This window comes from Streptococcus cristatus ATCC 51100 (assembly GCF_000222765.1).
In the GTDB taxonomy this organism is placed as follows: domain Bacteria; phylum Bacillota; class Bacilli; order Lactobacillales; family Streptococcaceae; genus Streptococcus; species Streptococcus cristatus.
On the sequence record NZ_AFUE01000008.1, the window covers coordinates 290,858 to 347,993 of the forward strand.

Consider the following 57,136-nt stretch of genomic DNA (forward strand, 5'->3'; position numbering starts at 1 on the left):
AGTATGAAAGAGTTGGCCAAGTTAGGAGCCACCACACGTGAAACAGTCAATCAGGTTCTAAAAAAACTAAGAGAAGAAGGAGCGATTGACTACGAGCATAAAAAATTGACATTTAAGAATAAAGATTACTTTATGAGATATTTTGAAGGGAGCTAATCAATCATTTGATTGGCTTTTTTCAAACATTTTTACACATTTAAAAGTTTTTTCTGATCATATTCTAATATTAATTGAACATATATTTTTTACAAAAAAATATATATTCCTAAAAATAATAGAACAACCAAAATATGCAAAGAAAACGCTTTAAAATAAATAAATATGATAATGTTTTATAAAAAAAGCAAAGGATTTGGCATTTGTAATGTAAGATTTTAGGTGTAAGCCTTTCCAATCCATGATAGAATAATAGCATAAAAGGGATTGGGAAACCAAACCTCAACGAAAAGGAGGACAATAGATGTCTACACATCCAATTCATGTTTTCTCAGAAATTGGAAAACTGAAAAAAGTTATGTTGCACCGTCCGGGCAAAGAGCTGGAAAACTTGCTACCGGACTACCTAGAACGTCTTCTTTTTGATGACATTCCTTTCTTGGAAGATGCTCAAAAAGAACACGATGCATTCGCTCAAGCTCTTCGTGATGAAGGAATTGAAGTTCTTTATCTCGAAAAATTGGCTGCTGAATCCTTGATTTCTCCAGAAATTCGTGAACAGTTCATCGAAGAATATTTGGAAGAAGCAAATATTCGTGGACGTGAAACTAAGAAAGCTATTCGTGAATTGCTGCATGGTATCAAGGACAACCAAGAGTTGGTTGAAAAAACAATGGCAGGGGTTCAAAAAGCTGAATTGCCAGAAATTCCTGACGAAGCGAAGGGTCTGACTGACTTGGTAGAATCAGATTATCCATTTGCGATTGATCCAATGCCAAACCTTTACTTCACACGCGATCCATTTGCAACCATTGGTAATGCCGTATCGCTCAACCACATGTTTGCTGATACTCGTAACCGTGAAACACTTTACGGTAAATACATCTTCAAATATCACCCAGAATATGCTGGAAAAGTGGAATTGGTTTACAACCGTGAAGAAGATACTCGTATCGAAGGTGGAGATGAGTTAGTTCTTTCTAAAGATGTATTGGCAGTTGGTATTTCTCAACGTACAGATGCAGCATCTATCGAAAAACTTTTGGTGAACATCTTCAAGAAGAATGTTGGCTTCAAGAAAGTATTGGCATTTGAATTTGCTAACAACCGTAAATTCATGCACTTAGACACTGTCTTCACTATGGTTGACTATGACAAGTTCACCATTCACCCAGAAATCGAAGGCGACCTTCGTGTTTACTCAGTCACTTATGAAAACGAAAAACTGAAGATCGTTGAAGAAAAAGGTGACTTGGCTGAGCTTCTGGCTCAAAACCTTGGCGTAGAAAAAGTTCATTTGATTCGTTGTGGTGGTGGCAATATCGTAGCAGCTGGACGTGAACAATGGAATGACGGTTCTAACACCTTGACTATCGCTCCTGGTGTGGTAGTAGTGTATGACCGCAATACCGTAACCAACAAGATTTTGGAAGAATACGGGCTTCGCTTGATTAAGATTCGCGGAAGTGAATTGGTTCGGGGCCGTGGTGGACCTCGTTGTATGTCTATGCCATTTGAACGTGAAGAAGTTTAATTCGTGTTCGACAATTTATCAATAGAAATTTAATAACTAGAAAGAGGAAATAACAGAATGACACATTCAGTATTCCAAGGACGTAGCTTCCTTGCAGAAAAAGACTTTACTCGTGCAGAATTAGAATACCTAATCGGACTTTCAGCTCATTTGAAAGACTTGAAGAAACGCAATATTCAGCACCACTATCTTGCTGGTAAGAATATCGCTCTCTTGTTTGAAAAAACATCTACTCGTACGCGTGCAGCCTTTACTACAGCAGCTATCGACCTTGGTGCACATCCAGAATACCTTGGTGCTAATGATATTCAGCTTGGTAAGAAAGAATCTACAGAAGATACTGCTAAAGTATTGGGACGTATGTTTGACGGGATTGAATTCCGCGGTTTCAGCCAACGCATGGTAGAAGAATTGGCAGAATTCTCAGGTGTTCCAGTATGGAATGGTTTGACTGACGAATGGCACCCAACTCAAATGCTTGCTGACTACTTGACAGTTCAAGAAAACTTTGGTCGTTTGGAAGGATTGACATTGGTATACTGTGGTGATGGACGTAACAACGTTGCCAACAGCTTGCTCGTAACAGGAGCTATCCTTGGCGTTAATGTTCACATCTTCTCACCAAAAGAACTCTTCCCAGAAAAAGAAATTGTTGAATTGGCAGAAGGCTTTGCTAAAGAAAGCGGCGCACACATCCTCATCACGGAAGACGCAGACGAAGCTGTTAAAGGTGCAGATGTACTTTACACAGACGTTTGGGTATCTATGGGTGAAGAAGACAAATTCGCAGAACGCGTTGCACTTTTGAAACCTTACCAAGTTAACATGGAATTGGTGAAGAAAGCTGACAATGAAGACTTGATCTTCTTGCACTGCTTGCCAGCATTCCACGATACAAATACTGTATACGGTAAAGATGTCGCTGAAAAATTTGGCGTAGAAGAAATGGAAGTAACAGACGAAGTCTTCCGCAGCAAATACGCTCGCCACTTTGACCAAGCAGAAAACCGTATGCACACAATCAAAGCTGTTATGGCTGCTACACTCGGCAACCTTTACATTCCAAAAGTATAATTTATAAACCGTAATACCAACAGCTATGAGGGCTGCGACTAATAGCTTTAGTCCAGTCCTCTTTTATATGATGGAAATCTGTTATTTCTTATAAAAATTTGAAAAAATATTAAACCGAAATCTAAAGGCATTCAATTGAATGTGATAAAGGAGAATTTATGGCAAATCGTAAAATAGTAGTGGCTTTGGGAGGAAATGCGATTCTTTCTTCTGATCCATCAGCAAAAGCTCAACAAGAAGCTTTGGTGGAAACAGCCAAGCACCTTGTAAAATTGATCAAAAATGGGGATGATTTGATCATCACTCACGGTAATGGTCCTCAAGTTGGAAATCTTTTGCTCCAACACTTGGCGGCTGATTCTGAAAAGAACCCTGCTTTCCCACTAGATTCACTTGTTGCTATGACAGAAGGTAGCATCGGTTTCTGGCTGCAAAATGCCTTGCAGAATGCTCTCTTGGATGAAGGCATCGAAAAAGATGTTGCTTCAGTTGTGACACAAGTTGTTGTCGATAAGAATGACCCAGCTTTTGTCAACTTGAGCAAACCAATCGGTCCTTTCTACTCAGAAGAAGAAGCAAAAGTAGAAGCTGAAAAGAGCGGAGCAACTTTCAAAGAGGATGCTGGTCGTGGCTGGCGTAAGGTCGTTGCTTCACCAAAACCTGTTGATATCAAGGAAATCGAAACAATTCGTACCCTCTTGAATGCTGGTCAAGTGGTCGTTGCTGCTGGTGGTGGCGGTATCCCAGTCATCAAGGAAGACAACGGTCATTTGGCTGGTGTTGAAGCTGTTATTGATAAAGACTTTGCTTCTCAACGCTTGGCAGAATTAGTCGAAGCTGACCTCTTCATCGTCTTGACTGGTGTAGATTACGTCTTTGTCAACTATAACAAACCAGACCAAGAAAAGTTGGAACATGTGAATGTTGCTCAGCTGGAAGAATATATCAAACAAGACCAATTTGCCCCTGGCAGCATGCTTCCAAAAGTAGAAGCAGCTATCGCTTTTGTCAACGGTCGTCCAGAAGGAAAAGCAGTTATTACTTCCCTTGAAAATCTTGGCGCTTTGATCGAATCTGAAAGCGGCACAATTATTGAAAAAGAATAAGCTATTTTACTAGTAAAATATATGGTATTTCTAACGTCTTTATATCAAGTTAGGAATATTTCTTGAAAATAAATGCGATATTTTCAAAAAATACTAGTTTTTTAGACCTTAATGTGGTAAAATAAATATAAATAGAAAGCGTTTTTCTTAAATATTTATTTAAGAAAGTGGTTGGTTTTTTGCACTTTGTTAGACATTAGGAGGAAAAACAAATGAGTGAAAAAGCTAAAAAAGGGTTTAAGATGCCTTCATCTTACACCGTCTTGTTGATAATCATTGCTATTATGGCAGTGTTGACTTGGATCATTCCTGCGGGTGCCTTTGTGGATGGTGTTTACAAAGCCCAACCTCAAAATCCGCAAGGGATTTGGGATGTCCTCATGGCACCGATTCGGGCTATGCTAGGTACTCATCCAGAGGAAGGATCGCTGATTAAAGAAACCAGCGCAGCGATTGATGTAGCCTTCTTCATCCTCATGGTTGGTGGTTTCCTTGGCGTTGTCAATGAAACTGGTATGCTAGATACTGGTATTGCTTCTATTGTGAAGAAATACAAGGGCCGCGAAAAGATGTTGATTTTGGTTCTCATGCCTTTGTTTGCCCTCGGTGGTACAACTTATGGTATGGGTGAAGAAACCATGGCCTTCTATCCTCTCCTTGTGCCAGTTATGATGGCCGTTGGATTTGATAGCTTGACTGGGGTTGCTATTATCTTGCTCGGTTCACAGATTGGATGTTTGGCATCTACCTTGAATCCATTTGCAACAGGTATCGCTTCATCAACTGCTGGTGTAAGTCTTGGTGAAGGAATTATCCTTCGTTTGATCTTCTGGTTTGTCTTGACTGGTCTTAGTACTTGGTTTGTTTATCGCTATGCAGATAAGATCCAAAAAGATCCAACTAAGTCTCTCACTTATGCAACACGTGAAGAAGATATGAAATTCTTCAATGTTGGAGATGATGAAGAAAACGTTAATTCAACTCTTACTAAGAAACAAAAACATGTCTTCGTACTCTTTGTTCTTACTTTCGTCTTGATGGTATTGAGCTTCATTCCATGGACAGGCCTTCATATTAACCTTTTTGATAACTTCAACACTTGGTTGACTGGTCTTCCAGTTATCGGTAAGATTATTGGTTCATCTACAGCTGCTTTGGGTACTTGGTACTTCCCAGAAGGCGCAATGCTCTTCGCCTTTATGGGTATCCTTATTGGTGTTGTTTATGGTCTTAAAGAAGACAAGATTATCTCTGCTTTTATGAATGGTGCTGCTGACTTGCTCAGTGTAGCCTTGATCGTAGCAATTGCTCGTGGTATCCAAGTTATCATGAACGATGGTATGATTACAGATACTATCCTCAACTGGGGTAAAGAAGGCCTGAGCGGTCTGTCTTCACAAGTCTTTATCGTTTTGACTTATATCTTCTATCTGCCTATGTCATTCTTGATCCCATCTTCATCTGGTCTTGCCAGCGCGACTATGGGTATCATGGCTCCGCTCGGAGAATTTGTCAATGTGCGTCCTAGCTTGATTATCACTGCTTACCAATCTGCTTCAGGTGTCTTGAACTTGATCGCACCAACATCTGGTATTGTGATGGGAGCTCTTGCACTTGGACGTATCAACATTGGTACTTGGTGGAAATTCATGGGCAAACTTGTAGTTGCTATCATTGTAGTGACCATTGCTCTCCTTCTTCTTGGAACGTTCATTCCATTCCTATAAAGAGTGAGTGAGGTAATTCCATGAAAACATATATAACAAATCAAGTTAAAGATGAATTTCTTACATCATTAAAGACTTTGATTTCCTACCCTTCGGTACTTAACGAAGGAGAAAATGGAACACCTTTTGGACAAGCAATTCAAGATGTCCTAGAAAAAACTTTAGAGATTTGTCGAAGTTTAGGTTTCACTACCTATCTTGACCCTAAAGGTTATTACGGATATGCAGAAATCGGTCAGGGAGCAGAGCTCCTGGCCGTTCTCTGTCATTTGGATGTTGTTCCATCAGGTGATGAAGCGGATTGGCGGACACCGCCATTTGAGTCAACTATCAAAGATGGCTGGATCTTCGGACGTGGTGTCCAAGATGATAAGGGACCATCTATGGCTGCTCTCTACGCAGTTAAGGCTCTGTTAGATAGCGGAGTTGAATTTAAAAAGCGGGTTCGTTTTATCTTTGGTACGGACGAGGAGACGCTCTGGCGCTGCATGGGACGGTACAATGAACTAGAAGAAACAGCAACGCTTGGCTTTGCACCAGATTCTTCTTTCCCTCTGACCTATGCTGAAAAAGGCCTCTTGCAAGTCAAGCTGCATGGTACTGGCTCAGATCAGCTGGAGCTAGAAGCAGGAGCAGCCTTTAATGTTGTGCCTGGCAAGGCTAGCTATCAAGGGGAGCTTTTAGAGCAGGTCGTGGCAGGTTTGCAGGCAGCTTCTTTTGACTACGAGCAAAATGACCAACAAGTCACTGTTCTCGGTCTACCTAAGCATGCCAAGGATGCAGCTGAAGGTATCAATGCTATTGTTCGGCTAGCGACAGTTTTGCAGCCTTTACAAGCTCATCCTGCTCTGGCCTTTATTGCAGAAGCGGTGGGAGAAGATGCGACTGGTAGCCGTTTATTTGGTGATATTTCGGATGAACCGTCTGGCATACTTTCCTTTAATATTGCAGGTCTGACACTGAACTCAGAAAGGTCTGAAATCCGTATTGATATTCGGATTCCTGTCTTAGCGGATAAAGATCAGTTAGTGGCAAAACTAGCGGATATTGCTGGGCGCTACCAGCTGGACTATGAAGAGTTTGACTATCTGGCTCCGCTTTATGTACCTAAGGACAGCGAACTGGTCAGCACCCTGATGGCTATCTACCAAGAAAAGACTGGCGATACTAGTCCAGCTATGTCCTCTGGTGGGGCAACCTTTGCTCGGACTATGCCAAATTGTGTGGCCTTTGGCGCTCTTTTCCCAGGAGTAGAGCAGACGGAACATCAGGCCAATGAACGAGCGTCTTTGGAAGATCTCTATCGTGCGATGGATATCTATGCTGAGACTATTTTCCGCTTGGCAGGGGAGTAAAATTGCTAGGATAGATGTTAGTTCTACTAATTTTCTTGGCAAAAAATGACAAAAGAGTTGGATTTTCCAACTCTTTTTTTTGTCATTTACTAAAGAAGAAGGGGGGTGCAAATTCTTTGAGTTTATCAAAGCATTCGATAGCAGCTTGATTATCTTCGCAGATGATCAGGCAGACATCGTCTCCGCAGACTGTAGCAACAATCTGGGGTAATTCCAGAGCGTCTAAAATGGCACCAAAAGATTGGGCTAGTCCGGGCAAGGTTTTCATGACGACTTGATGCTGAACGGGGCGGAGCATGACGAGGGCATCTTCCATATAGAAGCGCAGCCTTTTCTCCCAACGAGAAGGGGCGATGCTGTTAATGACATAATAGGATTTGTCGTTTTCGGTCACCTTGACTAGATTGAGAGTTTTCATGTCACGAGAGAGAGTAGACTGGGTGACAATGACGCCGTTTGCTTCCAGTAGTTCTTGGAGTTCCTGCTGGGTATGGACTCTTTTTTCCATGATGAGGGAGCGAATGAGGCGATGCCTACTTTCGATTTTATTCATAGATTCACCTGTATTATTTGATAAACATAGCGTCGCCAAAGCTGAAGAAGCGGTAGCGCTCAGCGATAGCATACTCATAGGCTTCAAGTGTCAGTTGGCGTCCAGCAAAAGCTGATACCAGCATGACAAGGGTTGATTTTGGCAAGTGGAAGTTGGTTGAAAAAGCATCGACAATCTTCCACTGATAGCCCGGTTTGATAAAGATATTGGTCCAGCCGGAGTCTGCTTGGATTTGACCCTCGAATTTGCTGCCGATTGTTTCCAGTGTTCGGATAGAAGTGGTGCCGACAGCAATGATGCGGTGGCCGCTTGCCTTGACTTGGCGCAGGGTCTCGGCTGCTTCTTCAGACAAGCTATAAAATTCGGAATGCATTTCATGCTCTTCCAAGTTGTCAACTGATACAGGACGGAAGGTTCCAAGCCCCACATGCAGCGTCAGGTAGACGAGTTTAACGCCTTTTGCCGCAATTTTATCCAGCAATTCCTCTGTGAAATGGAGGCCAGCGGTTGGAGCAGCGGCGGAGCCGTTTTCTTTAGCATAGACTGTCTGGTAGCGTTCACGGTCTTCTAGCTTCTCGTGGATATAAGGCGGCAGGGGCATTTCACCCAAACTTTCTAGGACTTCTAAGAAAATGCCCTGATAATCAAAGCGAACGATCCGTCCGCCGTGTTCTAGCTCTTCTGTAACAGTGGCAGTCAAACGGCCATCACCGAAAGAAACACGCGTTCCGACTCTGAGTCGTTTGGCAGGCTTAGCTAGGACTTCCCAGAAGTCTCCTTGGGTATTTTTCAAGAGTAGGAGCTCGACATGGCCACCGGTTTCAGGTTTGGTCCCATAAAGGCGAGCTGGCAGGACACGAGTGTTGTTCATAACCAAGGCATCACCTGGCTCAAGTTGGTCAATAATATTGTCAAAATGTTGGTCACTAAACTGGCCAGTTTCCCGATCTACAATGAGCAGGCGAGAAGAGTCTCGCTTCTCCAGAGGGGTTTGAGCAATCAGTTCTTCCGGCAAGTGAAAATCAAAATCAGCAGTATTCATTCTATCTCCTTAAATAGTTCTCATGATCCAAATATAGTAGGCGGCAAGTAAAAAGGGAATACTGATAAAGAAAATTCCCAAGCATAAAAAAATTAGTTGCCAACCTAGATGTTTTTTTAAGAAAAGTCCAGCGGTAAAAAGGGCAATTCCCAGTAAAAAGATTATAATCATTGGTAATAGCATGCTTTTATTATACCATGATTTGACGCCAAGTCTCTCAGTAAAATTTGAAAAAATTAAGTAGAATCTACTTGACAAAAATTGGTCTATACCATATAATAAAATAAGGAATCAATCAAGAAAAATAGGAGAATAGAATGAAAGTTATTCGTGTTGAGAATCAAGTAGAAGGCGCAAAGGTAGCTTTAGAAATCTTGAAAGAAAAGCTAGTTCAGGGGGCCAAAACATTGGGGTTGGCAACAGGAAGTAGCCCGATTGAGTTTTACAAGCAAATCATTGCCAGTAACCTAGATTTGTCAGAGCTGACCAGTGTAAACTTGGATGAGTATGTGGGACTTTCAGAAGATAATCCCCAGTCTTACCGTTACTTTATGAATGAGCAGCTATTTAATAAAAAGCCTTTCAAAGAGAGCTTTTTGCCAAACGGTGCAGCAGAAGATGTGGAAACAGAAGTGAAACGCTACAATCAAGTCTTGGCTGATCATCCAGTGGATTTGCAAATTTTGGGAATTGGAACCAATGGTCATATTGGCTTTAATGAACCAGGAACTAGTTTTGATAGCACTGTCCATATTGTCGATTTGGAGCAGTCAACTATCCAAGCGAACGCTCGCTTCTTTGAGAAACTAGAGGACGTACCGACTCAAGCCATCTCAATGGGAATTCGGAATATCTTAGATGCAAAATCAATCATCCTCTTTGCCTATGGCGCTTCTAAAGCTCAAGCCATCGCAGGAACAGTCCGAGGAGAGGTGACAGAAACTGTGCCAGCTAGCGCCCTTCAAGGCCATGAAGATGTCGTGATTATTGCAGACAAAGAAGCTCTAAGTTTATTAGAAGCTTAACAATCTATTTCCTATCTAATTTTTAGGTAGGATTTTTTATATTTATCAAAAATCTGATTAAAAATATGATATACTAGTTAGGAATGATTTTTTTGGAGGATAAATGTGAAGAAGAAGTTTTTGGTGTTTGGATTGATTTTGTCTGCCTTTCTATCACCGCTTTCTGCTGCGGCGGATGAATTGGTAGATATGGCACGAAAAATGTATCCCAATGAAAATGTACAAGCAATCAATCGCCCTAAGTCATCTTTGATGATTGACGGAAATACGGGCGATATACTGTGGCAGGATAACATCGATGAGGTTCGCGATCCAGCCAGCATGAGTAAGATCATGACCTTGTACTTAGTTTTTGAAGCCATTAAAGAGGGAAAACTCAGTTTAGATACGGTGATTAAGGCGACGCCGCAAGATCAAGCTGTTGCGGGAATTTATGAAATTTCCAATAATAAAATTGTGGCTGGGGTCAATTATACTGTTTCTGAGCTGATTACCATGACAGTTGTACCCTCTTCTAACGCAACAACAGTGATGCTGGCAAATTACCTATCAGATAACGATCCCGATGCTTTCTTGGATAAGATGAACGCGAAAGCGCAGGAACTAGGTATGACCAACACAAAATGGTTTAATGCCAGTGGTGCTGCAGCGGTTTCCTTTAAAGGTTACTATACTCCTCAAAGATATAATAACTACGCTAGCAACCAAACAACTGCGCGTGATTTAGGAATTTTAGTTTATAATTTTGTAAAGAACTATCCAGATATTTTAAACTATACCAATCAGGCCAAAGTGACCGTCAAGGCTGGCACGCCTTATGAAGAAACGTTTGAGACTTATAATTACTCACTGCCGGGTGCTCGCTACGCTCTGGAGGGAGTAGATGGTCTGAAGACGGGTTCAAGTCCGAACGGTGCCTTCAACTACATTGCAACTGTCAAGCGCGGAAACCAGCGCGTGATTGGCGTTATCATGGGCGTTGGTGACTGGGCTGACCAAGATGGTGAATATTATCGTCATCCATTTGGAAATGCCTTGATTGAAAAATCTTATGCTGACTACGAGTACAAGAAACTGTTCTCTAAAGGGAAGCAGGAGATTGATGGAAAAACTTACAATCTGCCAGAAGATTTTTATGCGACAATCAAAAAAGATGCGAAGGTAAAACCTGCAGTTGAGAATGGTGTCTTGAAGGCCGGAAATGATCTATACACGCTCTCTCCAAAGATCTCTGATGAGATGAAAGTGGAGGAAGTAGATGCTTCTGTTACCCAGTCTGCCAAAGAAGAAGTCACTAAGAAAGAAAATAATAAAACTTGGTATAGTGACTTGCTAAGCAACCGCTGGTTAATTGCCTTGCCAATTGTCATTATTGTCCTGATTTTCTATATTGAGAATCGTAAATCACGAAAAGCTAAAGCAAGAGCTAGAAAGCAAAGATTTAAATAAAGGCTTGTGCTTATTTTGCAAGCTGAGATAGAGGCTGGGACAAAAGTCCTAGCCTCTCAATTGTCTTTGGATTGTCGAGCAAGACGCAGTGGTTGAGTGGGCTCTACTACGCTGATTTCATCAGCTTTTACAGCCCTACTCAACTGTGCGGAGGTGGGACGACGAAATCGAATTCTAACGAATTACCGATTTCTGTCCCACTCTCTATTCTATTTTTGGAGAGGTTTTGATGATGGGGAAAAAGTTTTCTAATAGCTATTTTGCTTATTTTTTGATGTATAATTTTTATTTTCTGTCCAATTCATTGTTTTCGACCTTGATATCTGTTTATATGCTGGATAAGGGGTACACGGCTGGTCAAGTATCTATCGTCGTATCAGCTTCTTTCTTTTCTTCCATGCTGGCTCAGCCGATCATGGGGCTGTTAAATGATACTCTTGGCATCAAGAGAGTTTCGCTTATCAGTTTTTTCCTGATTATCTTGGGAGACATCTTTTTCATGGAGGCTGATAATCTATGGCTCTTAGCTATCTGGTATAGTTTTGTCTTGATGCTCATCAATGGGGTGGGTACCGTGATGGATGTACTGGCAACCCAAAGTCCTTATAAATATGGTAAAATCCGAATTTGGGGAACAATCGGTTATGCCGTCGGTTCACAGCTGGCAGGTTTGATTTATAAGAATATTTCTCCCCAGGCCATCTATCTGGTCTTTATCGGGACTATGATGCTGAGTATTTTAGGGGTTCTTGGGATGAATCCCAAGCGGGATAGGTTGACTAAAAAGGCTGAAAAACGAGGCCATTCGCTCTTTTCAGCTATACTTAAAAACAGAACCTATCTTTTTTATCTTTTCCTTGTTGCCCTATACTCTGGTGTGGGCAATACAGGGCATACCTATATTCCTTCCATGCTAGAATCCAGTGGCTTGAGTGTTGATTGGGCAACGACTGTTGTCGCTGTTTCTGTACTCTGTGAGGCACCCTTGATCTTTTATTCCTATCTTTTCATGGATAAGATAGCTGTCAAAAAGTTGCTCTATATCTGCTTAGGTATGATGCTTTTTCAGTATGCGGTTTATGCTTTGAACTTTGGCTTAGGCTCGAAAATCGTAGTCACTCTGCTTTCCAAGCATGCTTCTGGCATGGTACTGACTATGCTTAGTCTGCGCATCGTGGCAAATTTAGTAGATGAAAAATATTTGGTGACCGCTTTTGCATTACTACAGACAGGGAGAAATCTAGGAACAATTTTCATACAGAATATGTCAGGGTCTATCTTAGATGGTTTTGGCTATGGTAGTATGAATTTCATGTTGGCAGCAATTATAGGTCTAGTGCTCTTGCTTGCTCTCTTTTTGAAAGTTCCTGAAAAAAAGAATCAGAATTTATTTGGATAAGGAAAAACGAGTCTGGAAACTTTTCAGCTCGTTTTTGTTTGGTGAGATTACATAAGTGAGAGAATAGATAATACTTCGTTCCATTTCACAAGCCCTCTCTTTGGCTTTTTAATTACGAATAAAGATATAAAAGACATTATATTGAAAGGGAAATACTCATGTTGCTTGCGAAAAATAAAGAGGGGATTTTGCTGAATGCGATGGAAAATCAGCCGTCTCTAGGCGAACAAACCTTTTGTCCGGCCTGTTCGGGAGCGGTCCGCTTCAAAAAAGGAAGGGTCATGCGACCGCATTTTGCTCATATTTCTCTTGAAAATTGTTCGTTTTATACGGAAAATGAAAGTGCGGAGCATTTGAACTTGAAAGCTGGCCTTTATAGCTGGGGAAAGCAAAGCCAAGAGATTCAGGTGGAGGCCTTTTTACCTGAGATAAGGCAGATTGCCGACCTTTTGGTAGATGGTCGCATAGCTCTGGAGGTTCAATGCAGTCCTCTTAGTCAGGAACGACTTGAGGAAAGGACGCTGTCCTATCGGCAGCATGGCTATCAAGTTCTCTGGCTCTTAGGCAAGAAATTATGGTTAAAACAGTCACTGACGAAACTGCAAAAGGACTTTCTTTATTTTAGTCAAAATATGGGCTTTCATCTTTGGGAATTGGATGAGAAAAAGCAGGAGCTTCGGCTTAAATATCTCATTCACGAGGACTTGCATGGGCGAGCTCAGTACAAGGTCAAATCCTTTCCTTTTGGTCAATGCTGCCTTTTATCCGTCTTGCGCAAGCCTTTTCAGAAGCAGGGGATAGAAAGTTATCTGGCGCGGCAGGATCCAGAGATTTGTCGCTATGTTCGTCAGCAGCTTTATTACCAGCAGCCTCGCTGGATGAAGCTCCAAGCCCAGCTCTATCAGAAAGGAGACAATCTTCTGACCAAGTCAGTAGAGGATTTTTATCCGCAGGTTCGGCCTGTTCAAGCCAGCTCCTTTTGCCAAATAACAAGAGACTTGACGTCCTATTACCAGCACTTTCATCGCTATTATCAGGCTGAAAAAAATAAGCAGCTTCAAATTATCTATCCACCAGTATTTTATGCGAGGATTTCCCCCACTTTTATGATAAAATAGAAAAGATGGAGGAAATTTCTATGGCAAAACAAAGAAATGAAATTGAAGAAAAATATACTTGGGATTTGACAACCATTTTCCCAACAGATGAAGCCTTTGAAGCGGAGTTGGCGCAGGTTTCAGAAGAAGTGAGGAAAGCAGCTGGTCTGGCTGGGCATTTGCTGGATTCGGCTGACAGTCTTTTGACAACGACGGAAATCCAGTTGGACTTGATGCGCCGGATTGAAAAGCTTTATTCTTATGCTCACATGAAGAATGACCAGGATACTCGTGTGGCTAAGTATCAAGAATATCAGGCTAAGGGGATGACTCTTTATAGCGAATTCGGTCAAAGCTTTGCCTTCTATGAGCCCGAATTTATGGCGATTACAGAAGATCAGTACCAAGCTTTCTTGGCTGAGCAGCCAGCCTTGCAGCTGTATCAGCATTATTTTGACAAGCTTTTGAAAAAGAAAGCCCACATCCTGACCCAGCGCGAAGAGGAGCTGTTGGCTGGTGCTGGTGAAATCTTTGGGGCAGCAGGCGAAACCTTTGCTATCTTGGATAATGCAGATATCGTCTTTCCGATGGTGCATGACGAAGACGGAAATGAAGTTCAGCTTAGCCACGGTAACTATATCACCTTGGTTGAGTCTAAGAACCGAGAGGTCCGCAAAGAAGCTTACGAGGCTCTCTACAGCGTCTACGAGCAGTATCAGCATACCTATGCTAAGACTTTGCAGACCAATGTCAAGGTTCACAATTACAATGCGAAAGTCCGCAAGTTTTCATCTGCCCGTGAAGCAGCCTTGTCAGCGGACTTTATTCCAGAAAGTGTCTATGATAGCCTAGTTTCAGCTGTTAATAAGCATTTGCCTCTTTTGCAGCGTTATATCGCTTTGCGAGCGAAGATTTTAGGCATTTCTGACTTGAAGATGTATGATATGTACACACCTTTGTCAGAGACAGACTACAAGTTCACTTATGAGGAAGCCTTGGCTAAGTCTGAGGAAGTTTTGGCTATTCTGGGTGAGGATTATCTGAGCCGAGTGAAGACAGCATTTTCAGAGCGCTGGATTGATGTTCATGAAAATCAAGGCAAGCGCTCAGGAGCATACTCAGGTGGTTCTTATGATACCAATGCCTTTATGTTGCTTAATTGGCAGGATACACTGGACAATCTCTTTACCTTGGTGCACGAGACAGGCCACAGTATGCACTCCAGCTACACCCGTGAGACCCAACCTTATGTTTACGGAGACTATTCTATTTTCCTAGCTGAGATTGCTTCGACGACTAACGAAAACATCCTGACAGAAAAGCTCTTGGAAGAAGTAGAAGATGATGCAACCCGCTTTGCTATCTTCAATCACTTCTTGGATGGCTTTAGAGGTACGGTCTTCCGTCAAACCCAGTTTGCTGAGTTTGAGCACGCTATCCACAAGGCTGACCAAGAAGGTCAAGTTTTGACCAGCGAGTTTCTCAATGAGCTCTACGCTGACTTGAACGAGAAATACTATGGACTGAAAAAAGAGGATAATCCACAGATTCAGTATGAGTGGGCACGGATTCCGCATTTCTACTATGATTACTATGTTTTCCAATACTCTACAGGATTTGCAGCCGCTTCTGCCTTGGCTGAAAAGATTGTCCATGGTAGCCAAGAAGACAAGGACAAATATCTGGACTATCTCAAAGCTGGGAACTCTGACTATCCGCTCAATGTCATCAAAAAAGCAGGTGTGGATATGGAAAAAGAAGACTATCTAAATGCAGCCTTTGCAGTCTTCGAACGCCGCTTGGATGAATTTGAAGCCTTGGTAGAAAAGTTGGGACTGGCATAAGATGGTCGAGACTTATAATCAAAACTCTAATCCCAATATGCGTCGGCCAGTGGTCAAAGAGGAAGTCGTAGACTTTATGAGACAGCGTCTCCAGCCGGTCACTGGTGGCCTCAAGGAATTGGAGGATTTTGCCAGAGCTGAAAATGTGCCCGTGATTCCCCATGAGACAGTGGCTTATTTCCGCCTGCTACTCGAAAGCCTGCAGCCTGAGAAGATTTTAGAAATCGGGACGGCTATTGGATTTTCGGCCCTTTTGATGGCGGAACATGCGCCTCAGGCTCAGATTACGACTATTGACCGTAATCCAGAGATGATTGAGCTTGCTAAGGCTAATTTTGCTAAGTATGACAGCCGCCAGCAGATCGCCCTGCTGGAAGGCGATGCGGTGGATTTGCTTGAGACACTGGAGGATTCCTACGACCTTGTCTTTATGGACTCTGCCAAGTCCAAGTATGTGGTCTTTCTGCCTCAGGTTCTCAAGCGCCTCAATCCTGGTGGTCTGGTCCTGATTGACGATGTCTTCCAAGGCGGCGATGTTGCCAAGCCTTTTGAGGACATTAAGCGTGGCCAACGAGCTATTTACCGTGGCTTGCATAGCCTGTTTGACGCAACTTTGGACAGTCCAGATTTGACTGCGAGCTTGCTTCCTTTAGGAGATGGGCTGCTTATGATTAGAAAAAAATAATCCCTTCACTTTTTTCTCAAATTCCAAAAATTTTTAGGAAAAATTAAGATATCAAGTTGGATTTGTGGTACAATAGACAAAGTGAATTTATTGAAGGAGTAGATAAAACAATGAAGAAAAAAATCCTTACAGGAGCAGTAACTCTCTTTTCTGTAGTGGCTTTAGCAGCATGTTCACAAACAGCAAAAGATAAAGATATTGTGACAATGAAAGGTGAGACAATCACAGTAAGTGAATTTTACGATCAAGTAAAAAATAATGGTTCCTCTCAACAAGTCTTGCTTCAAATGGCCATTAAGCAAGTTTTTGAAGAAAAGTATGGCAAAAAAGTAACGGATAAAGAGGTTGAAGAAGCCTTTGAAAAAATGAAATCCGCTTATGGTTCTGCCTTCCAAAATGTTCTTGCTCAAAGCGGAATGACAGAAGATGCCTACAGAGACCAGATCCGCGCAAATAAATTGGTTGAATACGCTGTTAAGAAAGCAGCTGAAAAAGAGCTGACAGATGACAACTACAAGGCTTTCTTTGAAACGTATACACCAGAAGTAACAGCTCAAATTATCAAGGTAGACAGTGAAGAAAAGGCTAAGGAAGTGCTTGAAAAAGCCAAGGCTGAGGGAGCAGACTTTGGTCAGTTGGCCAAGGAAAACTCAACCGACAAGGACACAAAAGATAAGGGTGGCGAGGTGAAATTTGATTCAACCTCAACAACAGTTGCGGATGCCGTTAAAAAAGCTACTTTTGCTTTAGAAGAAAATGGCGTTTCTGATGTGATCACTGTACGAGGTAAGCAGAACTATTCAGCAAGTTACTACATTGTTAAATTGGTGAAGAAAACTCAAAAATCTGCAAAATGGACAGATTACAAGAAACAACTAAAAGAGGGAATTCTGACTCAAAAACAAAACGATGCAAGCTTTATTCGTTCTGTTATTTCTAAAGAATTGAAGGAAGCGAATCTGAAAGTGAAGGATCCAGCTTTCCAAAATGTCTTTGCCCAATATGTAGAAGGAGATACTTCTAGCTCATCGTCTAAAGAAGAAAGCAAGTCTCAGTCTTCTAGTTCAGAAGAAAAGAAATCACAATCTTCTAGCTCGGAAGAAGCAAAATCTGGGGCTTCAAGCTCAGAAGAAAGCAAATCAGAAGCTGCTCATACTGAAGAAAACCCAGCTCCTGCAGCAGAATAAGCTTGACGAAAAGCTAAGAAGTCAGTATAATAAAATTATTGAGAATTGATTTTCTAGATCTCAGCTCAGAGAATTGGCGGTGCTGCGAGCCATGTGAGAGGAAAATTCATGCTACTCATGTTTCAAACTAAATAGCTAATGAGAATGACAAGTTCATTGAATGAAGGTGGTACCGCGGTTTTTCGCCCTTCAGACAAAGAGCTTGTCTTTTATCTTGACTCTGGAGGTAAAGCGATGAAGACCTATCTTGTCAAACAGAAATTTCGCCTAGGTGGCGAACGCTTTGATATCAAGGACGATCGAGGTAATGTAGATTACCAAGTAGAAGGATCATTTTTCCAGATTCCGAAGAGTTTCACCATCTATGATGCTCAAGGACAGACAGTTAGCCAGATCAGCAAAATCTTTCTAACATTTTTGCCTCGGTTTGAAATCAAGCTCAGTGACGGGACTAGCTTTTATATTCGCAAGAAACTGACCTTCTTCCGTGATAAATATGAGTTTGACAATTTAGGCCTAAGGATTGAGGGCAATATCTGGGATTTAAATTTCAAATTGCTGGATGATCGTGATCAGCTTGTCGCCGAGATTCGAAAAGAGATTTTCCATTTAACCTCGACTTACACCGTAACCGTCTATGAAGACTCTTATGCAGACCTGGTCATTTCCCTCTGCGTCGCCATTGACTACGTGGAGATGCTGGAAAGTTCATCATAAAAAACATTAAAAAGATTTAAGGAGAAAAATAAAATGAAACAAATGTCAAGTGCTCAAATTCGCCAAATGTGGCTAGATTTCTGGGCAAGCAAAGGCCACTCTGTAGAACCATCAGTCAGCTTGGTTCCAGTAAACGACCCAACTCTTTTATGGATCAACTCAGGGGTAGCAACTCTTAAGAAATATTTTGATGGGACCATTATTCCTGAAAATCCACGCATTACCAATGCGCAAAAAGCGATTCGTACAAACGACATTGAAAACGTAGGGAAGACTGCGCGCCACCATACCATGTTTGAAATGTTGGGGAACTTCTCTATCGGAGATTACTTCCGTGATGAAGCTATTACTTGGGCTTATGAACTTTTGACAAGTCCTGAATGGTTTGACTTCCCAGCTGAAAAACTCTATATGACATACTATCCAGACGATAAAGATTCTTACAACCGCTGGATTGAAGTAGGAGTGGACCCAAGTCACTTGATTCCAATCGAGGATAACTTCTGGGAAATCGGTGCGGGACCTTCTGGACCAGATACAGAGATTTTCTTTGACCGTGGAGAAGCCTTTGACCCAGAAAATATCGGTATTCGCCTGCTTGCAGAAGATATCGAAAACGACCGTTATATCGAAATCTGGAATATCGTTTTGTCACAATTTAACGCAGACCCTGCTGTTCCTCGTAGCGAGTACAAGGAATTGCCACACAAGAACATTGATACGGGCGCTGGTTTGGAGCGTTTGGTGGCAGTTATCCAAGGGGCTAAGACAAACTTTGAAACAGACCTCTTCATGCCAATCATTCGTGAAGTTGAGAAATTGTCTGGTAAGGTCTACGACCAAGATGGCGACAATATGAGCTTTAAGGTTATCGCTGACCACATCCGTTCTCTTTCATTTGCCATCGGTGATGGTGCCCTTCCTGGAAATGAAGGCCGTGGCTATGTTCTTCGTCGTCTTCTCCGTCGTGCTTCCATGCATGGTCAAAAATTGGGTATCAATGAGCCTTTCCTTTACAAGCTCGTTCCAACTGTTGGAAAAATCATGGAAAGTTACTACCCAGAAGTGCTTGAAAAACGGGACTTTATTGAAAAAATCGTTAAGAGCGAAGAAGAGTCATTTGCCCGTACCCTTCACTCAGGTCAACACTTTGCAGAAACCATCGTAGCAGACTTGAAAAAAAAGGGCCAAAGCGTTATCGCGGGGCAAGATGTCTTCAAACTCTACGATACTTACGGATTCCCAGTGGAATTGACAGAAGAAATCGCTGAAGAAGCGGGTATGACTGTGGACCGTGAAGGTTTTGAAGCTGCCATGAAAGAGCAACAAGAACGTGCGCGTGCGTCAGCTGTTAAGGGTGGCTCAATGGGTATGCAAAATGAAACCCTTCAAAATATCACAGTAGAAAGTGTCTTTAACTACAATGCCAGCCAATTGCCTTCTAAGCTGGTGGCTATCGTAGCGGACAATGCTGAAGTTGAAGCTGTTTCAGAAGGAACTGCCTCTCTCATCTTTGCAGAGACTCCATTCTACGCTGAAATGGGTGGACAAGTAGCTGACCACGGTCAAATCTTGGATGCTGCAGGAAACGTTGTAGCGAAAGTGACAGATGTTCAAAAAGCACCTAATGGACAACCACTCCATACTGTTGAAGTTCTTGCACCACTTGCTTTGAACCAAGAATATACATTGGCGATCGATACCAATCGTCGTCTTCGTGTCATGAAGAACCACACGGCGACTCACTTGCTCCATGCAGCCCTTCATAATATCCTGGGAAGTCATGCAACTCAAGCAGGATCTCTAAACGAAGTAGAATTCCTCCGCTTTGACTTCACACACTTCCAAGCAGTAACTCCTGAAGAATTGCGCGCCATTGAACAACAAGTCAATGAGAAAATCTGGGAAGCAATCGCAGTGGAAACTGTTGAGACGGATATTGACACAGCTAAAGAAATGGGAGCCATGGCCCTCTTTGGTGAAAAATACGGCAAGGAAGTCCGTGTCGTTACGATTGGTGACTACTCAGTGGAACTCTGTGGTGGTACCCACGTTGGCAACACTTCTGAGATTGGCCTTTTCAAGATTGTCAAAGAAGAAGGAATCGGATCAGGAACTCGCCGTATCTTGGCAGTGACTGGTAAGGAAGCCTTTGAAGCCTACCGCGAACAAGAGGACGCTCTGAAAGCAGTAGCAGCAACCTTGAAAGTACCGCAACTCAAGGAAGTACCTCACAAGGTCGAAGGTCTTCAAGAGCAACTTCGTCAATTGCAAAAAGAAAATGCAGAGTTGAAAGAAAAAGCTGCAGCTGCAGCTGCAGGCGATGTCTTCAAGGATGTGAAGGAAGTCAACGGCCACCGTTACATCGCTAGTCAAGTTTCTGTATCAGATGCAGGTGCCCTTCGTACCTTTGCGGATAACTGGAAACAAAAAGACTACTCTGACTTGCTTGTCCTAGTCGCAGCTATCGGTGACAAAGTCAATGTCCTCGTAGCTAGCAAGACAAAAGATGTGCATGCAGGAAACCTTGTCAAAGAATTGGCTCCAATCGTCGATGGACGTGGTGGTGGTAAACCAGACATGGCCATGGCAGGAGGAAGCAACCAAGCCAAGATCCAAGAACTCTTGGATGCAGTAGCTGGTAAATTATAAGAAAATAAGGATCTATCCACTTGGGTAGATCTTTTTGCATACTCAAAAAGCCAAATCCGACTGGACTTGGATGGTTGGAATAGCTCGTAAGGAAATTTAAAAGGTATGACGCCTCTGGAATCATACCTTGCTATCTAATGCTCTGTTTTACTTTTAATTCTAGCTCTCAGAAAGCGCAAATCATTAAAAATATAAATTAGAAAAATGATTTGACAAGAGTAAACGCCCCAATCTAGCCTATAAATATCCCTTTGAATAGTGATGGAAAACAGGGCGTACATCATGAAGATAAAACTAGCTATGAATACTAGAAAGGATTGTAGGCTTGCTATAAAAGGATAGCCTCTCTTTTTCAAAATGGATTTGAATAAAATAGCTAGAGCAGGCAAAATGGAAAATAAGGTAAAACAAGTTAAAAAATAGAAAACAGTTAAATTTCTAAAATCTTTTCCCCAAAAGATAGAATCCTCGTTTTGAAAAAGATAAATTGAAAGTGATCGATCGTTTAAAAAGGGTAGGCCAAGGATGACCAGATAAAATACAATCAATAATCCAATTTGCCAAGAGAAACCTGCTTTCCTTCTCTCTTTATTGTCTGACATGTCTATCTCCCTTCTATAATTTTTCCTTGCTCAACCACAACAAAATCACCGTTAGTTTCATCAATAGTCTCCAAGACATAGGTTCCATCAGGTAAGCTTAATTGTTCTAGTAACTGTTGGATTTGGTCTCTTAGATAAAAATGTTCCTTGTATCTTTCTTCTGGCAAGATAATTTGAACATAGACTGCATTATGTGACAAGGCATCATTTAAAGGCACATTGTACAATTCTTCAAGAATAGAATGGTTATTGCTAACAGCATCTTCCATACGATCGCTATACCAGAGCTCACCTTTACCAAATCTATTTTGGTCAGATAGAGTGCTTCTCAGCTTAACAGTTCCCCCTTTTAGGTGTGAAGCCTGATTTAATTTTCTCGTCAAAGATTGTTCCAATTTAGTCCGCTCAGGGTTGATTTCTAAAGCTTTTTCAAGAATTGGCGCATATACTCTCATAGATTCATCATATATAGGGTTCCTCCACTTGTCTATATCCATCTTGTCGTAATAAGGCATGACTAATTGTTTGAAGCGGACCGATTTTTTTACAGGGACAGAGATGGTTTTGTCCTTAATTTTTTCAGTATAGGTATAATTGACATCTATGCCCCAATTTTCTTCAGCCCAGGAAAAGCCAGTTATCTTAATCTCTCCCCAAAAATTACGATTGGCGTAAAAGCCTTTGAGATGAGCTTCTAGATTTCGGTAGAAAAACAAAGACGAGACCACTAGAAAGCATACAAGCACCATGAAACTTTTTCTCTTGTCCGTATCAATCTTTAAATTCTTTTTCAATGGCTTCCTCCTTAATGACTTGCTTGAACTCTTCTTCCGTACGGATTATTTCTTCTTTGCCACTCTTTGTATACTTTTTGCCAATACTCCAGTAAAAAGAGCCGGCATCGGGGATGAACATTTTTGTTAGGGTGATGCTATCGTTGAGGGTCATGTTTTCTTTTAAAACTACTATATAGCCGTATTTTTTCAATATTGAGAGGAGTAGGCTATCCTCTGGTTTCCTAAGGCTATCATCAGAATCGCCATCCGTTATACGTGATTGGTAATCGTTCTTTTTGTAACTAAACAAAGTGGGCCAATCCGTAGTTACATTTTCACTATCATCCTTATATATCCCTGTAATAAATGATGGACTTGAAAGTACTCGATAGAGCCCTCCATATCCGAAATGAATCGTCTCTTTGGGCTGTTTTTTTGTAGCTTTTTTACTGGTTAGGTTTACATAGATTTCATCATTGTCTTTTATCTGGATTTTGACATATTCATCTTTTCCATCAGAATACATAAGATTATCCATCTTGCCTTCTATGGTGACATAGCCCATATCTTGAACCAGTTTCAAGACATCAATCGTTTGCCCTTCTCCTTTTTCTTGTCCCAGTTTGTAATAACGAATTCGGAAGTATTCTTCCTTGTCCTTTGCTTTCAGTGTTCCCACATACTGCTTGGAATCCTGAAATGCTAGAAATTTCCGTCCAACAGCAAAATCATACGGACTCCACTCGTCGCTCTCTTTAAAAGAAAGAGCAATCATAGGGAATTCTGGTTCGGTCTCACCAATAGTTGTATAATCAGTTAGACGCTGATTCTTTCCTTTATAGGCATAATTTCGTTCTTTGACCACAAAAGCAGCTTCTTTTGTGAAAAAGAAAGAACAAGCACCAGCGACCATAAAAATGACCAGTGTTGCCAAAGCATAAATCTGCCACATTTGCCAAGAGAAATTCTCTATCTTTTTCATCCTATTCTCCTTTTAGATAGATTATGGACTATTATATCATTTTTTGTAAACTTCCTGCCATAAGCAAAAGAAAAGTATGATAAAATGGTATTATTATAGTTTTATAAGGGAAAAATATGAATCAAACACGTCTCAAAAAAATCCTGAAAATATCGAGTTTCTTTCTATTCGCTTTTGTGACATATCATGTCTACTATCAATCTCTCGTCCCTCATCTTACAGCCAGGAACGAGGAAGATGCTAGACTGAGCCAGTCCAAATATCAAATCGCCTATGGTCAAGTAAGAGATTTTCAAAAGATCGGAAATTTTGCTTTGGCTATTGATATGTTTGGTGATGTCCAGCAGAAGGAAGGCTACATTATTGCTCAGAATTATCGCATTCCCAAAACTCAGGATCCTGCTGAGGGGCAAGCATTTTATGACAAAGAGAAATCAGAGTATTTTTATCAAATTGATATTTACAAAGAGGATGAAGGGATTCAGTCACTGAGAAAGATCGATGTAAGAGATATCCTTCTCAAAGAAAAGAAGAAATATAAGATCATCAGTACAGCAAAAATAGATGACTTTGACTCACCAACCAAGGCTCCCTATTTAGAAATAGGACTGGAAGAAATCAATGGTGATGCGAGAACTTTCTCACTGATCATTGATTTACAAACCTTAGAAAGTCGCATTACTCGCCTTATAGGCTCTTCATCTGAGGAAAAAATCACTAGCAGGACTAATAGAGAATTATCGGTTGTCAGAGCCAATCCTGTCTTTGCAGAGCGCTTGAAGAACCTGAGCTTCGTTATTGGTACTGATGATACTATCACAATGCGACCATATCAAGGCGGAGAACTGATCAATCTCTACCAAGAATATCCTCATATTTTTGAAATGGCTAAAAAAGGTAGTTTTACGATCTACCCACAGTTTCAATATAAAGAAGATCTAACTCAACAAGTTTCAAATTTTGCTAATCTTTTCAATTATCCAGGTGAGGCTCCCTTTTGGTCTGCTCAACAGAAACAAGATTACGAGGCAGACCGAGCTTTAAAACAGACAAAAGATTTATCGACTCCCCTTTCATATGATTTTTTCATGGAGAGGGTAAAAGAAGAAGGTAAGCTTAATGCGGTAGAAGGAACGATTCCTATCGGTTTTGATATCAATACTGGGGAAATAGTCACCGTTGATTTCAAAAAAGGACCTGTTTATCTCCAAAATTTTGACCTAGAAGACCATATAGATAGTTTAAGCTTTATCGACTCCAATTATTCCTATATAAGAAATGTACAGTTTGATCAAGTTAGTATCGACACAGCCATGTCTTATAAATTAGGTAGGAAATCAGTAAGTGATTACAGCAAGATGATTGAGGATTCTAAAATCAATAAACCGAAAGAGACACGCTACATCACTTGGCTTCAATATAAAATAAGCAACAATGTACATGAATCCGATTTGAACATCGTTAAGGGAATTGTGGATCAAGGGATCTTGTACAAAATCTTCTCTATATTTAGTCTTGAAGAAGGGCAAATGACAGTGAATCAGACTGGGACCAACAGCAATCTTGCAGTAGGAAAGACCAAATTATTAGTACAAAATGGCCATCAACTTCTTGATTCATTACAGTTTGAGACAACTGATGTGCCTAGCTTGAATCACGATGAAATGATCCAGTCTGGTAGGATTATATATGTCCTTATCGATGGGCAGCTTCGTCAAGTAAAAGTTCCGGAGGAAAAGTAGGTGCAGAAGATAGTGATAAAAATAAAAAAATGCTTTCAAAATAAAATTTTTTTGAATGTTGCCGGCTATACCTTGGCTTTTACACTTGGTTTATTTTTGGCTTTTTATGTTTTTGAGAGGGAAAAAATGACCATTCAGTCTGAGCAAAGACAGGCTAAAACATCCCAAGAAAAGAAAGTTACAAGAGCGAAAGATGAGGCAGTCCAGATAGAAAAACTTGCAGACAAGATCTATATGGTGAAAAATCCTAATTCTGCCATCTTGTCTGATAAGTATATCTTACAGCAAGAAATGAATTACTCTGATCAATCCTTTCACTTCGATAGCTATCAGGCCTTTAGTAAGGACAATAAACAGAGCAACCATGTCAAAATTAAGCTGTTTAATCAAGTTGAAGAGTTATATAAAGATTACGATTTAGTCCAATTGGCTCAAAACCTGCATAGTCAAGCCATACCAGGGAAAGTTAGCCATCAGCTCTATCAAGATCCTCAGGATGGGCAATATTATTTTGCTTTTGAAGTCTATCTATCAGGTGGTAAGGATGAAAATGATTACTCGAACGCTCATGAGGAGAAGCCTATCTATACTCTCTATACCAATATTGAAAACGGGCAGACCTTTTATCTAAAAGATTATTTTAAGCCCCTGAGTATCCGTGACAAGTATCCTGTCTATGGTGCTAGTAATCTGGATGACAAACTAGAAAAGTACGGCTTGGTTTTGCTCAACAGTCCGCATAACTTTACCCTCATTCAAGAGGAAGAGAATTTACAGATTAAAAAGTTGAAGCTAAGCCAGCAATTTCCAAATGTAGAGGAAAAACTTGCTAGTGGCTGGAGTTTAGTTGTAACTGGAGAGGATTCTTATGAAACCAGTATCAGACTTCTAGCGTCTGAAGGAGAAACCGACCTCTATACAAATGTCAAACTAGATCGTTCTTATTCATCTGATGATCAAGATCATCTCTTAAAGTCTTATCAGGATTTCCTTGAGCTATACAGGGAGAAATAAGTACGTTCCTTTCTATCAAATAACATCGTTCCATATGATTTTTCCAATGATGCTTTTCATTGTTTTCATATGGGGCTTTTTTTATGCCTTCAGAAAGTTATTTTGGATTTACCAATTGCACAATCTTCAGAGTATCTTTCTCAAATATTTGTAAAGGATCCAAGTCTTTCTGACAAAAATCTTTATTTTTCTGACAAATATACTTGTCAAAAAGAAAAGAATCTGTTACAATGTATTTAAGTTGAGAAAAAAGATAAAAGGAGGGGCTGATGGAGATACTGTTTTGGTGTCTACTTCCGATATTTTCTGGTTTGTGGCTGACGTCATCCAGTGAATTGAAAAATGTAAAAAGGAAGTTGAAACGTTTAGAGAGAAATAAAGAAAGGAGTGGAGAAATGTCACGTTTTTTTAAAGAAATGATTGGGAAAAAACCGATCATCATTGGTGAAGTTTTCGGGACAGATTGCTGGGAGGTAGTTGATGCTGATGACGATTGGGTTAAGTTGAGTAAGACCAATAAAAAAGGTCAAACAAGAATGAAATTGATGCGAATTGACGATATCAAATCTGTTGAACTAAGAGAGAGCTGAGAGGTGTTGTCATGAAGCTGAAAAATCGACTTAAAGAGCTGAGGGCCAGAGACGGGCTGAATCAAACTGACTTGGCCAAGAAAGCCGGCGTGTCGCGGCAGACGATTAGCTTGCTGGAGAGGGATGAATACACGCCCTCCGTGGTCATTGCTCTCAAAATTGCTCAGATTTTCAACGAAAGTGTCGAAAATGTCTTTCGCCTGGTGGAGGAAGAGTAGGTATAAAAAGAGCTGGAACGGATACAATAATGTCCTAGTTATTATATTTATAGTTTTTTGGTCCATTTTGTTGCGATTATCTTGGGTGGTTTGCACATGCTGTCTTGGCGGCGACTGCTTGATTTGCCTCTGGTGATTTGTATTTATGTCGTTGTTATGCCTGAAATGGATGCTGGGAAAAAGAAGGAGAATTAGAATGAAAGAAAAAAGAATGAAGTCAACTCGATACCGTTTTTGGAGAAATGTTGTGTTTATTGCTGCGGGAGGTGTAGTGGGTTTTATCGCTGGCTCTCTGGTCGGTTACTATGACTTAGCAGTCGAGATTGATTTTAGCCAGTTGATCAGCCTGAAGGCAGTGCAAGATATCATGATAGTAGCTATATTTCTACTTTTTCTAGGAACGCTTTACTATCTTCACATCAGCCGGGAAAGTATGTCACGCTTGGAGAAGATGGAAGATGACGAGGAGATAGAATCATTAGAACAAGCGGGGAACCGAGCTTATGCTTTAGCTGGCATTTTAACAAATTTAATGCAGATTCCCTTTATGTTTTATGCGGCGACTGGCTTTGCAGAGGGAATCCGTCACACAGATTTTAATATTCTGCTAGCCTTTGGTAAACTTTTCTTCTTGGTTCTTTTGATAACTGTAGCCAGCATTTTAGTTCGAAAAGGGTTCAAAACGGTGAATGGAGAAGAGCTACCTCGCTACAGCAATGTCAGGGAAACCAGAGATTTCTTAATGGATAAAATGGATGAAGCAGAAAAACAGATTAATTATGAAGAAAATTTTGAATTAGTCATGAAATTAGTAAGTTTTATCTTTCCTAGTATCTATATTGGATTGATACTGCTAAATCTCCTATTCCAATTGGATACGATTTTGGCTTGGATTGCGGTATCGATCATCTATCTTTATGTTACTGTCAGCCAGTACAAAATCGTTAAACGTTATTATAAGTAAGAAAGTGAGAAGAGGCCTTATGTCACAAGTGATTCAAGTAGAGAATATTTCTAAAAGTTTTGGAGATAAAAAAGCTTTAGAACGGATTAATTTTCATATCGATCAAGGAGAAATTTTCGGATTTTTAGGACCATCTGGGTCGGGAAAAACAACCTTAATTAATATCCTGACAGGCCAGCTTGATGCCGATAATGGTCAAAGTAAAATCCTTGGTAAAGCTTCAGATGCTATTAATGCTCAGGATTTGGTGAAGATTGGCCTAGTATCTGATACAAGTGGCTTTTATGAGAAGATGACTCTCTATAAAAACCTGCAGATATATGCGAAATTATACGGTTTAAAAAATGAGCGGATAGATGAAGTTTTAGAGCAGGTTGGTTTGTTAGAAAGCAAAAATATTGTAGCAGAGAAGCTTTCGACAGGTATGAAGCAGCGGATGTTTCTAGCTCGAGCTCTTTTAAATAATCCTGAGGTCTTATTTTTGGATGAGCCAACGAGTGGGCTTGATCCTCGTACTTCCAAGGTGATTCATGAGCTTTTGCTTGAGCTGAAGAAAAAGGGAACAACCATTTTTCTGACGACTCATGATATGCATGAAGCTAGCGCCCTTTGTGATCGACTGGCCTTGCTAAATAAGGGAGTATTAGTAGAATATGGCGAGCCGAAAGCTATTATTCAAAAATATAACACAGCCAAGAAAGTTAAAATTAGCTATGAAAATGGAGAAACCGAGCAAATTTCGTTCTCAGAATTGGCTACAAAAGACCTAAAATTAGCTATTACAGTACATTCTTGCGAACCTACATTAGAAGAAATTTTTATTCAATTAACAGGAGAAAAATTAGATGTATAAAAAAATTAAAGCTCTCACATGGCTGCGTACTCAGATTTTATTGACAAACTCTTCTTTGCTTATGTCCGTCTTGCTGCCCTTTGGCCTCCTCTTTTTGTACAATATGATTTTAAATAAGAATGGCAATGCAGGCCAAGGACTATTGAAGATGATCCTGCCTATGACCTTTGCCATGAGTGGCGGCTACATGGTGTCTATTATGATGGCAGAGGACAAGGAGAAGCGTAATCTAAAAACCTTGATGTTGAGCGGGGTTCGTTCTACTGAATACCTCTTATCCATGTTGGTTTATCCCTTCCTATTTACAGTATTTGCCTTGCTTTTTTTCCCATATTATTTGCATGTAGACCTCTCTGGCAAATGGCCTATCTATCTTTTGATCAATCTCTTAATTATTGTTATTATCCTTTTAATCAATCTTTTTATTGGTGGTATTTCCAAGACACAATCACAAGCTCAGGTTTATAGTTTATTTCCGCTGTTGCTGATTAGTTTCGTACCCTTATTTGCTAGTTTTGATAAAACAATACAGCATATTCTGCGGTTTACTTTTATGAATCCATTTATCAACTTCTTTGAAGCAGGAGACTATTCATTCAAAATTGAAGATTTCTCTAATTTGGTGATTTGGCTTCTTATTTTTATCAGTGCAAGCACCTATGTCTTGAGTAAAGGTCGAAAATGATGGAGGAGCTTTTATGAAACTTATTAAAAAAATTAATTTTATGGAAGAAAAGAAATATGTAATCGGTCTAAATGTAGCAGGGCTCTTACTGATTTTTCCCTTCTCAATGCTTTTTGCGAAATTGACCCAGCTAATCTTCCGAGCCGACCATTATGATTTTTCGGGTCTAGATCTTGCCTATTTGTTAATTTTTACCTTTATCCTTGTCGTCATCCATGAGTACATCCACGGTTTCTTCTTCAAGTTTTTTGGTAAAGGGAAAGCCAAGGTCAAGTTTGGTTTTAAAAATGGGATGGCCTATGCGACTAGTCCAGGAACTTTTTACAATCGTAAGGACTTCTTGGTCATTGGTTTGGCTCCCTTTGTTTTGATTAGCTTGCTTCTGACTTTATTGGCCATGCTGGGCTTGCTCAGTTCAACTCTCTACATGCCTCTAGCTAGTATTCATGCAGCGGGCTGTGTTGGTGACTTTTACATCGCTTTGCTGCTGTTGGGTCAGACTGATGATATTCTGGTCGAGGATACTGAAGTTGGGATGAACTTTTACCAGAAAGAAGAGCCTAGTCAGGAATAGGAATCACTGGTATTAGATACTTCTTATAAAATGTCTATTAAAGAGTAATATACTTGATAATTTAAAGATATGGAGCAATGTTGATCCTGCCTAAATGAATTGCAGTATGACACTAATTTCAAATTAAAAATAAATGAAACCCGAAGGACTAAAAGTTCCTTCGGGTTTTGTATATAAGAGAAAAATGATTAGACAAGTTCGTCAATAGAAGTGTAATCAAGATTCAAGCCTTCTGCAACTGGTCGGCTAGTGATGTGGCCGTGATAGGTTGTGACACCTTCACGCAATCCAGCATCGTCTGCAATAGCTTGTTTGAAGCCTTTGCCAGCCAGTGCTTCAATATAAGGAAGGGTGACATTGGTCAGAGCGATAGTAGAAGTGCGGGCTACGGCACCTGGGATATTGGCTACCGCATAGTGGAGAACACCGTGTTTCTCATAAACTGGCTCATCATGGGTGGTCACGCGGTCAGCAGTCTCGATAACGCCACCTTGGTCAACAGCCACGTCAACAATAACAGAACCAGGGCGCATTTGCTTCACCATATCGTCAGTCACCAGTTTTGGAGCCTTAGCACCAGGAATGAGCACAGCTCCAATCACGACATCTGCTTCGCGAACGCTTGCCTCGATGTTAAATGGATTGGACATGAGAGTTTGAATTTGGTTGCCAAAGACTTCTTCTAGTACGGATAGACGTTTGGCACTAATATCGAGAATCGTAACTTGAGCGCCTAGTCCCAGAGCGATACGGGCTGCATGAGTTCCTACAACACCGCCTCCGATGATGGTGACTTTACCTTTTGGCACTCCTGGTACACCGCCAAGGAGAACGCCAGAGCCACCTGTTTGCTTGGTTAGGAAATGCGCTCCGATTTGAACCGCCATACGACCAGCAACCTCACTCATAGGTACTAAGAGTGGTAGTTGCCCTTGTCCGTCACGTACAGTCTCGTAGGCTACCCCAGTAGTTTTAGCAGTGACCATAGCTTGGGCTAATTCGGGAGCAGCGGCCATGTGCAGGTAAGTGAAGAGTAGGAGGTCATCACGCAAGAATTGGTATTCAGCTTCCAGCGGTTCTTTAACCTTAACAACCAACTCAGCTGCCCAGGCTTCAGCAGCAGTAGCAACGATTTTTGCACCTTGCTTTTCATAGTCTGCATCTGCAAAGCCAGATCCAAGTCCAGCATTTGTCTCAATCAAAACCTGATGGCCTTTTCCTACAAGACTGTGCACACCAGCTGGCGTCAGGGCAACGCGATTTTCATTATTTTTAATTTCTTTTGGAATTCCGATTAACATAGAGCTTTACTCCTTTTTCTAATGCTAGGATCTCTGAATACAGGACTACAAAGAGACCTAGGTCAATTATTGTGATGTTTTCATTTTAAAGGAAACTGGCGCAAAAAGCAAGGAAAAAAGGATTGTTTTAGGCAGGGAATTATGCTATTATGATAAGAAAAATTAGGAAGAAGAGATGGAAAATATCTATGTTAAGCTGAGCTAGCATTCCAGAATTGAGACGGAACGATTAATCTTGCGCCCGGTGACTTTGGATGACGCTCCAGCCATGTTTGAATATGCTTCTGATGAGGAGAATGTTCGCTATACCTTTGCGACCAACAAAAATTTAGAGGAAACCCGCAATAATATCGCCCTGTTTTACCTAGCCAATCCTTTGGGTCGCTGGGGCATTGAGCTGAAGGAGACTGGCGACTTTATCGGAACGATTGACTTGCATAAGATCCGCTTGGACTTGAAAACGGCAGCTATCGGCTATGTGATCCATAAAAAATACTGGAATCAGGGCTATACGACTGAGGCCAATCGGGCAGTGCTTGAGCTGGCTTTTGAAGAAATTGGCATGAACAAATTGGTGGCCTTACATGATATTGATAATCCTGCCTCTGGTCGTGTCATGCAAAAGTCAGGCATGATCTTTTCGCACGAAGAGCCTTACGCGGCCTTGGACAAGCATGAGGAGGGACGAATAGTGACGCGGCTGCATTACTATCTGACCAGAGAACAATATTTCGCAAAAAAGTGAGAAAGAATATTGACAAGTGCCTATCTACATGATATAGTAGATAGGTAATGCTGATTTAGCTCAGTAGGCAGAGCGCATCCATGGTAAGGATGAGGTAGCCGGTTCGATCCCGGCAATTAGCATCAATACATTTGAAAAGCCCTTTATTTACAAGGGCTTTTTATGTGTTCATCCCCAAATCCGACCCAAATATGATATAATAAAGGTAATATTAGCAAGGCAGGTAAAATATGTATATCGAAATGGTGGATGAAACCGGTCAGGTTTCTCAAGAAATCATCAAGCAGACTCAGGAAATCTTGGAGTTTGCGGCTCAGAAAACGGGCAAAGAAAATAAGGAAATGGCTGTGACCTTTGTGACCAATGAGCGCAGCCATGAGCTCAACTTGGAATACCGAGACACAGATCGGCCGACAGATGTCATCAGCTTGGAATACAAGCCAGAGTTGGATATTGCTTTTGATGAGGAAGATTTGGCGGACAATCCTGAGCTGACTGAGATGCTGGAGGATTTTGATGCTTATATAGGCGAGCTCTTCATTTCGGTGGACAAGGCGCGAGAGCAAGCAGAAGAATACGGGCACAGCTTTGAACGGGAGATGGGCTTTTTGGCGGTGCATGGTTTTCTGCATATCAACGGCTATGATCATTATACGCCGGAAGAAGAAGCAGAAATGTTTGGCTTACAGGAAGAAATTTTGACAGCTTATGGACTTACAAGACAATAAAAATAACAAGCGCAAGTGGAAAAATCGAGATGTCATATCGAGTTTGGAGTTTGCCCTGACGGGGATTTTCACAGCTTTTAAGGAAGAGAAGAATATGCGGAGCCATGTTCTTTCAGCTTTAGCTGCCATCATTGCAGGTTTGATTTTTCGGATTTCAGCGACTGAGTGGCTGTTCTTGCTGCTAAGTATCTTTTTGGTGATCGCCTTTGAAATCATGAATTCAGCCGTTGAAAATGTGGTGGATCTGGCTAGTGATTATCACTTTTCTATGCGGGCAAAGAATGCCAAGGATATGGCAGCTGGTGCAGTTTTGGTGGTTTCTGGTTTTGCAGTTATCACAGGTTTGATTATCTTTCTGCCGAAACTGTGGGATATTATTTTTTAGAGAAGGAATAGAACAATGACTTTTAAATCAGGCTTTGTAGCCATTTTGGGACGCCCCAATGTTGGGAAATCAACTTTTTTGAATCATGTCATGGGGCAAAAAATTGTCATCATGAGCGATAAGGCTCAGACCACACGCAATAAGATTATGGGCATTTATACGACGGATAAGGAGCAGATTGTCTTTATCGATACGCCGGGAATTCACAAGCCTAAGACAGCTTTAGGCGATTTCATGGTCGAAGCGGCTTATAGCACGCTGCGTGAGGTGGACACGGTTCTCTTCATGGTACCGGCTGATGAGCCGCGTGGCAAGGGCGATGATATGATTATCGAACGCCTGAAAGCGGCTAAGGTGCCAGTGATCTTGGTGGTCAATAAGATTGATAAAGTCCATCCGGATCAGCTTTTAGCGCAAATTGATGATTTCCGTCAGCAGATGGACTTCAAAGAAATCGTGCCAATTTCAGCCTTGCAGGGTAACAATGTTTCCCGTCTGATTGACATCCTTAGTGAAAATCTAGAGGAAGGTTTCCAATATTTCCCAGAAGACCAGATTACCGACCATCCAGAACGTTTCTTGGTTTCAGAAATGATTCGCGAAAAGGTTCTACACCTGACTCGTGAAGAAATTCCCCACTCAGTTGCGGTAGTTGTTGACAGCATGAAGCGAGACGAGGAGACGGACAAGGTCCATATCCGAGCGACGATCATGGTCGAGCGTGACAGCCAAAAAGGCATTATCATCGGTAAAGGTGGCTCCATGCTCAAGAAAATCGGATCCATGGCTCGTCGCGATATCGAGCTCATGCTCGGAGACAAGATCTTCTTAGAAACCTGGGTCAAGGTCAAGAAAAACTGGCGGGACAAGAAGCTGGACTTGGCGGACTTTGGCTATAATGAGAAGGAATATTAACAGAAAATTGGTTTTAAACCAATTTTCTTAGTTTTGGAATTATCGTTTTACAATATTTCTTGACCGAATAGAATTATTGTTTTATAATAATCATAAGAACAAATTATCGTAAAACAATAAGGAGGACAAGCTATGAAAATGCAAATTCTGAAACAAGTGATAACCACAATCACCTTCTTGGTACAAGTATTTTGTGCCTTCTGGTTTTTAGCTAGAGGTTTTGTAGGCATTATCTTGATGATTTATAATTGGCAATCAACTGCTACTCCACTTGCTGAATTATTGAGGTTATCTTATGAGATGATCTGGTTGGGGTTGCTTCCTATTTTGTTTTTTGGATTGATTCGACGATTTTTACACAGCATGATAAACCATCAACTTTTTACGGATAAAAGTTATAAGCTTAGCAGATACCTATTGATTTTAGTCACTTGCTTACTTATTGGTAGTATTATATGGGATATTTTTATCGGACAAAAGTCCATACAGACTTGGCTAGAGCTTGTAGATAATCTATTTCTTCCCTATATGAATAGTCTGGCTTTGGTAATTGTCCTAGGAGTCTTGCATCTTGTCATAAAAAACGGGAAGACAATTCAAGAAGATGTAGATGGTTTTGTGTAATGGGAAAAATCAAGGTTAATTTAGATAAAGTGTTGGAAGAAAAGGGTCTGACCTCGAAAGAATTGGCGACAATTATTGGTATTACGCAAGCAAATTTGTCTATTCTCAAAACAGGCAAGGCCAAAGGAATTCGCTTTGCGACCTTGCTGGCTATTTGCGAAACGCTAGATTGTCAGCCTGCTGATATTTTAGAGTATATTTCTGACTAAAAGAAGATAGAAAGGAGCTTTATGCCTGAATTACCTGAAGTGGAAACGGTTCGGCGCGGTTTGGAGCGTCTGGTTGTTGGTAAGACGATTGGGCAGGTGCGGATTCGCTATGCCAAGATGATTGGCACGGGAGTGGATGCTTTTGTCCACGATTTGCCCGGTCAAACCATTGAAAAGATTGGCCGTCGGGGCAAGTATTTGCTCTTTTACCTGACTGGTGAAGTGCTGGTTTCCCATCTGCGAATGGAAGGCAAGTATCTTTTTTATCCTGATGCGGTGCCTGAGCGCAAGCATGCCCATGTCTTTTTCGAGATGACAGATGGTGGGACGCTTGTTTATGAGGATGTCCGCAAGTTTGGGACCATGGAGCTATTGAGAAAGGATCAGCTGGAGCCTTATTTTGCTGCCAGAAAGCTTGGTCCTGAGCCGACAGATTCAGAATTTCTCTTGGCGCCTTTTGCAGCAGCTTTGAGTCGTTCCAAGAAGCCTATCAAACCCTATTTGTTAGAGCAGACCTTGGTCGTTGGGCTAGGCAATATCTATGTAGATGAGGCCCTGTGGCGGGCGCAGATTCATCCGGCCAGGCCTGCAGCTAGTCTAAAGCCTGCTGAAGTGAAACGGCTGCGTGAGCAGATTATAGAAGTTTTGCAGCTTGGGATTGAGAAGAGGGGCTCGACCATTCGGACCTACCGCAATGCTTTGGGTGAGGATGGCACGATGCAGGATTTTCTGCAGGTCTATGGAAAGACCGGTCAACCCTGTGCTAGATGCGGCATCCCGATTGAGAAAATTAAGCTGGGTGGACGCGGTACTCATCTTTGTCCTCATTGCCAGAAAGCGAGGTAACTGCCATGGCAAGAATTATCGGTATCACTGGCGGCATTGCCTCGGGTAAGTCAACCGTGACAGAGTTTTTGCGGCAGCAGGGCTACCAAGTTATTGATGCGGATCAAGTGGTGCATGAGCTGCAGGAGCCGGGAGGACGACTGTATCAAGCTCTTTTATCCGCTTTTGGTCCAGCTATCTTACGGGAAGATGGCCGCTTGGACCGGGCCAAACTGGGAGCTATGATTTTTGGGAATTCTGAAGTCTTGGCGCAGTCCAGCCAGCTTCAGAACGAAATTATTCGAGAGGAACTGGCTCGCAGGCGAGATTTGCTCGCAGAGACGGAAGATATCTTTTTCATGGACCTTCCCTTGTTGTTTGAGTTAGAATATGATAACTGGTTTGACCAAATCTGGCTGGTAGATGTGACGGAGGAAACTCAGCTCAGCCGTCTTATGGCGCGAAATACTCTCAGTCAGGAAGAGGCAGAAAAACGCATAGCAGCTCAGCTATCTCTCCGAGAAAAACGAAAGAGGGCAAACGTTTTGATTGAGAATAATGGCTCGCTTGAGGGAACTCGACAGCAGATTCGCGATGCTTTGCAGAAATTAGAAAGAAGATGATTCTATCACGATACAAGTAAATTGGAAACATAATCTGAAAATTGCCTGGTTTGGGAACTTCCTGACAGGTGCCAGCATTTCTCTAGTTACTCCTTTTATGCCCCTTTTTGTGGAGCAGCTAGGAGCGCGTGGTCATGAGGTGGAGTACTATGCTAGTCTTGGCATTGCCCTTTCGGCTGTTTCGGCAGCCTTTTTATCCCCTGTTTGGGGCAGTTTGGCTGACCGCTATGGCCGTAAACCTATGATGATTCGGGCAGCTACGGCTATGGTCTTTACCATGGGCGGCATTGCCTTTGTACCTAATATTTTTTGGCTCTTGGTCTTGCGCTTTCTCAACGGAGTTTTTGCGGGCTATGTGCCCAACAGTACCGCCTTGATTGCCAGTCAGGTTCCTAAGGAAAAGACGGGCTATGCGCTGGGAACTTTGGCAACAGGTGTCGTTGCGGGCAATCTCATGGGACCCTTGATTGGTGGAGTGATTGCTGAAGTCTTTGGCATCCGCAATGTCTTTCTACTGATTGGCTTTTTCTTTTTGATTGCGACCCTGATGACGGCTGCTTTCATCCGAGAAGATTTTAGGCCGGTCACCAAGGAAGAGGAGATTGGATTTGGAGAACTGATTCGTCAGATTAGATATCCCAAGCTATTGCTAACTCTTTTTCTGACTAGCTTTGTTATCCAGTTTGCAGCCCAGTCTATTGGTCCGATTCTTTCCCTTTATATTCGGGAGTTAGGCCAAACGGACAATTTGATTTTTGTATCTGGCTTGATTGTTTCGAGTATGGGACTGTCCAGTATGCTGAGCTCAAGTATTTTAGGTCGGATGGGGGATCGGATGGGCAATCATCGTTTGCTCGTTTTAGCTCAGTTTTATTCTATTATTATTTACATGCTCTGTGCTCATGCAGGCTCTTCGCTCCAACTTGGTTTTTACCGTTTCTTGTTTGGTTTAGGGACCGGAGCTTTGGTGCCGGGGGTCAATGCTCTATTGAGCAAAATCACGCCTAAGTTTGGGATTTCTCGAATCTTTAGCTACAACCAGATTTTCTTTTATCTGGGTGGTGTCATTGGCCCCATGTCAGGCTCGGCTATTGCAGCGACAGCAGGCTATCATTCAGTCTTTTATGCTACAGCAGGCTTAGTGGGACTGAGTCTCCTTATCAACCTTTTTTGTTTTGGAAATTTATTGAAAAAGAAGGAAATCTAGTGCGCGTTAAAATTCATTTGAAATGCTCCAGTTGCGGCAGTCAGAATTATCTGACCAGTAAGAATAGTAAGACTCATCCTGATAAGATTGAGGTATTGAAGTACTGCCCCAAGGAAAGAAAAGTAACCTTACATCTTGAATCTAAGTAGATTTTATGGTAAAATAGAAAGGATTTTAAGGAGTTTTATTTATGTATAGCCTATTATTAACGATTTTAGTCATTTTATCAGGTTTTATTGTCATTGCTATTTTCATGCAACCAACTAAAAACCAATCTAGTAACGTGTTTGATTCGAGTGCCAACGACCTTTTTGAGCGGTCAAAAGCACGGGGATTTGAAGCTGTGATGCAGCGTCTGACAGGATTTTTGATCTTTGTCTGGTTGCTGATTGCCTTGATATTGGCAGTATTATCTAGTAAATAAAATGGGCTCTGACTTTGTCTTGGCCTTTTTTTAAAGTTTAAAAAGAGGGGAATATCAAGAGCCCCTCATAGTATAGAAAGAAAGTATGAAAGAAGAAATTATAGAATATTTAAAAGAAAAGCAGCAGGCTAGCGTACATGAGCTGGCGGCTGCTCTGGGGAAAGAGTCTTCCAAGGACTTTAGTGCCTTGGTCAAGATGATCTCCCAAATGGAAAGAAAGCATCAGATTCGCTTTGATGATGAGGGGCGGATTGAGCTTTACGAGAAGAAAAAACAGGAGCGTCTGACGCTCAAGGGTGTTTTTCATGCCCATAAGAATGGCTTTGGCTTTGTCACCCTGAATGAAGAAGAGGATGATCTTTTTGTCAGCCGTAATGATGTCAATCATGCCATTGATGGCGATACGGTGGAAGTGATCATTACTAAGGTAGCAGACCGCATCAAGGGAACGTCAGCTGAAGCTAAGATTATCGATATTTTGGAACACAGCCTGACCACAGCAGTTGGCCAGCTGGTGTTGGATGAGGAAAAGCCCAAGTATGCCGGCTATATCCGCTCGAAAAATCAGAAAATCCGCCAGCCTATTTATGTTAAAAAACCAGCCATGGTTTTAGATGGCACAGAGGTACTCAAGGTCGCGATTGACAAATATCCAACCAAGAAACACGATTTCTTTGTGGCTAGTCTGATTGATGTAGTTGGTCATGTCAACGATCCAGGTATAGATGTACTGGAAGTGCTGGAGTCCATGGATATTGTCTCCGAGTTTCCAGAAAAGGTCTTGGAAGAAGCTGAACGAGTTCCGGATGCACCTTCAGAGAATGATTTTGAAGGACGTGTGGACCTGCGTGAAGAGATTACCTTTACCATTGATGGAGCGGATGCCAAGGACTTGGATGATGCGGTCCATATCAAGCGCTTGAAAAATGGTCATTTTGAGCTGGGTGTCCATATCGCAGATGTGTCCTACTATGTCAAAGAAGGCTCTGAGCTGGACAAGGAAGCCCTCAATCGAGCAACCTCCGTCTATGTGACCGATCGCGTGGTGCCTATGCTGCCAGAGCGCCTGTCCAACGGTATCTGCTCCCTCAATCCCAATGTGGACCGGCTGACCCAGTCGGCTATCATGGAGATAGATGCTAAGGGGCGCGTGGTCAAGCACATCATCACCCAGACTGTTATCAATACGACCTTCCGCATGACCTACAGTGATGTCAACGACATCATCGCAGGAGATCAGGAAAAAGCTGAGCAGTTCAAGGCCATTGTGCCTAGTATTGACAGTATGGTTCGCCTGCATGAGATTCTGGAAAGCATGCGTTTTAAACGCGGTGCGCTCAACTTTGATACCAATGAAGCCAAAATCATCGTCAACAAAGAAGGCCGGCCAGTGGATATTGTCCTGCGTCAGCGGGGAATTGCTGAGCGCATGATTGAGTCCTTTATGCTAGTGGCGAATGAGACGGTGGCTGAGCATTTTGCTAAGCTAAATCTGCCCTTCATCTATCGGATCCACGAGGAGCCTAAGGCGGAGAAGGTGCAGAAGTTTATCGACTACGCCTCTAGCTTTGGGATTCGGATATACGGAACGGCTAGCTCTATGAGTCAGCAGGCTCTGCAGGATATTATGGAGGCAGTCAAAGACCAGCCTTATGAGGATGTCCTGTCTATGATGCTTCTGCGCTCCATGCAACAGGCTCGCTACTCTGAGCACAATCACGGCCACTATGGTCTGGCAGCGGAGTTTTATACGCATTTCACCAGTCCGATTCGTCGCTATCCGGACCTTCTGGTTCATCGGATGGTGCGGGATTATGGCAAGTCTAAGGAAATAGCAGAGCATTTTGAGCAAGTGATTCCAGAAATTGCCAGTCAGTCTTCCAGCCGAGAGCGTCGGGCTATCGAGGCCGAGCGTGAAGTCGAAGCCATGAAGAAGGCTGAGTACATGGAAGAATTCGTTGGGGAAGAGTTTGACGGCGTGGTTTCAAGCGTGGTTAAGTTTGGACTCTTTGTCGAGCTGCCCAATACGGTCGAAGGCTTGATTCATGTCACCAACCTGCCAGAGTTTTATAGCTACAATGAGCGGACGATGACCCTGCAAGGAGAAAAGTCTGGCGTGGTCTTTAAAGTCGGTCAGCAGATTCGCATCAAGCTGGTTCGAGCGGATAAGGCTACGGGCGAGATTGACTTTGAATACCTGCCTAGTGAATTTGACCTGGTAGAAAAGACTAGCAAGAGTAGCAGAGGCAAGTCTGGCAGGAAGAGACGCCGTGAGGATGACAAGCGCAGCCATTCTTCCAAAGAAAAAGGCAACAGAGAAAAGAAAGATAAGAAGTCCAAGAAAGGCAAGAGCCAGAAGGCATTTTACAAGGAACTAGTCAAGAAAGGAGCCAAGCATGGCAAAGGGAGAAGGAAAGGTCGTCGCGCAAAATAAAAAGGCCAGACACGACTACACTATCGTAGATACCATCGAGGCTGGCATGGTGCTGACGGGAACGGAAATCAAGAGCGTCCGTGCCGCCCGCATCAATCTCAAAGACGGCTTTGCCCAGATCAAGAACGGTGAGGCCTGGCTCAGCAATGTCCATATTGCGCCTTATGAAGAGGGTAATATCTGGAACCAAGAGCCTGAGCGTCGTAGAAAGCTGCTGCTGCATAAGAAACAGATCCAAAAGCTGGAGCAGGAGACCAAGGGAACTGGCATGACGCTGGTGCCGCTCAAGGTTTATCTCAAGGATGGCTATGCAAAGCTCCTCCTAGGCCTAGCCAAAGGGAAGCACGACTACGACAAGCGCGAATCCATCAAACGCCGCGAGCAAAACCGTGACATCGCAAGACAGATGAAGAACTTTAATACAAGATGAAAGACTGGGCGACCGGTCTTTTTGAATCCTCATTCTAAGTGTGTTAAAATATAAAAGATATTAATAGGATGGAGATTATATATGAGTTTTAAAAAATTTTCATTAATAATAATATTTTTTTCTGCTATAGCAGCTTTCTTTATTTGGCAACACTATCAGAACGAGCAAACTAAAAAAGAGAAGGAAGACTATTATAATAGTATTTATACTTATAGTGGCGACTATGAAATTGGTGACCATATCTTTTTGGGAGATAAGGGTTTGGTAGCTCAATGGGTTAGTAAAAATCCAGAAGAGGATAAAGAAATTCGGAAACATATCAAAAATGATCCTAAAAGAAAAGTAGATTATATTAATGATGATGTCGTTACTATGGGGGAGCGGTTTATCATTAGGAAGAATATTAAAACAATGTCAAGAGAAAAAGGAGAGAGTACATATCGTTTATTGATTTATGATACGAAAGATCAAATCTTAAGAAAGAAGGAAATTGATTTATTAAAATGGCTAGGAGAAAAAGGTAATGACTGGGGGTTAAGTACAGTTGGTCCAACTGTGAATAAGTTGTCAAATGGGAAAGAAGTGTTGACAGTCAATATTCAAAAATATACAGAGAAATTGGTAAATGATATTCCAATCTCCAACACAGAGATTAAACATTATTATTTGGATTTAGAGACAGGAGAATTCATTGATTATCAGCCAGATAGTCAAGAAATAAAAGGGTTATTTTATTCATTTAATCAAGGCTACTCGGGAGAGGAACTTCCAGGTAAACAGTTTGAGAAAATGGGAATTGATTTAAACTACAACACTGTAAATTTCAAAAAGGAATTCTTTAAACAAAGTGAAAATCTTCCAATTCAGAAAGAATATCCTAAGGCTTATAAAATTCTTCAAAACAAGAACAGTGCCTATTATCCAACTTTTAATAAAAGCCGGAGTCCGAAGGATATTCTTAATAGCCTTTCTCTCCTGATACCTCAGAATAGTGCTATTTTACAAGATACAGAGATTCAATGAAAAATAGAAAATATGACACAGGATATCATTTCTTGCTTTTTTGTTAGTGAGACCTTGAATACCCTAGCACTTGTCAAGTCTGCCCTTTTCGAGTATGATAAAGACAGTTAAAATTTTTAAATTTGGCTTTCAGAGAAAGGATTTTTTATGACAGAAAAATTGCTAGCTTATAAACGCATGCCAGTGTGGACAGCTGAGACCATGCCCGAATTGGTCAAGAACAAGCACAATACCAAAGAGGGAACTTGGGGCAAAATCACTGTTCTCAAGGGACGCCTTAAGTTTGTTGAGATGTCAGAGGAAGGTGAGGAGCTGGCTGAGCACATCTTTGAAGCTGGTCAGGATAATCCTTTCGCCCAGCCCCAAGCTTGGCATCGGGTCGAAGCCTTGACAGATGACCTAGAGTGGTATTTGGAGTTTTACTGTCGGCCTGAGGATTATTTCCCTAAGAAATACGGCAGTAATCCAGTGCACTCAGAGGTTTTGGAAGCTATGCAGACAGTCCGGCCAGGACGGGCCTTAGATCTAGGCTGTGGTCAAGGCCGCAATGCTCTCTTTCTGGCAAAGCAGGGCTTTGAAGTAACGGCCGTAGATCAGAATGAGCTAGCTTTGGAGATTTTACGTAGCATTGTCGAGCAGGAAGATTTGGATCTGCCAGTGGGTAGCTACGATATCAACTCAGCTAGTCTGACTCAGACTTATGACTTGATCGTTTCCACCGTTGTTCTGATGTTCCTGCGGGCAGAGCGGATTCCAGATATTATCCGCAATATGCAAGAACATACAGCGCTTGGCGGCTACAATCTCATCGTCTGTGCTATGGATACAGAGGATTTCCCTTGCTCTGTTCCCTTCCCATTTACATTTAAGGAAGGGGAGCTTGCCGAGTATTACAAGGACTGGGAGCTGGTCAAGTACAATGAAAATCCTGGCCACCTCCATCGCCGTGATGAAAACGGCAATCGAATTCAGCTGCGCTTTGCGACGATGTTAGCTAAAAAAGTGAGATAAATCCTTTAAAGCTCAAGTCGGCTCTGCTACAATCTCTAGTGAATTGCTTATAAAGATTTTATAGCAGGATATTTTCTGATAAGATAAAAAATAATAGCCTTTCCTCTAAATAAGATGGGGCTATTTTTTAGTTTATTTGCTCTGGTTTGAGAAAAAGTAGAGGAAATATAGATTAGATAAAAAATATACACAATTTTGTGTAAACGCTTGCAAAAAATTTAGAAAGAGAGTATACTAAAATAGGAATGTTAAGGTATTACGGTTTATGTTGTTTAGACTGGGAGTTGATTCCAGCCCCGCAGATAGTCAAAAGGAGATAGACTATGAAGAAAATACTGATCAGACTAATGTTCCTTGCAATGTTAGTTGCTCTTTTGCCTGTTCATGTGGCACAAGCGTGTTCTGCTTTTATTGTCGGTAAAGACCTGACAGCAGATGGCTCTACTCTATTTGGTCGGACAGAGGACTATCCATACGCCCCTGACGGTGGTCGGCACAATCAAAACTATGTAGTTGTGCCAGCTAAGACCTATAAAGATGGCGATAAGATAGAAGATGAGTCAAATGGCTTTACCTATCCGCATTTGGCGAATGAAATGAAATACACAGCTGTCTACGACTCTGATCGTGACAACGGAAGTAACGGAAACTTCGCTGCGCATGGCTTTAATGAACTTGGTGTAGCTATGACAGCGACCGTTTCAGCAACACCAAATGATAAAGTGTTAAAAGAAGATCCACTTGTAAAAGATGGTCTTCCAGAAGCATCATTAGTTGACCTTGCTTTGCCACGTGCAAAAACAGCACGTGAAGTTATTGAGACAGTTGCGAAAGTTCTAGATGAAAAAGGGTCAGCAGAAGGAAATATCATCGTTGCAGCGGATAAAAATGAGCTATGGTACATGGAAATCCTGTCTGGTCACCAATATGTAGCCATCAAATTCCCAACGAATAAGTATGCTGTCTTTGCGAACACTTACTATCTTGGTCACGTTGACTTGAACGATAAGGAAAATGTCATTGCTTCTAAAGATGTAGAAGAAGTAGCTAAAAAGGCAGACAACTATAAGACCGACAAAGATGGCAACTTTATGATTGCTAAATCTTATGGACCTGATAAATATATGGAACGTAACCGTTCTCGGACCTACGCAGGTATCAAGTGGATGGATCCACAAGCAAAAGTAAATTATGACGATGAAGCTTTTGATCTCTTGCGCGAACCAACTGATCCAAATAAGAAATACACAGTTCATGATGTGATCGCTGAACAAAGAAATCGTTTTGAACATTTGCCAGAATATAAAGCAGATGACTTAGTTGAAGTCGGTAAGAAGATCGATGGCAATGTCTACAAATATGCGCTAGGTAACGAAAACGTAATTGATGCCCACGTTTATCAAATCAAACCAAACCTACCAAATGCCTTTGGCGGTGTTATGTGGCTGGGTCTGGCACAAAGTCGCAACACACCATATGTACCATTCTATGGTAATGTAGAAGATACTTACGAAGCTTTCAAGAACCGCTCTACTAAATATGACGGAAAATCTTGGTATTGGACTGTTTGGCATATTGACCAAATGGTTATGAAATATCCAGAAATCTTTGGTAACAGCATCCAAGAAAAATGGAAAGCAAAAGAAGCTGAATGGGATAAAGAACAGACCGAACGTGATGCCAAATATGCAAACTACACAAATGAACAAGCCAAAGCCGCTGGACCAGAAGTGACGAAGGAAGCCTTGGAACGCTCAGAAAAAATCTTTAAGGAAATCAAAGCAGTCGAAGCAGAGATGGAAGAAAAGATTAAGAAAGAAAAAGGTAAAGATGCAGATCTTGTCTATACAGGCTATAACAAAGCAAACCTCCTAGCTGAAGCAGAAAAAGGAAAATCAGCGGACAAAGCTAGCGATACGAAGAAAGATAGCTCAAGTCAAACTACTTGGATTGTCATCGGCGTATTGGTTGTGCTAGTTGCTGGATTCTTCGGATACAAACAATTTAATAAGAAGAAGGAGGAAGAATAAATTTTGAAAGAAAAGCTAGAAGTTTAAGACTTCTGGCTTTTTGCTTGCCTCAACTAATCACACTATTTTCTGAAATGTTTATCAAGAAGATAGAGATAGAAGATTAGAATTGTCAAAAAACTAGGCTTCATCTTGCTTTTAGCGGTAAATTGCTATAAAATAGATAGGGTTAAACATCAATACTTTTATATTGCAAATAGGAGAAAAGATGACAAAAAATTAAAACGTCCAGAGGTACTTTCACCAGCTGGTACGTTAGAAAAGTTAAAAGTAGCTGTTCGCTATGGGGCAGATGCTGTTTTTATTGGTGGTCAAGCCTATGGTTTGCGCAGCCGTGCGGGGAACTTCACTTTTGAGCAAATGGAAGAAGGTGTCCAATTTGCGGCTGAGCATGGTGCCAAGGTCTATGTAGCGGCCAATATGGTCATGCACGAAGGAAATGAAGCAGGTGCTGGAGAATGGTTCCGTCGTTTGCGAGACATCGGGATTGCGGCCGTTATTGTTTCTGACCCAGCCTTGATTGCGATTGCAGCTTCTGAAGCACCCGGCCTGGAGATTCACTTGTCGACTCAGGCTAGTGCAACCAACTATGAAACGCTTGAGTTTTGGAAAAATCTTGGTTTGACACGGGTTGTTTTGGCACGTGAGGTTTCCATGGCTGAGCTAGCCGAGATTCGCAAGCGTACCGATGTAGAAATCGAAGCCTTCGTTCATGGAGCTATGTGTATTTCTTACTCTGGCCGTTGTACCCTTTCCAATCACATGAGTATGCGTGATGCCAACCGTGGCGGTTGTTCACAATCTTGTCGTTGGAAATATGATTTGTACGACATGCCTTTTGGACAAGAACGCAAGAGTTTGAAGGGTGAAATTCCAGAAGAATTCTCTATGTCAGCTGTTGATATGTCCATGATGGATCATATTCCTGATATGATTGAAAATGGTGTCGATAGTTTGAAAATCGAAGGTCGGATGAAATCCATTCACTACGTTTCTACAGTGACCAACTGCTACAAAGCAGCCGTGGATGCTTATTTGGAAAGCCCAGAAAAGTTTGAAGCTATTAAGCAAGATCTAGTAGATGAAATGTGGAAAGTAGCTCAACGTGAGCTGGCAACTGGTTTTTACTACCATACGCCAACTGAAAATGAGCAGCTTTTTGGAGCCCGTCGTAAGATTCCAGAATACAAATTTGTAGCAGAAGTAGTTGCTTATGATGAGGCTACACAAACTGCAACGATTCGCCAGCGGAATGTTATCCATGAAGGCGATCAAGTGGAATTCTATGGACCTGGTTTCCGCCATTTTGAAACCTACATTACTGACCTCCATGATGAAAAAGGAAATAAGATTGACCGTGCGCCAAACCCAATGGAATTACTGACGATTACCGTTCCGCAGCCAGTCCAACCTGGTGATATGGTTCGTGCCCGCAAGGAAGGTTTAATCAATTTGTATAAAGAAGATGGCACTAGTGTGACTGTTCGGGCTTAATCAGGCACGAAAATTGGAGCAATGTGCTTATCAAGTAGATATTGCCTACATGGTTGATACGAATAGATAGCGGAAGACCTTATTCTAAAAATTCTGCTATTGCTTTTAAAAAATAAAACTCTTCAAATCGCTTTTGATTTGAAGAGTTATTTTTTGAATTTGCGGTGTTCGAGCCGAATATCTTTTCTCTGGGCTTCACGGATGTTATTTGGGACTAGACTGATGCGATGGATATCAGGCACACGGATAATGGTCGTCATGCTTTTTTTGAAATTTTTGACAATCAACTGCTGGCGGTCACGGTCATATTTGACAATATCTCCAGTAAAATTCTTATCCAGAAAAATAACATGGACACCAGAATTTTTTCGAAGAGCCAAGTCAATCGTATGTAGGATATGACTCTTGTCATCCTCTTCCTTATCCGTCTTTTTATAGTTAATGAACTCATTCGTCTTTTGTAAAATCATTTCGAGATATTTTTTCATAGCTAAAATCTCCATAACTTGTTACAATATATTATATAATAAAATAAGTAAAAAAGTAAAATCTTTTACGAATAATGAGATAGAAAGTAGAAAAGAGGTAAAGTATGGCAGATTTTAAGTTTGAAATCGAGGAAAAATTGCTCGTTTTATCAGAAAATGAAAAAGGTTGGACCAAGGAGCTAAACCGCGTAAGTTTTAATGGTGCTCCTGCCAAGTACGATATCCGCACTTGGAGTCCTGACCACAGCAAGATGGGCAAGGGCATCACCCTTTCCAATGAAGAATTTCAAGTTCTTTTAGATGCATTTAAAAACGGGTAGACTTTCAGTCTATCCGTTTTTATTGTCTGAAAAATAGGGATGAAAAGCCAGGCTTCTAAATAAAGGAATGCTGATGAGCGTGATGGCTACAAGTTTTAAAAGATCCGGAAGAATGAAAGGTGTGACACCAACAGCAATGGCTTTAGAAAAATCCATATTAGCCAGAAAATGAAGTCCGATTACTCCACCGACGAAGACCAGTGTATCTCCGAGCAGATTAGCCAAAAAGATCGTGTAAAACTTGCTATCTTTGCTTGTCAGACTAGAAGTAACCAGCGCAAAGAGCAGATATGCCCAAAGGTAGCCCGCGCTTGGACCAAAGAGAGCCTGAACTCCACCGCTTCCTCCGGCAAATACCGGCAGACCAATAGCTCCTAGCAGCAGATAAAGCAGAACAGACAAGACAGCTTCGCGGGTTTTAAAAATGGTTGCAATTAAACCGACAGCAAAGGTCTGTAGCGTGATGGGAACGGGGCCAATAGAAAAACTAAGCTGGGATAGTACAGCTAAGAATGCAGCGCCAATAGCTGGGAGGGCAAGAAGAAAAGCTTTGTTCTTGTTCATAAACAGTAAACCTCTTTTTAAAATTATGGTAACTATTTTAAATCAAAATAAAAAAAAGTCAAGTCTTTTCATATCAGACTAGACAGTTGTTTGTTTATTTCCGCTTTTTGCGGCTCCGAATGAGGAGGAAGATAAAGGCGATTAAACCAAAAATATTAAAGAAAATAATTCCCAGAGCTGCTAGTAATTTTTTCGTTTTGCTCATTTCCAATCCCCTTTCTCTTAGTATTTCTTACTATCATATCAAAAATACGGTTTCTTGAATAGCAGAAAGGGTAAAAGATGGCTAGGGAGTCATGAATATTTTAAGAAAATAGGATTATCTAGACAAGTTATAATTTATAAACTTGTCTAGAAGAAGTGAGCCAACTAAATAAAAAAGAGGAAGATTCTTTACATAAATCTTCCCCAATTTTAGAAATAATTTAGAATTTCTTGAATGATAATTGAATTTTGTGCTTTAAAATAAAGAAAGAAGTCAAAGAATAAAGCCAGAATAGTGTGTTTAGCTCTATCTAAATGGCCTAAGACTTCTTTCTTACAAAAATGTAAGATAAAAATCAAAAATGAAAGGATAAGTTATGGTTGCCCTTTATTCTTTATTTTATGATAATAATGAGCTTTAGAAAGGCGAAAGAGGAAACTTTTAGCGCATGGTGACAAATTCTTCGGAGCCAGTTGGGTGAATGGCAACAGTCGCGTCAAAGTCGGCTTTGGTAGCTCCCATCTTAATAGCAACAGCGAAGCCTTGAATCATCTCATCTACGCCATAGCCAATGCCATGGAGGCCGACAACCTTTTCATCGTGACTCGCAGTGATAAGCTTAAACTTGGCTTGCTGGCGGTGCTGGGTGACAGCTGAGTACATAGAGGTAAAGCTAGAGGTGTAGACATGAATTTGCTCAGCGCCATAATCTTGAATAGCTTCTTCTTCCGTCAGCCCTACTGTGCCAATAGCGGGGTGGGAGAAGACGACAGTCGGAATAGTGGAGTAATCCATCTTGGCATCTGTCTTGCCGTTAAAGAGGCGCTCAGACAGGGTACGTCCAGCCTTGATTGCTACTGGCGTCAGCTCTTTTTCGCCCGTCACATCGCCCAAGGCATAGATGCTAGGTACGACAGTGTTTTGGTACTCATCCACAGCGATAAAGCCACGGTCATTCAGGGTAACTCCTGCAGCATCAAGATTGAGCCCTTGGACATTTGGCTTGCGGCCAATAGCCCAGATGATCCGATCGGCAATATGGCTACTGCCGTCTTGGAAGTAGAGTTGTAGTTGGCCATCGGCTAGTTTTTCCACTCGTTCGGGTATCTTGTGAGCATGAAGACTAGGACCAGATTTTTCCATCTCAGCTACCAATCCGTCAATCAGATAGCTATCGAAATTGCGGAGAGGACGGTCGCGACGGACAAAGAGATCCGTCTTGACACCTAGAGTATGGAGGACACCAGCAAGCTCCACAGCGATATAGCCTGCTCCGACGACGGCAACAGACTTAGGTAGTTCTTCCCAAGCAAAAACATCGTCAGAAGTCTCACCGTATTCGGCACCAGGAATCTGAGGAATGGCTGCATGTGCACCTGTTGCGATAACGATGTGCTTGGCGCGAATCAATTCTCCATTGACTTCGACTGTATGCTTGTCAACGAAATGAGCGCGACCTTCGATCAGTTCAACGCCGTTGCGTTTGAAGCTGCCATCATAGGATGAACGAGCACGGTCAATGTAGGCTTCCCGATTCTTTCGTAAAGTAGCAAAGTCAAAGTGCTGATTTTCTGAAGTAAAGCCATAGTCTGGTCCATAGTGTCGGATGGCCTCGGCAATCTGAGCACCATACCACATGATTTTTTTAGGGACACAACCGACATTGACACAGGTTCCCCCTAATTTCTTTTCTTCAATGACAGCTGCTTTAGCGCCATGCTCACCAGCGCGATTCATGGTAGCAATACCCCCGCTACCACCGCCAATTGCAATAATATCGAATTCTTTCATAGTTAGATAGAAGCTCCTTTAATCAATATGAAGTAATTGTACCTTTTTTAGAAAATGAATGCAAAAATCTGCTATGATTTAGAGATCCTGCAGCGTTTTTAGAGGAAAAATGGTCTTTTAGGGATTTTGTCCCTTTTCCTATCACAATATGTTAGGCATATGATATAATGTAGTATAAAAGAAAAATGGTTTTCATCAAGAGGAGGAAAAAAGATGAAAAAGCTGAAAAAATGGCAGCTATTTAGTATTATCGGAGTTGCTGTTGTAGTTGTATTGGGAGCAATTTCTGCAATAGTCCTGAGCAATCTTAGTTCTACAACAGAACCTAAGGAAGTTGCACCAATTGTGCAGCAGGCAAAAGAAGGTAGCATAGCCTCATCTGTCCTGTTGACGGGGACCGTAACGGCTAACTCAGAGCAATATGTTTATTATGATGCTACCAAGGGCGACTTGGAGTCGGTCCTAGTCAATGTTGGCGACCAAGTAGCTGTAGGACAAGCACTTGTTCAATATAAGAGCACAGAAGCTCAAGCAAACTATGATGCCGCAGTTCGTGCTGTCAATAAGGCTGACCGTCAGATTAATGACTTACAGACTAATGGGGCGACAGTAGAAAAAACTGGCGATGAAGAGACGGATAGTAAGTCCCTTGCTTCTGCTCAACGTACAGTCGATTCTCAACTGGCTGATTTGCGCGATGCACGTTCAGACGCTGTGGACAATATGAACAAGGCGCAAGCTTTGTTGAATGCAGCGACTGTTACGAGCACTGTTGAGGGGACAGTAGTAGAAGTAAATCGCGATGTATCCAAATCAACAACAGGAACCAACCAAACCTTGGTGCATATTGTCAGCAACGGTAGCCTTCAAATCAAGGGAGAACTTTCTGAGTACAATCTGGCTAATTTGTCAGTTGGACAAGAAGTAACCATTACCTCAAAAGTGTATCCAGATAAAAAATGGACAGGTAAAATTAGCTATATTTCCAACTATCCTAAGGACGGACAGCAAGCTTCATCAACTAATACAGGTGGCGCGGCTTCCTCTGCAAAATATCCATTTACAGTCGATATTACAAGTGAAATTGGTGATTTGAAGCAAGGTTTCTCTGTCAGCGTTGAAGTGAAAAACAATACAAAAGGGATTCTTGTACCAGCAAGCAGTATTATCTCAGACGGAGACAAGAACTACGTTTGGACTGTCGAAAAAGGTAAAGCGAAGAAGGTGGAAGTGACCTTAGGGAATGCTGATGCTGAAAATCAAGAAATCTCATCTGGTTTGACAAAAGATAGTAAAGTTATCACCAATCCAACAGATAGCTTGAAAGATGGTCAAGAGGTGAAAGCGGATGAAAAAACTCATTGATCTACGAAATATTAACAAAACCTATCGGAATGGTGATCAAGAACTTAAAGTCTTAAAAAATATCAATTTGACAGTTGAAGAGGGCGAGTTTGTGGCTATCATGGGGCCGTCTGGTTCCGGGAAGTCTACCCTGATGAATATTATCGGGATGTTGGATCGTCCGTCTACTGGCGAGTATTTTTTAGAAAATGAAGATGTTGCAAACTTGGGTGATAAGAAGTTAGCCAAGGTGCGAAATAATCAGATCGGCTTCGTTTTTCAGCAATTTTTCCTCTTATCTAAATTAAATGCCCTTCAAAATGTGGAACTCCCGTTGATTTATGCGGGGGTGTCACAAGGAAGTCGCAAAAATCTAGCTAAGCAGTATTTAGAAAAAGTAGATTTGGGCACTCGTATGACTCACTTGCCGTCAGAGTTGTCTGGGGGACAGAAGCAACGTGTTGCCATTGCGCGTGCCTTGGTAAACAATCCTTCGATTATTCTTGCCGACGAGCCGACAGGAGCCCTTGATACCAAAACTGGGGAGCAAATTATGGAACTCTTGATGGAGTTGAACGCTGAAGGAAAAACGATTATCATGGTTACTCACGAACCTGAAATTGCTGCCTATGCTAAGCGTCAAATTGTCATTCGTGATGGAGTTATCTCTTCAGATAGTGCTGAGAAGGAGGAACATGAATAATGCAAAATTTCAAATTTGCCATTAGTTCCATTCTTGGACATAAGATGCGGGCTTTTCTGACCATGATTGGGATTATCATCGGGGTTGCTTCTGTTGTCGTTATCTTAGCACTGGGAAATGGGATGCAACAGGGAGTCACCAAGAGCATCACCAAAGAGCAGAAGTATGTAAGCTTGCTTTATTCTCCCACTAAAAATAATTATACGATGGGAGTTAATTTGATGGAGGTCAATGGTGGTCAAGATGCAGATAGTGAGATACTAGAGGAACCACCTGTTGTCCAAGAGTCTTGGGTCAAGGAACTATTGAAGATTGACGGAGTCAAGGGCTATTATGTGACCAATGGTTCGACAGCTGATTTTTCTTATCAGAACAAGAAGTCTGATAAGGTCAACATTACGGGTGTGAATGCCACATTCTTTAAAATTAGAAAATATGAGATTTTAGCTGGACGGACTCTCTTGCCTAGTGACTATCAAAGTTTTTCTAATGTGATGATGATTGATGAAACAGTGGCAACCAGCCTGTTTGGAAGTAGTGCAGAAGCCCTGAATAAAATAGTTTCAGTCGGTGACAGCAACTATCGGGTTGTTGGGATTTATAAGGATCCCAATGCTGGTCAGAGCATGAGTATGAGCTCAGGTAGCGCCTTGATGGCGAATACACAGGTGGCATCTGAATTTCATACAGATGAAATTGCAACTGTCTATATCTATGTGCCAGAAGTGGATCGTATCAACGAAGTTGGTGTAGAAGCAGCCAAAGAATTGACGGCTCTCTCAGGAGCTCGTCAAGGAGAATATCAAATCCTAAATATGGATACCTTGCTGGAGCAGTACAATCAAATCACAGGAACTATGACCGGTGTTATCGGAGCTATTGCAGGAATTTCCCTCTTTGTTGGTGGTATCGGTGTGATGAATATCATGCTAGTATCCGTTACAGAGCGGACACGGGAAATTGGTTTGCGAAAAGCTCTTGGAGCAACGCGTGGAAATATTCTCACGCAGTTCTTGATTGAATCCATGGTATTGACCCTTATCGGTGGCCTGCTTGGTCTTAGCCTTGCCTATGGAATCAATGCTCTGCTAGCTGCAGTCGTGCCTGAAAACGTATTTGGAGGTCCACCAGTTGTCTCTGTCACTGCAGCAGTTGGAAGCCTTGTCTTCTCAGCCATGGTTGGTATTGTCTTTGGTATCTTGCCGGCTAATAAAGCATCTAAATTAGATCCGATTGAAGCGCTGAGATATGAATAATGTGAGCAAAAGTCTGGGAAACCAGACTTTTTGTCATGTAAAAAATCCCGATGGAATTCCAGCGGGATTTGTTTTTTAAAATTGTGTAAGTTTGAGATTACTTCATTGTTGGGAAGAGCAATACATCGCGAATGGTAGTCACATCTGTGAGCAACATTACAAGACGGTCGATACCGATTCCGAGGCCTCCAGTTGGTGGCATACCGTATTCCAAAGCTTCAACGTAATCATAGTCGATGCCTGTCGCTTCGTCATCACCCAGTTCTTTAGCCTTTGCCTGTGCTTCAAAACGAGATAATTGATCGATTGGATCGTTCAGCTCAGTGAAGGCATTAGCATATTCTTTGGTCATGATGAAGAGCTCAAAGCGGTCCGTGAAGCGTGGGTCTTCTGGGTTTTTCTTAGCCAGAGGTGACACAGCAACGGGGTGACCGTAGACAAAGGTTGGCTGAATCAAGGTTTCTTCGACAAATTCTTCAAAAAAAGCATTGATGATGTGTCCAACTTCAGTATAATGTTTTTCAACTGGCACTTTCTTTTCCTTAGCCAAGGCAGCAGCTTCTTCAAAGCTCATATCTTGCCAGAAGTCTACGCCAGTGATTTCTTTAATAGCATCCACCATGTGAACACGTTTGAATGGCTCGTTGATCTTGATCTCAGTGCCTTGGTAGTTGACTGGACCATCACCCTTAACTGCCTTAGCAGCGTGTTGGATAATGCCTTCTGTCAAGTCCATGATGTCTTGGAAGTCAGCATAGGCTTGGTAAACTTCGATAGAAGTGAACTCAGGGTTATGAGTGGCATCCATCCCTTCGTTACGGAAGATACGGCCAATTTCATAGACGCGTTCCATACCACCAACGATAAGGCGTTTCAAGTGAAGCTCAGTCGCAATACGCAATACCATGTCAATGTTTTGAGCATTGTGGTGAGTAATGAATGGACGAGCAGCAGCACCACCAGCTTCATTGTGTAGGACAGGAGTTTCAACTTCAAGGAATCCTTGTCCATCAAGATAGCGACGAATTTCTGAGATAATTTTTGAGCGAGTGACAAAGCGTTCAAAGCTCTCGCGGTTAGAAATCAAATCCAAATAACGTTTGCGGTAGATGGTTTCCACATCTGTCAAACCGTGGAATTTCTCTGGAAGGGGACGCAAAGCTTTTGAAAGGTGAGTAATATGCGTTGCTTTGATAGAGAGTTCTCCCATATCTGTGCGCATCACATCGCCTTCAATTCCCAAGAAGTCACCCAAGTCAGCTTTTTTGAAAATCTCATAGTTTTCTTCACCAACTTCGTCCTTACGAACGTAAATCTGGATTTGGCCTTCACGGTCTTGGATGTGGGCGAAGCCGACTTTCCCTTTTCCACGTTTAGTCATCAAACGACCAGCAATAGTTGCTTTTTCGTTCAATTCATGTAATTCTTCTTTGGATTTGTCGCTATATTTTTCTTTAAGTTGAGCAGAATTTGCAGTGCGTTCAAAACGTTTTCCGAAAGGATCAATTCCTTGCTCAGCCAGCGCGGCCATTTTTTCACGGCGAATAATCTGCTGGTCATTTAGTTCTTCAATATGTTCAGTAGTCATTTTCTTCCTCCTAAGGCTTTCCCTTCTATTTTATCACAAAATCAAAGGAAATTCAGCAATAATTATTGATAAAAAAAGAAAAACTGCGATGTTTAAAGATTCGCAGTTTTATCTGTTAGCATGTAATCTAAGTTGTTCCAAGCAAGTAACTTGAAAGAGTCAAAGTCGTCTGTTTCCAAAATGGTGACGCTAGCATTGGCCAAGCCTCCGTCCTTACGGAGCAAAGATGTTTCGTAACCGAGCAGGCGTCGAATGCTGGCAGTTAGGTTAGCTCCATGTCCGACAATCAAGACATTTTGGAAGTCTTTTCCTTTGAGAGACTTCACGAAGGAAATTGTCCGATTGGTAGTTTGAGCGACGGATTCTGCTTCAAATAGTTGGTGATCAAACTGGGATAGATCGTGGCGAAAGGCCCACATCTGCTGAGGATAGGTGGCTTCTACAGTAGCAATTTGGGCTCCTTCCAGTTTTCCAAGGGCCCACTCTCTTAGTTGAGGAGTTGGAACAATATCGGTTTGATACTGATTTTCACTTAGGATGATTTCTGCAGAACGGTAAGCGCGAGGCAAATCGCTAGAGTAGATTTTATCGAATTGAACGTCTGATAAATGCTTGCCCAAACGCTTGAGCTCGTCAATGGATGTCGCCAGCAGTGGAGAATCTCCGCTTGCCCCTTGGAAACGCATTTCTAGATTCCATTCGGTTTTTCCATGTCGGATAAAATACAATTTCATATCAAGATCCTTTTTCCTTTTGAAGCGAATAGCCTAGTCCTCTTTCAAGTCTGCGAACTGTGCTTGAACAAAGTCAGCCAAATCCTGAGCCTTGATCTGGATGCTACGGCCAACTTCACCAGCAGAAACAATGATGCTTTCGCGACTCAGAGCCGTTTGGTCAATGAAAATGGGGAAGGAGTGCTTTTGGCGAATCCCGACAGGGTTATTGGCGCCATGGATGTAACCAGTCGTTTTTTCTAAATCTTTCTGCGGAATCATGCTAACTTTTTTATTGCCTGAAATTTTTGCTAATTTCTTTTCCGACAGATGTTCGGTGATAGGCAGGATGCCAATGACTGTTCCTGTTTTATCTCCGTTTAAAGCCAGTGTTTTATAAATTTGCGAGCGGTCAAATTCCTCTGTCAAGCTATCATCTAAAGCATTAATCTGCAAACCTTGGTGTTCGATTTTTGCCTTGTTTAAAATTTGCTCGACCAGTGTTTTTTTGAGTTTTGTCTTTTTAGCCATTATTTATATTTCTCTTCTAATTGGGACATCCAAATTCCTAGCCAGATACCTAGTCCAAAGAAAAAGGCAGCAAGAACAAGTGTGAAAATGGATACGCCTGCATAACTAATGCTCTCACTGTTGCCGCTTTGAGGGAGGACAATGAGCAAGGTGCTGGACAATACAATGCCAATGATAAAATGGTAAACGCGGGAATGATAATGCTTCAAAATGTAATCCATGGCTTTTGAAAAGAGAATCAGAGCCAGAGCGCCACCGATACCTATTGGCAGGAAGGTGCCAAATAAATCCAGGCGTTTAAATCCTGTCAGCATGGGAGTATAGAGCCCTAAAATCAATAGCAGATTTGAAGGACTGAGTCCCGGAATCAAGATTCCTAAGGCGATAAGAGCACCCGCTAAAACAAAGGACAGGAAGTTAGCTGGCAGTGTTCCCACCATTCCATTCAGCGAGTAAAGAAAGATCCCTGATAAGATGAAACTAAGCCAGAAGGTAACAGTATCAGCTCGATCTCTGTCGGATTCCTTGACGGATTCTTTGATCAGGCTGGGAATGGTGCCGATGATGGCTCCAGCAAAGCCCCAGAGAACGATAACCTTGTAATTATCCAGCAAGAGATTGACTGGATAGGAGAAGGCTGCGATCCCTAAAACCATCCCAATAGCCACAGGAGTGAAGTAGAGAACATTCTCGACAAAATTATCTTTGATATGAGCTAAAAAGCGAATCATTCGCTCATAAATCCCCAAAATAGCAGCTAATACACCGCCAGACACACCAGGTAGGATGAAGCCAAGCGCGATAATCATTCCTTTTAACATCCTAGCAATCCATGAAATCATAATATCTCCCTACAAGTCTTTTTCATTAGACTATTGTACCATAAAGCTACATACTTTTCTGAAAAAAGCAAGAAAAATATCTTGTACAGAGAAAAAAAGATACAAGATTTCCTAACAATTATCTTGCATCTTTTTTATTTTGGTGTTGAAAATAATTTCTTGTAAGTCTCTTTTTTATCCTGTACAGGAGAGAGCTGATTGAGGTCTAAGTTATGTGGGAAACCTTCCAATTTACCTTCTGAGGTGTATTGATGTAGGTCATAGGGCTGTTCAGTATTTGGAGCAGCGTTATAGTAGCCGTCATTATAGCCATAAGTTGGAATCCAAACGGCAGTAAATTTTTCAGTCGAGATACTATGCTCTTCCATAAAGTAGGTTCCAATGTAGATGCCAATATTTTGAGCTCCAAGACTTTCAAGCTTGGCACGAAAAGCTTCGATTCCTGCGTTCATGTCGCCCATGGTCTTTTCTTCAACATCAAGCCAGTAAAAGGTAGGTTTATATTTCGAGGATGCCTTGTAGAAGCTTTCAGCTTCTTTTTCCATTTCTTTGATATTGCCTGCTGCTATATAAGCATAGACAGCTACAGGAATCCCCCGTTTTTGAAACTCTTGGATATGGGTGGCAAATGATTTGTCAAGTCCATTTAAATGAGTGGCAACATTTTCTTTTTTTGCTTGAGCTCCACTATGCACGCGAATGATAGCACCAGAAATATTTGTTGATAAGGTATCATAGTCTATTTCGCTGGGCAATTGCCAACCGGAAAGGTCAACGATAG

Annotated in this window: 57 protein-coding genes, 1 tRNA gene and 1 pseudogene (2 of these 59 cut by a window edge); 45 read left to right on the forward strand and 14 right to left on the reverse strand. The window is 41.7% G+C overall.

The genetic code is table 11. The features are described from left to right. From HMPREF9960_RS08105 to HMPREF9960_RS08130, 6 genes are all read left to right on the forward strand, one after another. A protein-coding gene (locus HMPREF9960_RS08105) for a Crp/Fnr family transcriptional regulator (RefSeq protein ID WP_005590768.1) crosses the window boundary here: on the forward strand, positions 1-156 show its 3' portion. 531 nt of this gene lie to the left of the window's left edge; 156 of the gene's 687 nt are visible here — the last part of the coding sequence; its start codon lies beyond the left edge, outside the window; it ends in the stop codon at positions 154-156. 304 nt (positions 157-460) lie between these two features. Further along, positions 461-1,690: an arginine deiminase gene (arcA, locus tag HMPREF9960_RS08110; RefSeq protein WP_005590767.1), complete on the forward strand. Its 1,230-nt coding sequence runs from the start codon at positions 461-463 to the stop codon at positions 1,688-1,690. Between the two features lie 57 nt (positions 1,691-1,747). After that, a complete protein-coding gene (argF, locus tag HMPREF9960_RS08115; protein ID WP_005590765.1) occupies positions 1,748-2,764 on the forward strand; it encodes an ornithine carbamoyltransferase in 1,017 nt (338 codons plus the stop codon). Positions 2,765-2,922: 158 nt separating this feature from the next. After that, positions 2,923-3,870 (forward strand): carbamate kinase, encoded by a 948-nt coding sequence (arcC, locus tag HMPREF9960_RS08120; protein WP_005590764.1) that lies wholly within the window; start codon positions 2,923-2,925, stop codon positions 3,868-3,870. A gap of 212 nt (positions 3,871-4,082) precedes the next feature. After that, complete coding sequence (locus tag HMPREF9960_RS08125) at positions 4,083-5,597, forward strand: YfcC family protein (protein WP_005590763.1); 1,515 nt, start codon at positions 4,083-4,085, stop codon at positions 5,595-5,597. Positions 5,598-5,617: 20 nt separating this feature from the next. Then, entirely contained in the window at positions 5,618-6,952 is a 1,335-nt protein-coding gene (locus HMPREF9960_RS08130) for a dipeptidase (RefSeq protein ID WP_005590762.1), read from the forward strand. A gap of 82 nt (positions 6,953-7,034) precedes the next feature. Here HMPREF9960_RS08130 and HMPREF9960_RS08135 read toward each other — a convergent pair whose 3' ends face one another. Continuing rightward, positions 7,035-7,505, reverse strand: a complete 471-nt coding sequence (locus HMPREF9960_RS08135; protein WP_005590761.1) for an arginine repressor — start codon at positions 7,503-7,505, stop codon at positions 7,035-7,037. A 13-nt stretch (positions 7,506-7,518) separates the two neighbouring features. Beyond that, positions 7,519-8,547, reverse strand: a complete 1,029-nt coding sequence (queA, locus tag HMPREF9960_RS08140) for a tRNA preQ1(34) S-adenosylmethionine ribosyltransferase-isomerase QueA (RefSeq protein WP_005590760.1) — start codon at positions 8,545-8,547, stop codon at positions 7,519-7,521. A gap of 317 nt (positions 8,548-8,864) precedes the next feature. On the opposite strand from queA, the gene HMPREF9960_RS08145 reads away from it, so the two are divergent. The 9 genes from HMPREF9960_RS08145 to alaS all read left to right on the forward strand — a co-directional run bounded on the left by HMPREF9960_RS08145 (position 8,865) and on the right by alaS (position 20,602). After that, the gene (locus HMPREF9960_RS08145) at positions 8,865-9,572 is read left to right on the forward strand and encodes a glucosamine-6-phosphate deaminase (protein ID WP_005590758.1); all 708 of its coding nucleotides are present in this window, start codon (positions 8,865-8,867) and stop codon (positions 9,570-9,572) included. A 105-nt stretch (positions 9,573-9,677) separates the two neighbouring features. Then, positions 9,678-11,021, forward strand: coding sequence for a D-alanyl-D-alanine carboxypeptidase family protein (locus HMPREF9960_RS08150; protein ID WP_005590757.1), 1,344 nt, complete (start codon positions 9,678-9,680; stop codon positions 11,019-11,021). Positions 11,022-11,253: 232 nt separating this feature from the next. Then, positions 11,254-12,420: an MFS transporter gene (locus tag HMPREF9960_RS08155; protein WP_037586343.1), complete on the forward strand. Its 1,167-nt coding sequence runs from the start codon at positions 11,254-11,256 to the stop codon at positions 12,418-12,420. 158 nt (positions 12,421-12,578) lie between these two features. Beyond that, on the forward strand, positions 12,579-13,538 hold the full coding sequence (locus HMPREF9960_RS08160) for a competence protein CoiA (protein WP_005590755.1): 960 nt from the start codon (positions 12,579-12,581) through the stop codon (positions 13,536-13,538). Positions 13,539-13,558: 20 nt separating this feature from the next. Beyond that, a complete protein-coding gene (gene pepF / locus HMPREF9960_RS08165) occupies positions 13,559-15,361 on the forward strand; it encodes an oligoendopeptidase F (RefSeq protein ID WP_005592387.1) in 1,803 nt (600 codons plus the stop codon). 1 nt (position 15,362) lies between these two features. Beyond that, complete coding sequence (locus HMPREF9960_RS08170) at positions 15,363-16,046, forward strand: O-methyltransferase (protein WP_005590753.1); 684 nt, start codon at positions 15,363-15,365, stop codon at positions 16,044-16,046. 110 nt (positions 16,047-16,156) lie between these two features. Next, entirely contained in the window at positions 16,157-17,233 is a 1,077-nt protein-coding gene (prsA, locus tag HMPREF9960_RS08175) for a peptidylprolyl isomerase PrsA (protein ID WP_005592327.1), read from the forward strand. Between the two features lie 234 nt (positions 17,234-17,467). After that, positions 17,468-17,950, forward strand: a complete 483-nt coding sequence (locus HMPREF9960_RS08180; RefSeq protein ID WP_005592412.1) for an LURP-one-related/scramblase family protein — start codon at positions 17,468-17,470, stop codon at positions 17,948-17,950. Between the two features lie 33 nt (positions 17,951-17,983). After that, positions 17,984-20,602, forward strand: a complete 2,619-nt coding sequence (gene alaS, locus HMPREF9960_RS08185) for an alanine--tRNA ligase (protein WP_005590749.1) — start codon at positions 17,984-17,986, stop codon at positions 20,600-20,602. A 134-nt stretch (positions 20,603-20,736) separates the two neighbouring features. Here the strand turns inward: alaS and HMPREF9960_RS08190 are convergent, their stop codons facing one another. Genes HMPREF9960_RS08190 through HMPREF9960_RS08200 form a run of 3 tightly spaced genes read right to left on the reverse strand, consistent with a single transcriptional unit; the run spans position 20,737 to position 22,962 of the window. Continuing rightward, complete coding sequence (locus tag HMPREF9960_RS08190; protein WP_005590748.1) at positions 20,737-21,204, reverse strand: hypothetical protein; 468 nt, start codon at positions 21,202-21,204, stop codon at positions 20,737-20,739. Positions 21,205-21,206: 2 nt separating this feature from the next. Further along, positions 21,207-21,998 carry a hypothetical protein gene (locus tag HMPREF9960_RS08195; protein WP_005590747.1) on the reverse strand — a complete coding sequence of 264 codons (792 nt, stop codon included), beginning with the start codon at positions 21,996-21,998 and terminating at the stop codon, positions 21,207-21,209. Next, positions 21,976-22,962 (reverse strand): hypothetical protein, encoded by a 987-nt coding sequence (locus tag HMPREF9960_RS08200; RefSeq protein ID WP_005590745.1) that lies wholly within the window; start codon positions 22,960-22,962, stop codon positions 21,976-21,978. Before HMPREF9960_RS08200 ends, HMPREF9960_RS08195 begins: the two co-directional genes overlap by 23 nt. A gap of 116 nt (positions 22,963-23,078) precedes the next feature. On the opposite strand from HMPREF9960_RS08200, the gene HMPREF9960_RS08205 reads away from it, so the two are divergent. The 8 genes and pseudogenes from HMPREF9960_RS08205 to HMPREF9960_RS08240 all read left to right on the forward strand — a co-directional run bounded on the left by HMPREF9960_RS08205 (position 23,079) and on the right by HMPREF9960_RS08240 (position 29,602). Beyond that, positions 23,079-24,704, forward strand: a complete 1,626-nt coding sequence (locus HMPREF9960_RS08205; RefSeq protein WP_005590744.1) for a hypothetical protein — start codon at positions 23,079-23,081, stop codon at positions 24,702-24,704. A gap of 126 nt (positions 24,705-24,830) precedes the next feature. Further along, on the forward strand, positions 24,831-25,718 hold the full coding sequence (locus HMPREF9960_RS08210) for a hypothetical protein (RefSeq protein ID WP_231913456.1): 888 nt from the start codon (positions 24,831-24,833) through the stop codon (positions 25,716-25,718). A 169-nt stretch (positions 25,719-25,887) separates the two neighbouring features. Then, positions 25,888-26,308: pseudogene (locus tag HMPREF9960_RS11135) on the forward strand (hypothetical protein). 11 nt (positions 26,309-26,319) lie between these two features. Then, a complete protein-coding gene (locus tag HMPREF9960_RS08220; RefSeq protein WP_005590740.1) occupies positions 26,320-26,526 on the forward strand; it encodes a helix-turn-helix transcriptional regulator in 207 nt (68 codons plus the stop codon). A gap of 196 nt (positions 26,527-26,722) precedes the next feature. After that, a complete protein-coding gene (locus HMPREF9960_RS08225; protein ID WP_005592430.1) occupies positions 26,723-27,490 on the forward strand; it encodes a DUF3169 family protein in 768 nt (255 codons plus the stop codon). A 19-nt stretch (positions 27,491-27,509) separates the two neighbouring features. Then, entirely contained in the window at positions 27,510-28,343 is an 834-nt protein-coding gene (locus HMPREF9960_RS08230; protein ID WP_005590738.1) for an ABC transporter ATP-binding protein, read from the forward strand. Next, positions 28,336-29,028, forward strand: a complete 693-nt coding sequence (locus HMPREF9960_RS08235; protein WP_005590737.1) for an ABC transporter permease — start codon at positions 28,336-28,338, stop codon at positions 29,026-29,028. Before HMPREF9960_RS08230 ends, HMPREF9960_RS08235 begins: the two co-directional genes overlap by 8 nt. 13 nt (positions 29,029-29,041) lie before the next feature. Further along, positions 29,042-29,602, forward strand: coding sequence for a DUF3267 domain-containing protein (locus HMPREF9960_RS08240; protein WP_005590736.1), 561 nt, complete (start codon positions 29,042-29,044; stop codon positions 29,600-29,602). 188 nt (positions 29,603-29,790) lie between these two features. Here the strand turns inward: HMPREF9960_RS08240 and ald are convergent, their stop codons facing one another. Then, positions 29,791-30,903 carry an alanine dehydrogenase gene (ald, locus tag HMPREF9960_RS08245; RefSeq protein ID WP_005590734.1) on the reverse strand — a complete coding sequence of 371 codons (1,113 nt, stop codon included), beginning with the start codon at positions 30,901-30,903 and terminating at the stop codon, positions 29,791-29,793. A gap of 214 nt (positions 30,904-31,117) precedes the next feature. Here ald and HMPREF9960_RS08250 point away from each other — a divergent pair, with 214 nt between their 5' ends. From HMPREF9960_RS08250 to HMPREF9960_RS08330, 18 genes are all read left to right on the forward strand, one after another. Continuing rightward, positions 31,118-31,648: a GNAT family N-acetyltransferase gene (locus tag HMPREF9960_RS08250; RefSeq protein ID WP_231913463.1), complete on the forward strand. Its 531-nt coding sequence runs from the start codon at positions 31,118-31,120 to the stop codon at positions 31,646-31,648. Between the two features lie 49 nt (positions 31,649-31,697). Continuing rightward, positions 31,698-31,770 (forward strand) — tRNA-Thr (locus HMPREF9960_RS08255). Positions 31,771-31,878: 108 nt separating this feature from the next. Beyond that, the gene (gene ybeY / locus HMPREF9960_RS08260; RefSeq protein WP_005590731.1) at positions 31,879-32,376 is read left to right on the forward strand and encodes an rRNA maturation RNase YbeY; all 498 of its coding nucleotides are present in this window, start codon (positions 31,879-31,881) and stop codon (positions 32,374-32,376) included. After that, positions 32,357-32,761 (forward strand): diacylglycerol kinase family protein, encoded by a 405-nt coding sequence (locus HMPREF9960_RS08265; RefSeq protein WP_005590730.1) that lies wholly within the window; start codon positions 32,357-32,359, stop codon positions 32,759-32,761. The genes ybeY and HMPREF9960_RS08265 overlap by 20 nt, the downstream gene beginning before the upstream one ends. A gap of 15 nt (positions 32,762-32,776) precedes the next feature. Beyond that, positions 32,777-33,676 carry a GTPase Era gene (gene era / locus HMPREF9960_RS08270; RefSeq protein WP_005590729.1) on the forward strand — a complete coding sequence of 300 codons (900 nt, stop codon included), beginning with the start codon at positions 32,777-32,779 and terminating at the stop codon, positions 33,674-33,676. Between the two features lie 132 nt (positions 33,677-33,808). After that, positions 33,809-34,300, forward strand: a complete 492-nt coding sequence (locus tag HMPREF9960_RS08275; RefSeq protein ID WP_005590728.1) for a hypothetical protein — start codon at positions 33,809-33,811, stop codon at positions 34,298-34,300. Further along, a complete protein-coding gene (locus HMPREF9960_RS08280) occupies positions 34,300-34,509 on the forward strand; it encodes a helix-turn-helix domain-containing protein (RefSeq protein ID WP_005590727.1) in 210 nt (69 codons plus the stop codon). The genes HMPREF9960_RS08275 and HMPREF9960_RS08280 overlap by 1 nt, the downstream gene beginning before the upstream one ends. Before the next feature lie 21 nt (positions 34,510-34,530). Then, positions 34,531-35,355, forward strand: coding sequence for a DNA-formamidopyrimidine glycosylase (gene mutM, locus HMPREF9960_RS08285; RefSeq protein WP_005590726.1), 825 nt, complete (start codon positions 34,531-34,533; stop codon positions 35,353-35,355). A 5-nt stretch (positions 35,356-35,360) separates the two neighbouring features. Beyond that, positions 35,361-35,957 carry a dephospho-CoA kinase gene (coaE, locus tag HMPREF9960_RS08290; protein WP_005590725.1) on the forward strand — a complete coding sequence of 199 codons (597 nt, stop codon included), beginning with the start codon at positions 35,361-35,363 and terminating at the stop codon, positions 35,955-35,957. Positions 35,958-35,967: 10 nt separating this feature from the next. Further along, the gene (locus tag HMPREF9960_RS08295; RefSeq protein WP_408641179.1) at positions 35,968-37,164 is read left to right on the forward strand and encodes a multidrug efflux MFS transporter; all 1,197 of its coding nucleotides are present in this window, start codon (positions 35,968-35,970) and stop codon (positions 37,162-37,164) included. Continuing rightward, positions 37,164-37,313, forward strand: a complete 150-nt coding sequence (gene rpmG / locus HMPREF9960_RS10165; protein WP_005590723.1) for a 50S ribosomal protein L33 — start codon at positions 37,164-37,166, stop codon at positions 37,311-37,313. Before HMPREF9960_RS08295 ends, rpmG begins: the two co-directional genes overlap by 1 nt. Positions 37,314-37,354: 41 nt before the next feature. Further along, entirely contained in the window at positions 37,355-37,588 is a 234-nt protein-coding gene (gene secG, locus HMPREF9960_RS08300) for a preprotein translocase subunit SecG (RefSeq protein ID WP_005590722.1), read from the forward strand. 85 nt (positions 37,589-37,673) lie between these two features. Next, complete coding sequence (gene rnr, locus HMPREF9960_RS08305; RefSeq protein WP_005590721.1) at positions 37,674-40,022, forward strand: ribonuclease R; 2,349 nt, start codon at positions 37,674-37,676, stop codon at positions 40,020-40,022. Beyond that, on the forward strand, positions 39,985-40,452 hold the full coding sequence (smpB, locus tag HMPREF9960_RS08310; RefSeq protein WP_002894882.1) for an SsrA-binding protein SmpB: 468 nt from the start codon (positions 39,985-39,987) through the stop codon (positions 40,450-40,452). Before rnr ends, smpB begins: the two co-directional genes overlap by 38 nt. An 81-nt stretch (positions 40,453-40,533) precedes the next feature. Then, positions 40,534-41,475, forward strand: coding sequence for a hypothetical protein (locus HMPREF9960_RS08315; protein ID WP_005590709.1), 942 nt, complete (start codon positions 40,534-40,536; stop codon positions 41,473-41,475). A 147-nt stretch (positions 41,476-41,622) separates the two neighbouring features. Further along, positions 41,623-42,486, forward strand: coding sequence for an SAM-dependent methyltransferase TehB (gene tehB / locus HMPREF9960_RS08320; RefSeq protein WP_005590708.1), 864 nt, complete (start codon positions 41,623-41,625; stop codon positions 42,484-42,486). 323 nt (positions 42,487-42,809) lie between these two features. Further along, positions 42,810-44,516, forward strand: coding sequence for a C69 family dipeptidase (locus tag HMPREF9960_RS08325; protein ID WP_005590707.1), 1,707 nt, complete (start codon positions 42,810-42,812; stop codon positions 44,514-44,516). A 189-nt stretch (positions 44,517-44,705) separates the two neighbouring features. After that, positions 44,706-46,010: a peptidase U32 family protein gene (locus tag HMPREF9960_RS08330; RefSeq protein ID WP_037586345.1), complete on the forward strand. Its 1,305-nt coding sequence runs from the start codon at positions 44,706-44,708 to the stop codon at positions 46,008-46,010. A 146-nt stretch (positions 46,011-46,156) separates the two neighbouring features. Here the strand turns inward: HMPREF9960_RS08330 and HMPREF9960_RS08335 are convergent, their stop codons facing one another. Further along, entirely contained in the window at positions 46,157-46,513 is a 357-nt protein-coding gene (locus tag HMPREF9960_RS08335; RefSeq protein ID WP_005590705.1) for a hypothetical protein, read from the reverse strand. 89 nt (positions 46,514-46,602) lie between these two features. Between HMPREF9960_RS08335 and HMPREF9960_RS08340 the strand changes: the two genes are divergently transcribed. Beyond that, a complete protein-coding gene (locus HMPREF9960_RS08340; RefSeq protein WP_005590703.1) occupies positions 46,603-46,818 on the forward strand; it encodes a YdbC family protein in 216 nt (71 codons plus the stop codon). 9 nt (positions 46,819-46,827) lie between these two features. Here HMPREF9960_RS08340 and HMPREF9960_RS08345 read toward each other — a convergent pair whose 3' ends face one another. Further along, positions 46,828-47,382 carry a biotin transporter BioY gene (locus HMPREF9960_RS08345; RefSeq protein WP_005590702.1) on the reverse strand — a complete coding sequence of 185 codons (555 nt, stop codon included), beginning with the start codon at positions 47,380-47,382 and terminating at the stop codon, positions 46,828-46,830. Between the two features lie 646 nt (positions 47,383-48,028). Beyond that, positions 48,029-49,378, reverse strand: a complete 1,350-nt coding sequence (gene gorA, locus HMPREF9960_RS08350) for a glutathione-disulfide reductase (protein ID WP_005590699.1) — start codon at positions 49,376-49,378, stop codon at positions 48,029-48,031. 213 nt (positions 49,379-49,591) lie between these two features. Here gorA and HMPREF9960_RS08355 point away from each other — a divergent pair, with 213 nt between their 5' ends. Genes HMPREF9960_RS08355 through HMPREF9960_RS08365 form a run of 3 tightly spaced genes read left to right on the forward strand, consistent with a single transcriptional unit; the run spans position 49,592 to position 52,681 of the window. Continuing rightward, positions 49,592-50,743 carry an efflux RND transporter periplasmic adaptor subunit gene (locus HMPREF9960_RS08355; RefSeq protein ID WP_005590698.1) on the forward strand — a complete coding sequence of 384 codons (1,152 nt, stop codon included), beginning with the start codon at positions 49,592-49,594 and terminating at the stop codon, positions 50,741-50,743. Beyond that, a complete protein-coding gene (locus HMPREF9960_RS08360) occupies positions 50,727-51,425 on the forward strand; it encodes an ABC transporter ATP-binding protein (protein WP_005590696.1) in 699 nt (232 codons plus the stop codon). Before HMPREF9960_RS08355 ends, HMPREF9960_RS08360 begins: the two co-directional genes overlap by 17 nt. Continuing rightward, complete coding sequence (locus tag HMPREF9960_RS08365; RefSeq protein ID WP_005590694.1) at positions 51,425-52,681, forward strand: ABC transporter permease; 1,257 nt, start codon at positions 51,425-51,427, stop codon at positions 52,679-52,681. Before HMPREF9960_RS08360 ends, HMPREF9960_RS08365 begins: the two co-directional genes overlap by 1 nt. Before the next feature lie 97 nt (positions 52,682-52,778). On the opposite strand, the gene lysS is transcribed toward HMPREF9960_RS08365, so the two are convergent. The 5 genes from lysS to HMPREF9960_RS08390 all read right to left on the reverse strand — a co-directional run. Next, the gene (gene lysS / locus HMPREF9960_RS08370; RefSeq protein ID WP_005590693.1) at positions 52,779-54,269 is read right to left on the reverse strand and encodes a lysine--tRNA ligase; all 1,491 of its coding nucleotides are present in this window, start codon (positions 54,267-54,269) and stop codon (positions 52,779-52,781) included. Positions 54,270-54,361: 92 nt separating this feature from the next. Then, the gene (locus tag HMPREF9960_RS08375; RefSeq protein ID WP_005590692.1) at positions 54,362-55,003 is read right to left on the reverse strand and encodes a histidine phosphatase family protein; all 642 of its coding nucleotides are present in this window, start codon (positions 55,001-55,003) and stop codon (positions 54,362-54,364) included. Between the two features lie 33 nt (positions 55,004-55,036). Beyond that, positions 55,037-55,513, reverse strand: a complete 477-nt coding sequence (locus HMPREF9960_RS08380; protein ID WP_005590691.1) for an aminoacyl-tRNA deacylase — start codon at positions 55,511-55,513, stop codon at positions 55,037-55,039. Continuing rightward, positions 55,513-56,355, reverse strand: coding sequence for a DUF368 domain-containing protein (locus tag HMPREF9960_RS08385; protein WP_005590690.1), 843 nt, complete (start codon positions 56,353-56,355; stop codon positions 55,513-55,515). Before HMPREF9960_RS08385 ends, HMPREF9960_RS08380 begins: the two co-directional genes overlap by 1 nt. A gap of 134 nt (positions 56,356-56,489) precedes the next feature. Then, positions 56,490-57,136: the 3' portion of a glycoside hydrolase family 25 protein gene (locus HMPREF9960_RS08390; RefSeq protein WP_005590689.1), read on the reverse strand. It continues 199 nt past the right edge of the window; only the last 647 of its 846 coding nucleotides appear in the window; its start codon lies off the right edge, out of view; its stop codon occupies positions 56,490-56,492.

What these genes read in the sequence shown, in the direction of transcription:
- arcA (WP_005590767.1), top strand. Translation starts at nt 461, where the DNA reads ATGTCTACACATCCAATTCATGTTTTCTCAGAAATTGGAAAACTGAAA.
- argF (WP_005590765.1), top strand. Translation starts at nt 1,748, where the DNA reads ATGACACATTCAGTATTCCAAGGACGTAGCTTCCTTGCAGAAAAAGAC.
- arcC (WP_005590764.1), top strand. Translation starts at nt 2,923, where the DNA reads ATGGCAAATCGTAAAATAGTAGTGGCTTTGGGAGGAAATGCGATTCTT.
- HMPREF9960_RS08125 (WP_005590763.1), top strand. Translation starts at nt 4,083, where the DNA reads ATGAGTGAAAAAGCTAAAAAAGGGTTTAAGATGCCTTCATCTTACACC.
- HMPREF9960_RS08130 (WP_005590762.1), top strand. Translation starts at nt 5,618, where the DNA reads ATGAAAACATATATAACAAATCAAGTTAAAGATGAATTTCTTACATCA.
- HMPREF9960_RS08135 (WP_005590761.1), bottom strand. Translation starts at nt 7,505, where the DNA reads ATGAATAAAATCGAAAGTAGGCATCGCCTCATTCGCTCCCTCATCATG.
- queA (WP_005590760.1), bottom strand. Translation starts at nt 8,547, where the DNA reads ATGAATACTGCTGATTTTGATTTTCACTTGCCGGAAGAACTGATTGCT.
- HMPREF9960_RS08145 (WP_005590758.1), top strand. Translation starts at nt 8,865, where the DNA reads ATGAAAGTTATTCGTGTTGAGAATCAAGTAGAAGGCGCAAAGGTAGCT.
- HMPREF9960_RS08155 (WP_037586343.1), top strand. Translation starts at nt 11,254, where the DNA reads ATGGGGAAAAAGTTTTCTAATAGCTATTTTGCTTATTTTTTGATGTAT.
- HMPREF9960_RS08160 (WP_005590755.1), top strand. Translation starts at nt 12,579, where the DNA reads ATGTTGCTTGCGAAAAATAAAGAGGGGATTTTGCTGAATGCGATGGAA.
- pepF (WP_005592387.1), top strand. Translation starts at nt 13,559, where the DNA reads ATGGCAAAACAAAGAAATGAAATTGAAGAAAAATATACTTGGGATTTG.
- HMPREF9960_RS08170 (WP_005590753.1), top strand. Translation starts at nt 15,363, where the DNA reads ATGGTCGAGACTTATAATCAAAACTCTAATCCCAATATGCGTCGGCCA.
- prsA (WP_005592327.1), top strand. Translation starts at nt 16,157, where the DNA reads ATGAAGAAAAAAATCCTTACAGGAGCAGTAACTCTCTTTTCTGTAGTG.
- HMPREF9960_RS08180 (WP_005592412.1), top strand. Translation starts at nt 17,468, where the DNA reads ATGAAGACCTATCTTGTCAAACAGAAATTTCGCCTAGGTGGCGAACGC.
- alaS (WP_005590749.1), top strand. Translation starts at nt 17,984, where the DNA reads ATGAAACAAATGTCAAGTGCTCAAATTCGCCAAATGTGGCTAGATTTC.
- HMPREF9960_RS08190 (WP_005590748.1), bottom strand. Translation starts at nt 21,204, where the DNA reads ATGTCAGACAATAAAGAGAGAAGGAAAGCAGGTTTCTCTTGGCAAATT.
- HMPREF9960_RS08200 (WP_005590745.1), bottom strand. Translation starts at nt 22,962, where the DNA reads ATGAAAAAGATAGAGAATTTCTCTTGGCAAATGTGGCAGATTTATGCT.
- HMPREF9960_RS08205 (WP_005590744.1), top strand. Translation starts at nt 23,079, where the DNA reads ATGAATCAAACACGTCTCAAAAAAATCCTGAAAATATCGAGTTTCTTT.
- HMPREF9960_RS08210 (WP_231913456.1), top strand. Translation starts at nt 24,831, where the DNA reads ATGACCATTCAGTCTGAGCAAAGACAGGCTAAAACATCCCAAGAAAAG.
- HMPREF9960_RS08220 (WP_005590740.1), top strand. Translation starts at nt 26,320, where the DNA reads ATGAAGCTGAAAAATCGACTTAAAGAGCTGAGGGCCAGAGACGGGCTG.
- HMPREF9960_RS08225 (WP_005592430.1), top strand. Translation starts at nt 26,723, where the DNA reads ATGAAAGAAAAAAGAATGAAGTCAACTCGATACCGTTTTTGGAGAAAT.
- HMPREF9960_RS08230 (WP_005590738.1), top strand. Translation starts at nt 27,510, where the DNA reads ATGTCACAAGTGATTCAAGTAGAGAATATTTCTAAAAGTTTTGGAGAT.
- HMPREF9960_RS08235 (WP_005590737.1), top strand. Translation starts at nt 28,336, where the DNA reads ATGTATAAAAAAATTAAAGCTCTCACATGGCTGCGTACTCAGATTTTA.
- HMPREF9960_RS08240 (WP_005590736.1), top strand. Translation starts at nt 29,042, where the DNA reads ATGAAACTTATTAAAAAAATTAATTTTATGGAAGAAAAGAAATATGTA.
- ald (WP_005590734.1), bottom strand. Translation starts at nt 30,903, where the DNA reads ATGTTAATCGGAATTCCAAAAGAAATTAAAAATAATGAAAATCGCGTT.
- ybeY (WP_005590731.1), top strand. Translation starts at nt 31,879, where the DNA reads ATGTATATCGAAATGGTGGATGAAACCGGTCAGGTTTCTCAAGAAATC.
- HMPREF9960_RS08265 (WP_005590730.1), top strand. Translation starts at nt 32,357, where the DNA reads ATGGACTTACAAGACAATAAAAATAACAAGCGCAAGTGGAAAAATCGA.
- era (WP_005590729.1), top strand. Translation starts at nt 32,777, where the DNA reads ATGACTTTTAAATCAGGCTTTGTAGCCATTTTGGGACGCCCCAATGTT.
- HMPREF9960_RS08275 (WP_005590728.1), top strand. Translation starts at nt 33,809, where the DNA reads ATGAAAATGCAAATTCTGAAACAAGTGATAACCACAATCACCTTCTTG.
- HMPREF9960_RS08280 (WP_005590727.1), top strand. Translation starts at nt 34,300, where the DNA reads ATGGGAAAAATCAAGGTTAATTTAGATAAAGTGTTGGAAGAAAAGGGT.
- mutM (WP_005590726.1), top strand. Translation starts at nt 34,531, where the DNA reads ATGCCTGAATTACCTGAAGTGGAAACGGTTCGGCGCGGTTTGGAGCGT.
- coaE (WP_005590725.1), top strand. Translation starts at nt 35,361, where the DNA reads ATGGCAAGAATTATCGGTATCACTGGCGGCATTGCCTCGGGTAAGTCA.
- secG (WP_005590722.1), top strand. Translation starts at nt 37,355, where the DNA reads ATGTATAGCCTATTATTAACGATTTTAGTCATTTTATCAGGTTTTATT.
- rnr (WP_005590721.1), top strand. Translation starts at nt 37,674, where the DNA reads ATGAAAGAAGAAATTATAGAATATTTAAAAGAAAAGCAGCAGGCTAGC.
- smpB (WP_002894882.1), top strand. Translation starts at nt 39,985, where the DNA reads ATGGCAAAGGGAGAAGGAAAGGTCGTCGCGCAAAATAAAAAGGCCAGA.
- HMPREF9960_RS08315 (WP_005590709.1), top strand. Translation starts at nt 40,534, where the DNA reads ATGAGTTTTAAAAAATTTTCATTAATAATAATATTTTTTTCTGCTATA.
- tehB (WP_005590708.1), top strand. Translation starts at nt 41,623, where the DNA reads ATGACAGAAAAATTGCTAGCTTATAAACGCATGCCAGTGTGGACAGCT.
- HMPREF9960_RS08325 (WP_005590707.1), top strand. Translation starts at nt 42,810, where the DNA reads ATGAAGAAAATACTGATCAGACTAATGTTCCTTGCAATGTTAGTTGCT.
- HMPREF9960_RS08335 (WP_005590705.1), bottom strand. Translation starts at nt 46,513, where the DNA reads ATGGAGATTTTAGCTATGAAAAAATATCTCGAAATGATTTTACAAAAG.
- HMPREF9960_RS08340 (WP_005590703.1), top strand. Translation starts at nt 46,603, where the DNA reads ATGGCAGATTTTAAGTTTGAAATCGAGGAAAAATTGCTCGTTTTATCA.
- HMPREF9960_RS08345 (WP_005590702.1), bottom strand. Translation starts at nt 47,382, where the DNA reads ATGAACAAGAACAAAGCTTTTCTTCTTGCCCTCCCAGCTATTGGCGCT.
- gorA (WP_005590699.1), bottom strand. Translation starts at nt 49,378, where the DNA reads ATGAAAGAATTCGATATTATTGCAATTGGCGGTGGTAGCGGGGGTATT.
- HMPREF9960_RS08355 (WP_005590698.1), top strand. Translation starts at nt 49,592, where the DNA reads ATGAAAAAGCTGAAAAAATGGCAGCTATTTAGTATTATCGGAGTTGCT.
- HMPREF9960_RS08360 (WP_005590696.1), top strand. Translation starts at nt 50,727, where the DNA reads ATGAAAAAACTCATTGATCTACGAAATATTAACAAAACCTATCGGAAT.
- HMPREF9960_RS08365 (WP_005590694.1), top strand. Translation starts at nt 51,425, where the DNA reads ATGCAAAATTTCAAATTTGCCATTAGTTCCATTCTTGGACATAAGATG.
- lysS (WP_005590693.1), bottom strand. Translation starts at nt 54,269, where the DNA reads ATGACTACTGAACATATTGAAGAACTAAATGACCAGCAGATTATTCGC.
- HMPREF9960_RS08375 (WP_005590692.1), bottom strand. Translation starts at nt 55,003, where the DNA reads ATGAAATTGTATTTTATCCGACATGGAAAAACCGAATGGAATCTAGAA.
- HMPREF9960_RS08380 (WP_005590691.1), bottom strand. Translation starts at nt 55,513, where the DNA reads ATGGCTAAAAAGACAAAACTCAAAAAAACACTGGTCGAGCAAATTTTA.
- HMPREF9960_RS08385 (WP_005590690.1), bottom strand. Translation starts at nt 56,355, where the DNA reads ATGATTTCATGGATTGCTAGGATGTTAAAAGGAATGATTATCGCGCTT.